The organism is Paenibacillus sp. 01T424, from assembly GCF_056398745.1.
On record NZ_JBFTPZ010000023.1, the window covers coordinates 1 to 57,671 of the forward strand.

43 protein-coding genes and 1 pseudogene (1 of these 44 running past the window's edge) are annotated in these 57,671 nt (G+C 45.8%); 10 read left to right on the forward strand and 34 right to left on the reverse strand.

Translation table 11 applies throughout. The features are described 5' to 3' along the window. From AC1DPK_RS17775 to AC1DPK_RS17790, 4 genes are all read right to left on the reverse strand, one after another. Nucleotides 1-398: ABC transporter permease family protein (locus AC1DPK_RS17775; RefSeq protein WP_477511182.1), on the reverse strand; the 398-nt coding region annotated here is incomplete at its 3' end. 2 nt (nucleotides 399-400) lie between these two features. Then, on the reverse strand, nucleotides 401-1,354 hold the full coding sequence (locus AC1DPK_RS17780; RefSeq protein ID WP_144376841.1) for a carbohydrate ABC transporter permease: 954 nt from the start codon (nucleotides 1,352-1,354) through the stop codon (nucleotides 401-403). A gap of 15 nt (nucleotides 1,355-1,369) precedes the next feature. Next, complete coding sequence (locus AC1DPK_RS17785) at nucleotides 1,370-4,264, reverse strand: extracellular solute-binding protein (protein ID WP_477511183.1); 2,895 nt, start codon at nucleotides 4,262-4,264, stop codon at nucleotides 1,370-1,372. 101 nt (nucleotides 4,265-4,365) lie between these two features. Then, a complete protein-coding gene (locus AC1DPK_RS17790) occupies nucleotides 4,366-5,757 on the reverse strand; it encodes an ABC transporter substrate-binding protein (protein ID WP_477511184.1) in 1,392 nt (463 codons plus the stop codon). Between the two features lie 552 nt (nucleotides 5,758-6,309). Between AC1DPK_RS17790 and tlp the strand changes: the two genes are divergently transcribed. After that, nucleotides 6,310-6,525 (forward strand): small acid-soluble spore protein Tlp, encoded by a 216-nt coding sequence (gene tlp / locus AC1DPK_RS17795; RefSeq protein WP_477511185.1) that lies wholly within the window; start codon nucleotides 6,310-6,312, stop codon nucleotides 6,523-6,525. Between the two features lie 505 nt (nucleotides 6,526-7,030). Then, a pseudogene (locus tag AC1DPK_RS17800) lies at nucleotides 7,031-7,228 on the forward strand (transposase); the annotation flags it as partial. Between the two features lie 112 nt (nucleotides 7,229-7,340). Here the strand turns inward: AC1DPK_RS17800 and AC1DPK_RS17805 are convergent. The 3 genes from AC1DPK_RS17805 to AC1DPK_RS17815 all read right to left on the reverse strand — a co-directional run bounded on the left by AC1DPK_RS17805 (nucleotide 7,341) and on the right by AC1DPK_RS17815 (nucleotide 10,064). Beyond that, nucleotides 7,341-8,207 carry a MurR/RpiR family transcriptional regulator gene (locus AC1DPK_RS17805; protein ID WP_430063153.1) on the reverse strand — a complete coding sequence of 289 codons (867 nt, stop codon included), beginning with the start codon at nucleotides 8,205-8,207 and terminating at the stop codon, nucleotides 7,341-7,343. A 101-nt stretch (nucleotides 8,208-8,308) separates the two neighbouring features. Further along, the gene (locus tag AC1DPK_RS17810; protein WP_477511186.1) at nucleotides 8,309-9,049 is read right to left on the reverse strand and encodes a glycerophosphodiester phosphodiesterase; all 741 of its coding nucleotides are present in this window, start codon (nucleotides 9,047-9,049) and stop codon (nucleotides 8,309-8,311) included. Next, nucleotides 9,030-10,064 (reverse strand): phosphotransferase, encoded by a 1,035-nt coding sequence (locus AC1DPK_RS17815; protein WP_477511187.1) that lies wholly within the window; start codon nucleotides 10,062-10,064, stop codon nucleotides 9,030-9,032. The genes AC1DPK_RS17810 and AC1DPK_RS17815 overlap by 20 nt, the downstream gene beginning before the upstream one ends. Nucleotides 10,065-10,251: 187 nt before the next feature. Between AC1DPK_RS17815 and AC1DPK_RS17820 the strand changes: the two genes are divergently transcribed. The 3 genes from AC1DPK_RS17820 (at nucleotide 10,252) to AC1DPK_RS17830 (ending at nucleotide 15,553) form a co-directional block, all read left to right on the forward strand. Then, nucleotides 10,252-11,832 (forward strand): FAD-dependent oxidoreductase, encoded by a 1,581-nt coding sequence (locus AC1DPK_RS17820; protein ID WP_477511188.1) that lies wholly within the window; start codon nucleotides 10,252-10,254, stop codon nucleotides 11,830-11,832. A gap of 179 nt (nucleotides 11,833-12,011) precedes the next feature. After that, nucleotides 12,012-14,714, forward strand: coding sequence for a glycoside hydrolase family 10-like protein (locus tag AC1DPK_RS17825; protein WP_477511189.1), 2,703 nt, complete (start codon nucleotides 12,012-12,014; stop codon nucleotides 14,712-14,714). 23 nt (nucleotides 14,715-14,737) lie between these two features. Next, nucleotides 14,738-15,553 carry a creatininase family protein gene (locus AC1DPK_RS17830; protein WP_477511190.1) on the forward strand — a complete coding sequence of 272 codons (816 nt, stop codon included), beginning with the start codon at nucleotides 14,738-14,740 and terminating at the stop codon, nucleotides 15,551-15,553. A gap of 64 nt (nucleotides 15,554-15,617) precedes the next feature. Here AC1DPK_RS17830 and AC1DPK_RS17835 read toward each other — a convergent pair whose 3' ends face one another. From AC1DPK_RS17835 to AC1DPK_RS17885, 11 genes are all read right to left on the reverse strand, one after another. Next, nucleotides 15,618-16,166, reverse strand: coding sequence for an SGNH/GDSL hydrolase family protein (locus AC1DPK_RS17835; protein WP_339208579.1), 549 nt, complete (start codon nucleotides 16,164-16,166; stop codon nucleotides 15,618-15,620). A gap of 150 nt (nucleotides 16,167-16,316) precedes the next feature. Further along, on the reverse strand, nucleotides 16,317-19,082 hold the full coding sequence (locus AC1DPK_RS17840) for an alpha-mannosidase (RefSeq protein WP_477511191.1): 2,766 nt from the start codon (nucleotides 19,080-19,082) through the stop codon (nucleotides 16,317-16,319). 90 nt (nucleotides 19,083-19,172) lie between these two features. Next, the gene (locus AC1DPK_RS17845; protein WP_076270037.1) at nucleotides 19,173-20,126 is read right to left on the reverse strand and encodes a carbohydrate ABC transporter permease; all 954 of its coding nucleotides are present in this window, start codon (nucleotides 20,124-20,126) and stop codon (nucleotides 19,173-19,175) included. A 15-nt stretch (nucleotides 20,127-20,141) separates the two neighbouring features. After that, on the reverse strand, nucleotides 20,142-21,026 hold the full coding sequence (locus AC1DPK_RS17850; protein WP_076270038.1) for a carbohydrate ABC transporter permease: 885 nt from the start codon (nucleotides 21,024-21,026) through the stop codon (nucleotides 20,142-20,144). Further along, complete coding sequence (locus tag AC1DPK_RS17855) at nucleotides 21,016-23,607, reverse strand: DUF5696 domain-containing protein (RefSeq protein ID WP_477511192.1); 2,592 nt, start codon at nucleotides 23,605-23,607, stop codon at nucleotides 21,016-21,018. The genes AC1DPK_RS17850 and AC1DPK_RS17855 overlap by 11 nt, the downstream gene beginning before the upstream one ends. 22 nt (nucleotides 23,608-23,629) lie before the next feature. Beyond that, nucleotides 23,630-25,687, reverse strand: coding sequence for a YIP1 family protein (locus AC1DPK_RS17860; protein ID WP_477511193.1), 2,058 nt, complete (start codon nucleotides 25,685-25,687; stop codon nucleotides 23,630-23,632). A 17-nt stretch (nucleotides 25,688-25,704) separates the two neighbouring features. Then, a complete protein-coding gene (locus AC1DPK_RS17865; RefSeq protein WP_076270040.1) occupies nucleotides 25,705-26,577 on the reverse strand; it encodes a carbohydrate ABC transporter permease in 873 nt (290 codons plus the stop codon). Nucleotides 26,578-26,581: 4 nt separating this feature from the next. Beyond that, nucleotides 26,582-27,466: a carbohydrate ABC transporter permease gene (locus AC1DPK_RS17870; RefSeq protein ID WP_256711010.1), complete on the reverse strand. Its 885-nt coding sequence runs from the start codon at nucleotides 27,464-27,466 to the stop codon at nucleotides 26,582-26,584. Nucleotides 27,467-27,577: 111 nt separating this feature from the next. After that, nucleotides 27,578-30,529: an extracellular solute-binding protein gene (locus tag AC1DPK_RS17875; protein ID WP_477511194.1), complete on the reverse strand. Its 2,952-nt coding sequence runs from the start codon at nucleotides 30,527-30,529 to the stop codon at nucleotides 27,578-27,580. 68 nt (nucleotides 30,530-30,597) lie between these two features. Next, nucleotides 30,598-32,004, reverse strand: coding sequence for an ABC transporter substrate-binding protein (locus AC1DPK_RS17880; RefSeq protein WP_076270042.1), 1,407 nt, complete (start codon nucleotides 32,002-32,004; stop codon nucleotides 30,598-30,600). Between the two features lie 407 nt (nucleotides 32,005-32,411). Next, nucleotides 32,412-33,554 carry a GntR family transcriptional regulator gene (locus tag AC1DPK_RS17885; protein WP_430061718.1) on the reverse strand — a complete coding sequence of 381 codons (1,143 nt, stop codon included), beginning with the start codon at nucleotides 33,552-33,554 and terminating at the stop codon, nucleotides 32,412-32,414. A 123-nt stretch (nucleotides 33,555-33,677) separates the two neighbouring features. Between AC1DPK_RS17885 and AC1DPK_RS17890 the strand changes: the two genes are divergently transcribed. Next, the gene (locus AC1DPK_RS17890; RefSeq protein ID WP_477511195.1) at nucleotides 33,678-36,287 is read left to right on the forward strand and encodes a transglutaminase-like domain-containing protein; all 2,610 of its coding nucleotides are present in this window, start codon (nucleotides 33,678-33,680) and stop codon (nucleotides 36,285-36,287) included. On the opposite strand, the gene AC1DPK_RS17895 is transcribed toward AC1DPK_RS17890, so the two are convergent. The 3 genes from AC1DPK_RS17895 to AC1DPK_RS17905 form a co-directional block, all read right to left on the reverse strand. Next, nucleotides 36,262-36,486, reverse strand: coding sequence for a hypothetical protein (locus tag AC1DPK_RS17895; protein WP_076270045.1), 225 nt, complete (start codon nucleotides 36,484-36,486; stop codon nucleotides 36,262-36,264). The two genes, AC1DPK_RS17890 and AC1DPK_RS17895, sit on opposite strands and share 26 nt — an antisense overlap. A gap of 136 nt (nucleotides 36,487-36,622) precedes the next feature. After that, the gene (locus AC1DPK_RS17900) at nucleotides 36,623-36,943 is read right to left on the reverse strand and encodes a hypothetical protein (protein WP_076270046.1); all 321 of its coding nucleotides are present in this window, start codon (nucleotides 36,941-36,943) and stop codon (nucleotides 36,623-36,625) included. A gap of 82 nt (nucleotides 36,944-37,025) precedes the next feature. Beyond that, the gene (locus tag AC1DPK_RS17905) at nucleotides 37,026-37,595 is read right to left on the reverse strand and encodes a xanthine phosphoribosyltransferase (RefSeq protein WP_076270047.1); all 570 of its coding nucleotides are present in this window, start codon (nucleotides 37,593-37,595) and stop codon (nucleotides 37,026-37,028) included. Between the two features lie 266 nt (nucleotides 37,596-37,861). Here AC1DPK_RS17905 and AC1DPK_RS17910 point away from each other — a divergent pair, with 266 nt between their 5' ends. Continuing rightward, a complete protein-coding gene (locus AC1DPK_RS17910; RefSeq protein ID WP_477511196.1) occupies nucleotides 37,862-38,575 on the forward strand; it encodes a hypothetical protein in 714 nt (237 codons plus the stop codon). Between the two features lie 213 nt (nucleotides 38,576-38,788). Further along, complete coding sequence (locus AC1DPK_RS17915; protein ID WP_076270049.1) at nucleotides 38,789-39,829, forward strand: YkvI family membrane protein; 1,041 nt, start codon at nucleotides 38,789-38,791, stop codon at nucleotides 39,827-39,829. 24 nt (nucleotides 39,830-39,853) lie between these two features. Here the strand turns inward: AC1DPK_RS17915 and AC1DPK_RS17920 are convergent, their stop codons facing one another. From AC1DPK_RS17920 to AC1DPK_RS17930, 3 genes are read right to left on the reverse strand one after another with little or no spacing between them, the layout of a single operon-like run. Beyond that, a complete protein-coding gene (locus AC1DPK_RS17920) occupies nucleotides 39,854-43,174 on the reverse strand; it encodes an AAA family ATPase (RefSeq protein ID WP_477511197.1) in 3,321 nt (1,106 codons plus the stop codon). 55 nt (nucleotides 43,175-43,229) lie between these two features. Beyond that, on the reverse strand, nucleotides 43,230-44,516 hold the full coding sequence (locus tag AC1DPK_RS17925) for a metallophosphoesterase family protein (RefSeq protein ID WP_477511198.1): 1,287 nt from the start codon (nucleotides 44,514-44,516) through the stop codon (nucleotides 43,230-43,232). A 32-nt stretch (nucleotides 44,517-44,548) separates the two neighbouring features. Continuing rightward, nucleotides 44,549-45,676 (reverse strand): glycosyltransferase family 4 protein, encoded by a 1,128-nt coding sequence (locus AC1DPK_RS17930; protein ID WP_477511199.1) that lies wholly within the window; start codon nucleotides 45,674-45,676, stop codon nucleotides 44,549-44,551. A 123-nt stretch (nucleotides 45,677-45,799) separates the two neighbouring features. Here AC1DPK_RS17930 and AC1DPK_RS17935 point away from each other — a divergent pair, with 123 nt between their 5' ends. Then, nucleotides 45,800-46,972, forward strand: coding sequence for a GGDEF domain-containing protein (locus AC1DPK_RS17935; RefSeq protein ID WP_430061726.1), 1,173 nt, complete (start codon nucleotides 45,800-45,802; stop codon nucleotides 46,970-46,972). A gap of 164 nt (nucleotides 46,973-47,136) precedes the next feature. Here AC1DPK_RS17935 and AC1DPK_RS17940 read toward each other — a convergent pair whose 3' ends face one another. From AC1DPK_RS17940 to AC1DPK_RS17975, 8 genes are all read right to left on the reverse strand, one after another. After that, nucleotides 47,137-47,391, reverse strand: coding sequence for a DUF2164 domain-containing protein (locus tag AC1DPK_RS17940; protein WP_076270054.1), 255 nt, complete (start codon nucleotides 47,389-47,391; stop codon nucleotides 47,137-47,139). A gap of 4 nt (nucleotides 47,392-47,395) precedes the next feature. Next, entirely contained in the window at nucleotides 47,396-48,187 is a 792-nt protein-coding gene (locus AC1DPK_RS17945) for a PhzF family phenazine biosynthesis protein (RefSeq protein WP_441882187.1), read from the reverse strand. Further along, on the reverse strand, nucleotides 48,184-48,666 hold the full coding sequence (locus AC1DPK_RS17950; RefSeq protein WP_477511200.1) for a hypothetical protein: 483 nt from the start codon (nucleotides 48,664-48,666) through the stop codon (nucleotides 48,184-48,186). The genes AC1DPK_RS17945 and AC1DPK_RS17950 overlap by 4 nt, the downstream gene beginning before the upstream one ends. 127 nt (nucleotides 48,667-48,793) lie before the next feature. Next, nucleotides 48,794-49,246: a GyrI-like domain-containing protein gene (locus tag AC1DPK_RS17955; RefSeq protein WP_076270056.1), complete on the reverse strand. Its 453-nt coding sequence runs from the start codon at nucleotides 49,244-49,246 to the stop codon at nucleotides 48,794-48,796. 134 nt (nucleotides 49,247-49,380) lie between these two features. After that, nucleotides 49,381-50,289, reverse strand: a complete 909-nt coding sequence (gene hprK, locus AC1DPK_RS17960; protein ID WP_477511201.1) for an HPr(Ser) kinase/phosphatase — start codon at nucleotides 50,287-50,289, stop codon at nucleotides 49,381-49,383. A 42-nt stretch (nucleotides 50,290-50,331) separates the two neighbouring features. Beyond that, a complete protein-coding gene (locus tag AC1DPK_RS17965; protein WP_076270058.1) occupies nucleotides 50,332-51,114 on the reverse strand; it encodes an ABC transporter permease in 783 nt (260 codons plus the stop codon). Nucleotides 51,115-51,119: 5 nt separating this feature from the next. Then, nucleotides 51,120-51,923, reverse strand: coding sequence for an ABC transporter permease (locus AC1DPK_RS17970; protein ID WP_339208552.1), 804 nt, complete (start codon nucleotides 51,921-51,923; stop codon nucleotides 51,120-51,122). Next, on the reverse strand, nucleotides 51,923-52,900 hold the full coding sequence (locus AC1DPK_RS17975) for an ABC transporter ATP-binding protein (protein ID WP_441882176.1): 978 nt from the start codon (nucleotides 52,898-52,900) through the stop codon (nucleotides 51,923-51,925). Before AC1DPK_RS17975 ends, AC1DPK_RS17970 begins: the two co-directional genes overlap by 1 nt. A gap of 152 nt (nucleotides 52,901-53,052) precedes the next feature. Here AC1DPK_RS17975 and AC1DPK_RS17980 point away from each other — a divergent pair, with 152 nt between their 5' ends. Continuing rightward, complete coding sequence (locus AC1DPK_RS17980; RefSeq protein ID WP_477511202.1) at nucleotides 53,053-54,423, forward strand: ISNCY family transposase; 1,371 nt, start codon at nucleotides 53,053-53,055, stop codon at nucleotides 54,421-54,423. 115 nt (nucleotides 54,424-54,538) lie between these two features. On the opposite strand, the gene nrdF is transcribed toward AC1DPK_RS17980, so the two are convergent. After that, the gene (gene nrdF / locus AC1DPK_RS17985) at nucleotides 54,539-55,495 is read right to left on the reverse strand and encodes a class 1b ribonucleoside-diphosphate reductase subunit beta (RefSeq protein ID WP_076270061.1); all 957 of its coding nucleotides are present in this window, start codon (nucleotides 55,493-55,495) and stop codon (nucleotides 54,539-54,541) included. A gap of 142 nt (nucleotides 55,496-55,637) precedes the next feature. Beyond that, nucleotides 55,638-57,671 carry the 3' portion of a class 1b ribonucleoside-diphosphate reductase subunit alpha gene (nrdE, locus tag AC1DPK_RS17990; RefSeq protein ID WP_076270062.1) on the reverse strand. 51 nt of this gene lie beyond the right edge of the window, so 2,034 of the gene's 2,085 nt are visible here — the last part of the coding sequence; its start codon lies off the right edge, out of view; its stop codon occupies nucleotides 55,638-55,640.

The window sequence follows — 57,671 nt, forward strand, 5'->3', positions numbered from 1 at the left end:
GCTGAGAACATTAGCGATAGCACTACAATGGTGAAAAGGAATCCCTTTCCTGGAAATTTCCGCTTCGCCAGTGGATAAGCTGCAAGGGAAGCAATGAGCACGTGACCGACCGTACCAACAATCGCAATAAAAAATGTGTTATAAATGTAACGAGTAAAAGGCACCCATGAGCCGGAAAGCAGATGATATAAGTCCGTAAAGTTAGTGAATGTTGGATTTTTGACCAAAAAATCAGGCGGAAACTTCAAAATTTCGTTAATCGGCTTGAATGCATTGCTGATCACAAATACGAGCGGCATTGCCATAAAATATCCTACTGCTGCAAGCAGCAAGAACAGAAAGACATCGCCCATCCATGAGCGGCTTATTCTTTTTTTTCTTAGACGAATTGTGATCATCGCTACTCACCGACCTTCGCCAGCAGCCTACGCACAATGAGATTCGAGCCGAGCATCATTGCGAACAGCACGGTCGCAATAGCAGAGGCGTATCCCATCTCAAAGCGAATGGAGCCGTAATCCATTAAATGCGTAACGATCGTATGGCCCGCATACTTCACGCTTGGGAACCCAGCGAGCGCAGTCGCTACCTCCGCAACGCCGAAGGAAGCTGTAATTTGGATGACCGCACCAAACATCAGCATCGGCCTCATTGAAGGCAGCGTAATGAACCAAAGCTCCTGCCAGCGGTTGCGTATGCCATCGATCGCACCCGCCTCGAATAACGTTTTATCAAGTCCTTGCAGCCCTGCGATAAAGGCAAGAAAACTCGTTCCAAGGCTGAGCCAAAGCTGTACGATAATGATGATCGGAAGAATATATTTTGGTGTCTTGAGCCAAAGGATGGGCTCCAATATCAAATGCCATTTGAGCAGGAAGGCATTGATATATCCATAGGAATCGCTGCTGAACAAGAGCGTCCACACGATAAAGGCGCTCCCTGACAAGGCAGGCGCATAAAAAACCAGCGTCGCAAAAGCTCTAATCTTTGGCGGAAACTCATTAATAATCCACGCGAGCACAAAACAGGCGATATAACTGACAGGTCCTGTGATTGCGGCGAAGATCAACGTGTTTTTTAGAGCGATTAGAAACACATCATCCCTAACGAACAATTGAGCGTAATTGCGCCAGCCTACCCACTTCGGAAACTCCAGCATATTAAAGTTAGTGAAGCTGACCAGCAGCGATAAGCAGACGGGAAGGACGGTAAAGGTGAAGAAGATTAGAAAGAACGGTGCAATCATGGCATATAAAACCTTGTTCTTCGAAACTTCCTTCCACTTCAGATTCAACCGCGGCCGCAGCGTTTTGCTGTCCAATTTTAACTTGCTTTTTTTAACAAGCTGAATCATATGGACCCCTCCCTTCTACTTTGTCGGCAAATCAAATTCTTCGCGCTTGATCGTAATTTCCTGATTGATCGTTCGGACATAGTTTTCCAGCGTTTCCCGCGGTTCGCTGCCGTCGGTGTACACCTCGTAAAAGGCATTATAGATGTGCCGATCGAGTGAATAACCGCCTGGGACAGCAGGTCTGCCGACGACCCAGTTCAGCTCCTCAACCAGCTGATTCATTTCCTTTGCTGACCATGGAAGACGCTGCAAAGCTTCTAAATTCGCAGCTGCATATCGCGCCGATTCCCCTAATATCGCTTCCATCTCACGCCCAAACGTGACCTGTGCCTCCGTGTCCGTCCACCATTTCATAAACGCCCAGCCTGCCTCTTTATTTTTGGCGTCTTTGAACATCACTGTGCCTGTAGCTGAGCTAAGTGTGTCGTGGCGAACCGTTCCCGCCTCGCTCTTCGTGCCCGGGACCGCGACAAAACTCCACTGGCCTCTAATTTCCGGGGCAAAAATCGTCAAGAAATTGAACGTGGTATAATCCGCAATACCAATTGGCATCTCACCTGTGCGGAAACGGTTAATGAAATCAAATTCAATTGGCAGCTTATAGTTGGTATACAGCTCCGTCCACTTTTGGAACGATTCTATGCCAATGGCCGAATCAAGATCCGTTGCAATCCCATCTTTTTGGTAATATTGGCCGCCATTTTGATAGAGCATCGATTCAAACACGATATTTTGCGGCAGCGCCAAATCCATGTTGTGCTTCTGGAGCTCGGGGATGATACGGTACATATCTTCCCATGTTTGCGGCACGTCCAAACGCAGCTCTTCCAAAATATCTTTGCGATAGAATAGCATTGGGAACGATTGTGTTTCTGGTAGAGCAAACACGCCGTCCTGATACTTAAAGCTTGCGAAAGCGCTATCCATAAACCGGTCCTTAACCTGTGCAAATTCCGGGAAGCTGGATAAATCCTGAAGTGCGTTCCGCATCGCAAAGTTAATTACATCGCCTTGGGTCAGCGCGATATCCGGGCCTTTCCCGGCTAGCGTTGCCGGCAGAACGACTGCTGGATTCACGAGCTGTAAATTAACTGAAATGCCGGTTTGCGGCGTAAAGGTGTTGTCAATCATAGACCGAAGCAGCTGAGCCTGATCTCTTCCTGCTGCAATCCACACGGTTACTTCCTTGTCTCCTTGCTTGACGTTGCTGATGTGGCTGTAATCTTCGGAAAACGATCTGGCAAAGGACATCACTTCATGTACAGACTTCCCGATGATTCCAGTACTGACCTTCGGCACAGGTACGTCCTGCGATTTGAAAAACAAATAATCGATTTCAAGCGGCTGTTGATTTACGGTAAGCAGCCAAGTGCCGAGGGCGGTCACATTATCCTTGAAGCCTTTGAGCCGTGAGGTCAACGTCTCGGTACGGCTTCCAATATCCTTCAATTGATAGGAGGTTGTTCTTAAGATCGTCGTGCTGGCGCTCGTGCCGCCAACCAGCTCATCCATCCGATCTGCTGCGGCGGTAAGAAACTCGCTCTGTTCCTTAAACACCTTTTGCAGCTCAGGAATTTTTTTCTCCAGCTCATAATCACGCAGAGGGTCTGGCGAAGCCGAAGTGATCATGATGATTTTAAGATACAATGCGTTGAGCTGCTGGATGCTGGAACGCACCATTCGAATAATTTCAGCGAGGTCGCCCATCGTCAGCTCCAGCTTGATTTCATGCTTCCCCTTGGTCAAATAAAATAAGTACGGCTTGCCATCCTCGCCAGGCATTCCAATCTGCCATGCACCGTCATAACGGAAAGGGATAGCTTCCGCCTCCTTGAACGGAATTTTCCCGTCGATGGAAAGCTCTCTAACTACGTTGACGCCTCTGACCGTATTTTGCTTGTATCTAAGGCCAAATTCATAAAGCCCGTCTTCTGGAATATCAAGGTTCCACGAAATCCACTGTCCGGGAATTTTCCAGTTGACGCCTCCGATTGTATTCATTCTAATTTTTGATACATGATAGGGTTCCGTGCCAGGACTGGAGCGATCATTCAGCGGATACAATGAGGGATTCGATTTGAACGCGGCGTCCTCGCCTTGAAGCTTAATAAACAAGCCATTCGTCGCACTATAGCCTTGCTCTTGATACCCTTGTGCTACTTTCTCATAGGGAGGAATTTCTTCTTGCTGGTAAAGCTTCAAATAGTCTATAATCATCGGTTCTCTTAGAGAAACGAGTGAAATTCGATGTTGGCCTTTGGATAGATAAAAGGAGAACGGCTCACGATAATAACCTTCCGCATCACGCAATACTCTCTCCTGCCACTGCGGGCTTTCAACTTGTCTCGGCCGCAAATCATTTTGCTTGGCATCCTGCTCTAGCTCGGCCAGCTCATTGCGCCATACCCGTGAGAAAACAAGTCTGGATGCTTCTTCAAAAGGAACTTCACCGTCGATACGCAGCTCTCTCTCAATGGGTGAAGTGTTGCCTTCCACCGGAAAATAGCGCAAAGCCATATGATATAATCCGTCTTCTGGCACAACAACATCCCAATGAATCACACCTGAATCTTCCGTTTCAACGACTGGCGTCTCGGCACCGTCGTAAACTTCAAATTTTTCAGCATTCATACCCTCAATCGCAGCAAAGGATTCGGCTTCAATTGTTTGATTGATCGATGGATGCGGCACATTTGCATACTCAGCTGCATACTCTTCATAGCGATTTCCTGCTGAAGGAAGGTTTGCTAATTTCTTCTCCAATAAGGCTGATGCCGCATGAGTAGACTCCAGTATGTGATCGCTGCCTGAGGAGCGGCTCGCAGGATAAATGGAGACGATTGTCAGGCATAGGACCAGAGCCAGCAGTGCGCCAACTACTCTCTTTGTTTTCCTGGTTACCTTCAGCATGCTAACCCCTCATTCCTCTTTAAATGGTCGTCCATATAAAAGGATGGGAATCCCTTATGGGGATTCCCTGCGATGCTGTTTCATCAATCTAGTCTCATCCTTTATTGTGCTGCCTTTGTTGTTGTTTGTGTATTCAAATCCTTATCAATCGCATCCTGCGCAATTTGTTTATTTCGCTCAAGCACCGTCTCTGGCGACTCGCCGCGATTGGCAATTGAATAGGAAATATCGCTTAAAGCTCCGCCTAGCGGCAGAAAAATAGGCTGTGCATATTTGAGAGAATCGAGCATCACTTCAATATCGCTTTCATCAGCAAGCAGCTGCTTCTCCGCTTCCTCGCGGTTAATCGGCTCTACGCGATCCCACATTTGAATTTGTTCCCAAATATAAGCTTTCTCTTTTGCTCTCTTGACGATGGCAGGGATATAGAACTGCACGTAGTTTTCAATGCTGCCTTGCCATGTTGTTGCTTTTGGACCTTTGGGGAAATAAACAAAACCTTGCTCATCGGTCATTGTTGTTCTTGTTGCGCCTTCCCATACTTCACCAGTCACCATTGCGGCTTTACCGGAGTTGAATAACGTTTGCGACTCATTGTAATCCTCGAAATTCTCGTTTTTGTTAGGAGCGACGACTTTATGCACGTTAAATAGATCACTAAAAAATCGTAGTGCTTCTAGTAGGTTTGGATCGTCATAGTTGAAGACGTTTTTGCCGTCTTTGAGTGTAATAAAGGAGGAGTTGTTGGAGTGAATCAAGATGCGTGATAGATTTCCGACGATATTGGTGACGCCCCATTGGTCGATTACACCGTCGCCGTTCGTATCTTTTGTCGCTTTTTTGGCGATGTCTAGGAAAGCGTCCCATGTCCATTTGTCTTGAGCGATCAAATCATGCGGATCTGGAAGACCTTCGCGCTCAAATAATGTTTTATTGTAGTAGAGACCAGAGGCGTTGTTGATATTGGAGGTAAAGCCGTACATTTTGCCATTGACCGCACCGTGCTGCTTCAAGCCTGCAGGCCATTTGGGATCATCAAAATTGAAGAAATCATCCACCGGCATAAACAATCCTTGATTGATGGCCGGCACTGCAAAATAGTAATCCAAAGGTACGATATCGGCTGCCGACTCACCAGAGAGCGCGGCGTTTGTAACCATTTTTATGTTTTCGCCCCAAGGCACCTTCTCCCACACGATCTTCACATTATATTTCTTCTCGGCAGCCCGCCACTTCTCCAGTGTTGCTGCACCTTCCGGCGTATCCTCTGACGGTCCGTCGACCCAGTGAATAATTTTTAACGTCTCGCCGTTCATGTCGATAACCGGCTCTACAGGCGGAGCTTCTGTCGGTGTAGCCGTTTCGGCAGTCGTATCATTCGTAGGCTTGTTCGTAGCTTTCTCACTTCCGTTATTGGTGCCCTTGCTGCATGCCGATACAAAAACGAGCGTAACCGCCAATAAAACCATTGCAAATAATTTTATTTTCCGCATAGCTTTACCCCTCCAATGGATGAAATGCAAGAGCTCATGCTTACTCTACATTTGCTGCGATCAACTGCTGTTTGGTCATCCCTCCCTGTTATCAGTTCAAGTTCCAACCCCGCATCGATGCCTTCATGCCCCACTTACTTGGAAGGTTTCGGCTTACTTTTTATGTGATTGTCATGGTAGTCCACCAATAATGAGATGCTATAAATCCTTCCAGAAAGTGATGATCTTTCCTGTTTACAACATATCATCACTGGAGGAATTTTTCAATAATTTTATTTTTTCTGAAAGAAAATTCTTTTATTCGAAAATCTGCTTTAAAACCGTTTGGAAAAATCGTATTTTAAAAGGTTCGTCCTTTTCTGGCTGAATCCTTTTTTAAGCTATCATACAATGGATTTTTTCTCCACTATTAATTTATATATTAAAAAAATATGCCTTTATTCTATATTGTCAGAAAATTTAAACATTAGCTGCCAGCGCTCTCTATTGGCATAATTTCGGTGCTTGTCGGACATCTTAACTAGGACTATTGTACAGAGAGGAGGATTACAAATGGCTAAACCAGACAACAGAGAAGATAATGCCGCTCATTTGCAGCAGCATATTAACAACACAAAAGAAAATTTGCAAGAAGCTGAACAGTACTTAAATGAATTTGCTGATGAATTATCTTCGGATCAGCAGCGATCGATTGAAGCTAAAAACGAGCGCCGCAAAGAAAGCATCCAATCTTTCGCAGCGGAGAAGCAGGACGAAGCAGGGCAATAAACGCTCTTTATCTTCATAGAGACCCATCAAAGAAAAGGGGGCTGACCCTAAAGCAATTTCCGAATCATTCAGCCCCCACTTTTCACGTAATATGCTGGCAAAAAAGAACCTTCAGATTCACTTTCATAGTGGTTTTGAAGGTTCTTTTGCACATCCTATGAGATTCTCTCTCTCAGGTTTACCCTTTTGGGATATCCCCTTTTCTAATTCGGCAACTCTGCACTTCTACATTGTCCTTCATTATTTTCTATATTGCATATTCGCAGGATAGCGGCTTCTTTCTCACACTTACGTGCAGCTATACTGTATTTCCTACAATATAAGCGCTCTTAAAGTACTAAAATGGCAGATCATATAGCAAGTTATTGCAAAAATACAACATAGATCTCCAACACAGCTAAACATGGGCGAAGTTCCTGCAATTTTGCAGGATAGCTGGACATAGATCGCGGAAATTGGAGTTGGAGACTTCTCAAAATAGCATTAAAACAAAGGAAAAGTGTAAGGATATACGTTGTCGGTAAGACGAATGATTGAACCCGAAAGTATAATCGGGCAGATCAAGAATAACCGGGGATTTCGGCGTTTTCTGCTCTGCTGCTTGCCTAAGGTTAGTCTAGAGGTCAGGTGGCTTTCGCTTTTCCACGATCTRATGAAGCAAACAAATACAGACCAGAATAGAAAAATAGCCGTACAGGAATAGCTCTCCTGTACGGCTATTTTTCATGTGAGCAATTCCTTCAGAAGCTAAACGCTTTTGAGACAGCCCTATTTTTGATGGGCTTTGCGATATGATCGAAAGAGTGCCCTATCCATTAATACAGCTTGTCTACGACGGAGCGAGCCGTCTTCTCCAAAGCTTCTGTAGCATTATTTTTCTTATGAGACAACAAATTGCACAAAATATCCAATAGATGTACCTGAGTAATTTTTGTAGACCAAGATCCGCCTTCGGTAGGCATCTCACGTGAGGGCACCAATAAAATGGTGTCGGCATGTGCTGTTATCGGAGAACGCATATGGCTTGTCAAACAAATGACCTCAGCTCCATTAGCTCTCGCTTGTCGCAGCGGATCTACCAGATCCCTCGTGCTCCCCGAGGTTGATATGCCAAACACCACTTCCCCTTTCTTCACAAGCGATGCAGACATGGCGATTATATGGGAATCCCTATGCGCCTCCACATTCATTCCAATTCGCATCAGCCTATAATGAAGATCAAGCGCTGTAATACCGGATGATCCTACTCCAAAAATATAAATTTTGTCCGCTGCGAGCATCCGATGGACTGCTTTCTCCAAATCCGCCGGATTGATTAGATCAAGCGTATTTTTCAGCATCATTTCGTTGCGAAGCGTAATCTTTCTTGCCTTCGTCAGCGTGCTGTCTTCTTCTTCTATTTCAACGGTCGAGTACGACGGACGGTTGACCAAATCCTGCGCAATAGAAAGCTTAAACTCTTGATAACCGCGGAAGCCTAACTTGCGGCAAAACCGAATAACGGACGTTTCGCCTACCCCCGCCTGCTCAGATAAATCGGTTACCGTCGCCATAACCGCTTCCTCGGGATTTGATTTCACATAGTCGGCTACTTTTTTTTCCGCTTTGGTCAAGGAAGTATATATACTCGAAATCAACAAAAGCGTATTGGATTGGTTAATTTTTTGACCTGCCATCTTCATCGTATCAGCTCGCTTCATAGTGTACTTATCTAAATAGTTAAATGATCTACTCATGGCTTACAATAAAGGTAATACCCTCAAAACATCCTGATCAATCCCTATCACTTCACATAATCAGGATAATCGGTAATAATGCCATCAACGTTAAGATCGAGCAATGGCGGCACTTCCGCTGCCGAACGAACCGTCCAAGGCGTCGTTTTTTTGCCTAATGCATGAATGGTATCTACGAAACTTTTTGTAACGAGATTCAAGCTCGGGTTCACATAATCCGCATACACAGCTGTTTCTTGAAGCTTCTCTGCCGTTACATCTTCAGACTGATAAACAAGCAAACCAACTAAAACCTGGGACATAATAGCACTAAATCGCTTCACAGAGCTCTGATCAAAAGATTGAACAATAATAGAAGCAGGATCTTCATCCAGCATGCCGTGAGCACGCAGCTCTTCGGCTAACTTCTGCTCTATCCCCGGATATAGCCAAGGCGCCTTAATCTCGATTAAGATACCGATTTTCCCTTTGCATAAGTCGAATACCTCTGATAGTGTTGGAATTCGTTCACCTTCAAATTTCGCATTAAACCAGCTTCCTGCGTCCAGTTCACTCAGCTGAGCCATCGTAAAGTCCAGCACCTTGCCTCTGCCATTACTCGTACGATCAACCTCTGTATCATGAATAACAACAAGCTGCCCATCCTTCGTAAGCTGAATATCCAGTTCCAAGAAATCAGCCTTCATCTCAATCGCAAGCTGAAAGGACGCCATCGTATTCTCGGGTGCATACCCGGCCGCACCTCGGTGGGCAATGACGATAATTTTTTTATTGATTGCTGGTTTCATTCTGATCCCTCTCCTCTATCCATTCCATCCACTCATCAATATTTGCTGACATTTCCTTTAAGGACGAGAAGGTCAACAGCACCTGCTCATTGCCAAGCTGCTGCTCCGGCTCACCGAAAATATCTTTGTGCAGCGAACGTCTCATATTGTACTCCAGCCATTCGAGCATGCTGCCCATTCTGCCGTAGAAAGCTTCCTTCACATGCGTTAGCTTTGTCCCACCGGCCTTTTGATATGAGCCTAGCATCGTCATAAAAATCTCTTTATTGACGTGACCCGTATCAATCCCGCTCCAGCTTAAGGCAGCATCAAGCAGCTCCATTGTTGGATTTGTTGAACCAGCTGCTTCCCAGTCAATAATATGCGGATGAAGACCGTCCTTCCAAACGACGTTTTTCGGATTTAAATCGCGATGGCTGAAGCACTGGCTATCGTTCAACATCTGGCTGGCTTGCTGATACTGATGATTCCATTCTAACAAGTCATTGAATCCAGCATCAATCTGCTGTGCCCATGGCGTCGCTGTCCTAAGTCCATCATCTATCAATTCCCTTAAGTAGTCCTGCCCGAAGGAAGTCCAGAGTGGGCTATGTTGCTCCTCGAATTTTAAGTTGTGGATTTTATGAAGCAAAGCTCCAATTATACTCGCGTGTTCCCTGCGGCAATCAGCAGGAGTAATGACAGTCCCATCAATCCAATTAAATAGCATAACATCCACACCAGAAACCTGAGTAATGATGTCATTATTAACCGTCTTTGCTAAGACGGCAGGTATACCTGCACTTGCTGCGGCTGCTGCAATACGCTCCGAGAGCAAATAATTGGACAAGACACCTGCTCTTGACATAATTTCAGGGTTTAATATTTTCAAGGCGAATTGGCCTTCTATTGTGCTGAGCTTCCACATGTGATGAAGCAAACCGCCAGTGACTGGACTTGGCTGAATGAGAGGCACTCCAATATCATAATGAATACAAAGACTCGTAACCCATTGCATACTGATATCTTGAGGCAATAGAATCCCTCCTCTTTCCTTCAATTGACTTTCACAAATTAAAATAATGTTCGGATATTGGCTTCATGGACTGCCAGAATTTTGAAAAAGATATTTTTTTTAATAATATCATAATTGGTGGATATAATCTCTATCTCGTGTTACGATATAGCAAATTTTCATTCAATTCTAGAAGGGCGGGACTCGAATGGAACAACAATCGATTACGGCTGACATCATTATACTTGGCGGAGGGCTTGGTGGATGCATGGCTGCACTATCCTCAGCTAAGTTAGGCATGAAGGTGATTGTTACGGAAGAAACAGATTGGATTGGCGGGCAGTTGACTAGTCAAGCCGTTCCTCCCGACGAGCATCCTTGGATTGAAAGCTTCGGCTGTACCCGTACATATCGTGAGTTTCGCAACCGTATTCGCCGTTATTACAAGGAAAACTATCCCTTAGTAGAAGACGCCAAAAATAATGATCGCCTAAACCCAGGAAACGGCTGGGTCAGCCGACTTTGCCATGAACCAAAAGCCGCGCTTCATGTGCTTGAGACTATGCTTGCTCCTCATATCAGTAGTGGAAAAATAACTATTCTACTCGGCTATCATTTAGAGTCCTCTGAAACAAACGAAGACTTGATTGAATCTGTCCTTATCAAACATATCACCTCAGGTGAAATGAAGAAGCTGCATGGCTCCTACTATTTGGACGCGACCGAATGCGGCGACCTTCTTCCTCTTGCCGGTGCAGAGTATGTATCAGGAGCTGAAGCAAAAGCTGAAACAGGAGAACCGCATGCGCTCGAACAGGCCGATTCCCTTGATATGCAATCCTTTACGTATGTTTTTGCTTTAGATCACATGGAGAATGCAGATTATACGATTGAGAAACCAGAGCAGTATGACTTTTGGCGAAGCTTCATTCCTGCGCATTCACGCTTCCCGCTGTTCGGCTGGAAAATGGGAGACATTCATGACAAGGATCAGGACAAAGAAATCATCTTCATCCCCGATGGGAAAGAACCCATGCCCTTCTGGACTTACAGGCGCATTATTGACCGTTCTTTGTTTAAAGAAGGCTCGTTTGAAAGCGATATCACTTTAATTAACTGGGCACAAAACGATTATTATTTAGGACCTATTTATGAGGTAACTGAGGAAGAAAAACAAAAACATTTGAAGAGTGCGCGTCAGCAAAGTCTATCGCTCGTTTATTGGCTGCAAACGGAAGCACCGCGTCCAGATGGAGGCATTGGTTATCCCGGCCTTCGACTTCGCGGTGACATTGTTGGAACAGAAGATGGTATTGCCAAACATCCTTATATACGGGAATCTCGCAGAATAAAGGCGAAATATACGATTACGGAGCATGATGTCAGCCTCGAAATCAGGGGGGATCAAGGGATCAAACGATATGAGGACAGTGTAGGCGTCGGAAGTTATCATCTAGATCTCCACACAACAACAAAATCCAATCGCGGCTTCTACATTCCCAGCTTGCCTTACGAAATTCCGCTCGGAGCCCTCCTCCCCGTTCGGATGAAAAATTTGCTCCCTGCCTGTAAAAATATTGGCACCACTCAAATTACAAACGGCTGCTACCGACTGCATCCAACCGAATGGAACATCGGTGAATCAGCAGGTTATTTAGCCGCTTACTCCATTATAAATCAAGTCACCCCGCATGAAGTACGAGAAAATAAGCTGCATCTGGAAGCTTTTTTAACGCTTATTCAAAATCAAGGCATTGAGACGCATTGGCCAGAAAATTTGAAGCGATAGCTTGAAAATAAAAATATTATCCTCTTTTTATAAAATTTATGGAAAAACAATCCGCTTGCTGTTACACTACTGCTAGATAAACAATCCATCATGAACATGAACAGCTACTTTATCCGAAAGGCGGTGAAGTGTAAGGTTCTGTTTTATGCGTACAAATGAGAAGATTCGAGGTGTATGCCATGATGACCAAACGATTGTTTAATCTCGTTCTTTGTGTTGCCCTTCTTCTGATCAGCATTTCTTCAACCGCCTTCTCAGAGCCCGCTTCTCCTGACCAGCCATCCATTACGCTTGAGGACGGCACAAACCACATCGTTGACCTCATTAATCAAGAGAGTCAAGACAACAAACTCATGATATTTACCCGCAGCTACGGAACCACAACAAAACCTCCGCTCGTTCCGACAACAGAAGCCATCATTACAAACGAAATCGTTACAGCCATATATACAAACAGCACTAACGGCACTTATATTCCTGCTAACGGATACGTCATAACTGGAACGGGAAACAAAGCTTCATTGATCAGCGGCTTCAAGATTGGAGATTCCATTACAACGAGCTTTCCTATTTCGGTTTATCCAGCCCAATATTTTACCGTTAATGAAGAGATCGTTCCAATTACTCAGGTTAATGCAGGGCGCGGAGCGGCGGATATCGTTCTGTACTTGCCAGAATACGGCCCTGCAACAAAAACAAATCCATGGGGCATGGAGATCACCGTTGACGGAGGTTCCGTTACGCGAATAGCAACGATGACGCAGGATACTAGCGGCAATTGGCTCGATAACAACTCATCCATTCCTGCAAGTGGATACGTTCTCTCTATTCAAGCTGAAAGTCCGTTTTTTGCCAAATTAAATGGAACTGTGCGGATTGGAGATGCCGTTGAATTGAATATGAACAATGAAGTGTTAGTTGAAGCCTCCAAAATAGGATACGACGCCTTAAATCCGCGAACGAGAGAAGATAATCCCGGAGGCTGGGATGACGGCAGCAATGAACCATACCCCGGACACCGCGGAACGGATCAGCTCATTATTTACGACAACAGCTATGGCGCAGCAACGGGAACGAATCCTTGGGGTTACGAGGTTGTCGTAAACTCGGAAGGCAAGGTCACGCAGGTGAGCGGCAATAATTCTACCATTCCAGCTGGCGGATATGTCATATCCGGGCATGGCGTCAAAGCAAGCTGGCTAAGCGAGCATGTATCCATAGGTAGCAGCTTCAAGCTGCTCACGGATGAGAAACAAGCGTTATTTCTGTTCACGCCAGAATCCTATCTGGATAAAGCGCAAATAGGAATAGATGCCGCGAAGCAAAAGCTTATTCTCTCCAAGCAGCAGTTTCTAGACATTAACTATAACGGTATGGAACAGCAAATTACATCTGCACAAGCAGCATTGGTCGATTTGAAAAGCCAGATTGCACAAGGTGATTTCGCTTCCTTCACGGTCCAGTTCACAGAGCTGAACGCACGGGTAGAGAAAGCCAGCTTCATGGGCTATGAATCCCGCGCTGTAGACCATCGATCCATTTGGATTCGTCCGAAGGAAACGAATCTCGAGCAGGTTCAGCAGCATATTGCGAAGCTTCACGCTTTAAATATCAACTCCATTTACTTAGAGACGTGGTGGAATGGCTTTACGATTTACCCAACGAGCCATCCGCTAGCTGCTCAAAATCCGATTTATGGCGGTTTTGACGTATTGAACGCCTATATAACAGAAGCCAAAAAAGCAGGCATCGAGGTTCATGCGTGGGTAGAAAACTTTTTGGTAGGCGTCGGCAGTATGGCAGGTCCCGTCAGAAGCCTTAAGCCGGAATGGTCCATGATTAGTAGACAAGGCCATGATTATCAAGACGTTCCACTTTACAACACCCAGTACTATTTCCTCAACCCTGTAAGGCCTGAAGTACGGGACTTTGTTTCTGAAATTTATAAGGAGCTGCTTCAGAAATATAAAGTAGACGGCTTGCATTTGGACTATATTCGTTATCCCGATGCAGGTGATTACACGAACGATTTTGGTTATGACTCTTATACGCGCAATCTGTTCAAGCAGAAGCATGGCGCAGATCCGATCGACCTTCGTCCCGGCGACAACCTTTGGCAAGCGTGGGTTGATTTTAGAAAAAATACGATTAATGAGTTCGTATATCGGATCTCCAGTGAAGCCAAAAAATTGAAGCCGGATATCCGAGTCTCCGCAGCCGTATGGCCGAACTACGTGAATGGGCCAGAGTTCATGCACCAAGAGCCAAAGGACTGGATTGCCAAAAACTATATCGACCAGCTCTTTCCGATGTCCTATCATCCAGACGCTTCATCTGTTGCCACTGATTCCTTAAACTCCGTTACACTCGCAAACAACAAAGCGCTGATCGTCATTGGTGTCGGAACGAATCTTGGCTTAACGAAGGAGATGCTGCTTAAACAAATAAACGACTCCGTCGCAGTAGGCGTCTCCGGCTCAGCTTTGTTCGAATTTGAATCGTTGTTTGGAAATGAATATGACAAGGCGCTTTTAGCAGGGCTCTACAACAAACCCGCCATCGTGCCAGACAAAGATGTTTTAACATCCTTCAAAACGATCATTTCCGAAATGCAGCGCAAAATCAAACAGATTTATGTCCCGTTCAATGGGATGGATAACGATAAGAAATATGTAAAAGAGCTGGAGCAGCTTGAAAAAAGCTGGAAGGATAAAAAATCAGTTGGCAAGGACGCCAAAGAAGCACTTAAGAAAATAGAGAAGCTTCTGGAGCGTATCGAATCGGATCGTGCTTTGAACGTAGAAGTTAAAAAACGAATGGCTGCGGATCTTAATTATTTGGAAACCATTATTCTCGTTTACGTATCCAAGGCAGCGCACTAAACAACACAGAGAGGACCAACTGTATGTTATGGGAAAACTTAACCGTCAAGGAATTTGAGGCGGCCGTGAAGTCAACGAACCGAGTCTGTGTGCTGCCGATCGGCTGTCTTGAAAAGCATGGCGATCATCTTCCCCTCGGAACGGATATGATGATCGCTAGAGAAATTGTAGAGAAGTCAGCTCAATTAGAGTCCTGTGTTATTTTTCCTTATTATATTTTCGGCCAAGTATCCGAGGTGAAGCATTACACAGGCACAGTTGCTCTTGGCAGTGAGCTGCAGCTGCGCCTCTTGCAGGAAGTGTGCAAGGAAATTAGGCGCAACGGCTTCAACAAAATTATTTTGGCCAATGGGCACGGCGGCAATAACAATCTGCTGAGCTATTTCGTCCAAACGATGCTTGATGAACGCAAGGATTATGTTGTGTACGCCTATAATCTATGGGAATTAAATGCCGAGCAGCTTGCTCATCTTGATCAATCCTATGAAACGCCAGATGACTATGGGCATGCCGATCATATGGAAACATCGCAAATTCTTCATATTAATCCGTCTCTAGTCCATATGGACCGTTTGAATCCAGGCGAGTGGGAGTCCAAAGGTCTTGGACGAACGCTAACGGAGCATAGGTTGTCCGCTGGCATCCATTGGTATATGGAGTTCCCAAATCAGATTGCGGGCGATCCTTCATTGTCGACGGCAGCGTATGGTAAGGAGTATATTTCAATGTGCGCAAGCAACTTCGCCAAAGCTATACACGCTTGCAAAAATGATGAAGCCTCTTTGCAGCAGCAAACCGCTTTTTTTGATCGATGCGACGATGTGAACCTTATCCGTTAAAAACAAGAAATGGCAGTCCGGCCTAGCTACAGGCTTTGGACTGCCATTTCCTTTACTCCTTACATTACAAATATTTATGGATGTGCTCGATGACTTTCTCCGCGCATCTACGATTTCCTCGTTCAGATAAGTGCAAACGGTCCTCGCAAATATGTAACGCTAGATCTTCTTTTATGGTAGCGTTCAGATCATTTATTTGTATGCCCAGGCTTTCCATCAGCTTTACAGCTGCCGCATTGTATAAATCAATCTCTGCATTGCTGCGCCCAATCGCATCGGCTGGAACAGGCGTCGTTGTTGCAAATATGATGTTTGCACCCGTTCTTTGCAGCTCATTTGCCGTCCGTTTAAGCGTTTCCAAATATTCTTCTAATGAAGTTAGTGCCTCGACCATTGGCGCTTCATGATGCAAATCCCATAATCCGTTGTTCCAATGAACGATATCTGGTTTGCCCAGATCTCTGATCCACAAGTTAACTCCCCATAACGTATGTTTCGCAAATCTGCCGTTCTCCTCAGGTGCAACAACCTCTGCCGTTTCATTCAAAGCCTCGCGCACAAGCGGTTCATAGCCCATTCGGATCGAATCTCCGAGCAGCAGTACTCTTTTCATCCTTAACACCTTCCCCTTGTTTTCATAATATTTGCCCATGCCGCAAACTTGATGCTTACGTCCATGTCATCCTCATCCCTCTTGAAATATAGCACACCCCCAACCGTTTCTCAAAGACAGTTAGGGGTGTGTTATACTCCGTATGCTAATTTACAAAGAAACATCTAAACTAAGCGTAATGATTTCAGCGGGACGAACCACCATTCGGCCAAGCTCTGATTCCTCCAGCCTCTGTTCCATAACGCTGCTGCGATGTGCTGCGTTCACGCCCAGCGAAGGGTATACGCTTAACGTTTGCTCATCTCGTGATAGATTATACCAGCGCGCGATCAAATCCCCCGTGTTCTCCGATACCTTAAGAGCAGACAAACATAGTTTGTCACCCTCCCATTGCATAAAGGAAAAACGGCTTGGAAGCTCACCCTCATGTGTACCCGTCWGCTTCACTATCCATGGAATTTGATATTGATAAGCTTCCTTCATCGATGCCATAGCTCCATGTCCAATGAACTCCGACTTTGCATGTTGATTCTCCACCGGAAAAGGTATAATTTCAAGCTTAACCGTATGCTCGCCGAGACACTGCGCCTCAGGGGTCGGGAAATATCCCCAATCACCTAGCTCTCCCACCGCACGCAGCAAAGTAACCGCAATGGTATTGTTTTCATCTTCATCTCGCAAAACTTCATATTCATTTAAACCAAGGTTGGCGATCGTAACACCCTGCTTCTCGCCAATCAACGTCACAAAAGCTTGCTGATGCTGACAATTGCTTGGGTTTCTCCATTCCTCCGAAGGGGTATTATCCCGCTCCACCACTTCAAAGATTGAATCTGCCAAGTGTGTCTTCGATTGAAAGTCTACCGGGAACAACATACGCAAACGATGGTCAAGAGCCTCGTTGTTAAAGGTGGTTTCTATTTGCAGTGCTTGCCTGTTTTTGTTAAGTGATACCTTCGTCTTAATCGTAAAAGGAATGAGCTTATCCGACCTGCCTGATTTTCGTCCAGTAAACCAAATCAGCTCTTCTCTCTCCTGCTGCAACAGCTCTTCTGCCGACTTCGGGATTAACAACTGGTGCGTAATTTCAAAGCTGGCTTGAAAAGGTGTATCTTCCGTTATGCGTATTTCGGCTTGAAGACCTCTCGTTGTCAGCGGGACGTCACCGTTTGGCTGGCGGTACATATACTCATTACCGATGTCTCCTGTATCTTCATATATACACTGATTACGTAGCACTTCATTCGAACGATGATCAACAATAGTCAAGGAACCGTCATCAGCGATCGTTACGGTCAAATAATCATTGCCCATCTCTCGTTCATTTCTAATTAGAGAGCCTTCTTCAGCTTGAAGCTGTTTAGAGTAGTCATTTCTAATCAGCGCATAGGTTCTGTAGCCAAGTGCTGGTACACCGTGCGCCTCAAATTGAATACGTACTTTTCTAGCAAAATAAGGCTGACGGAACTGATCCTCGGGCAAATCGTATCCGAATTGTACGCCTAGATCTTCTATGCTGCTGGAGACCTTGCTGCCCTCTGACTCCACGAGGTGTAGGCCTGCTAAATCAATTTCCTTCAGTCGCTGCTTCATCGTATAAAAATCTATTCCACTATTGAAATAGATGCGCTCGATCTCAACATCAGTGGAAACAACACCAGAACGCAGCCAGCCCGTTGTATTTACAACAACGAATGTAGAGGCAACCTCTCCAAAGGAAGCGAATCCGCTCGTATCTACCTTCGAAGCGACTGCGGATAAGCTGTCTTCGATTATGCTCTCGGCGACATGCTTGCTTTTGGCGAAACGGGTCACCATCTCTGCATGGACTTCATCGACACTGCATCCGCAAATGCTGTCATGCGGATGGTTTTGCATCAGTGTTTTCCAAGCATAAGTGAATAGATGATGAGGATAAGCATGGCCTGTCAAATAAGCAAAGGCTGCTATCGGTTCGGCCACTTTCTCCAGCAGCGTCTGACCTGTTTGGTTCATTTGCTTAAGATAGATTCGCGAAGATGCAGTATTAACTAGCGTCGACCAGCCATCGGTATGCTGGCTTCTTAGTTCACCCTTAACGATGGACAATTTCTCAGGAAGTGATGCGGTTACCGCACTAATATAATCTTCAAAATTCGAATGGACAAATTGATATTCCGGAAATAGCTGCTGCGCTGTCGCAATAGCTTGTGCTACATCCGTCTGCACCGGCTGATGATCGCAGCCATTCATCATGAGCCAGTGGGGCGTTGAAGCATACTCGGCGACATCCTTTAATTTACGCTGCCAATAAGCACCTGCAGCTTCAGGATCAGTTGGAATTTCATTGCCGTTGCTGTACCAATTGGCGAACAGAATGCCGATCACTCTTGAGCCGTCAGGAGCCTCCCAAATCATCTCGGAGAACGGTGATTCGTAGGCTTTCGTTTGAGAAACTTCATTATTAAAGCCAGTTGGCTTCACACCGCGTCCGAACACAGCATTCTCGATCCCTGCTTGCAGCATCAGCTGCGGTGCTTGCCCAATGTTCCCGAACGAATCCGGAAAATAACCCACCTTTGCAACTTTGCCGAACTGCATAGCATCTCGGTGTCCATAAACGAGATTGCGTACATTTGCTTCACCGCTCGTCAAAAATTCATCCTGCAAAATATACCACGGTCCAATATGAATGCGTCCTTCGCGAACATACTGCTCAAGCAGCGCTCTTTTTTCCGGACGAATTTGCAAATAGTCTTCTAATATAATCGTCTGGCCATCAAGATGGAAGCTTTTGAAATCCGAATCTCGCTCCAGCGTCTCAAGCAAACGGTCGATGAGCGCAATTAATCTAACATGGTGCTTCTCATATGGCAAGTACCATTCCCTGTCCCAATGGGTGTGTGAAATGATATGAACAGTAGTAGATGATATCAAAGTATCCTTCTCCATTCTCTGTTTGGGATGAAAGCAAAGACGCTGCTCCACGTTCTTGCCTAATGCCGATTAATGCTCACTTTGCTTGCGTTAGCCTACGATGCCTGTACGCTCTACACTTTCTACGAAATAGCGCTGTACGAACAAGTACATGATGATAAGCGGGAGCATAAGCAGGAGAACGCCTGTATTCAGCAGCATGGATTGATACACAAGATCGGGTTCTTTGCCAAGCACAGAGCCCATGTCTGCTAATTGCGTTGACAATACTTTTACTTTGCTGAGAAACAACGAGACATAATAGCTGTCATTCCACTGCCATACGAAGGAGAACAGCACAACCGTAACGATAGCAGGAACGGCATTCGGCAGCATGATCTTATAGAAGGTTTTAAAAACACCTGAGCCGTCAACAACGGCCGCTTCTTCAATCTCCTTCGGAATGCCTCGGAAAAATTGCCGAAAAATATAAATATATAGACCGTTTTTGAGCCCCATTCCCGTAGCGGATGAAATTAGGAAAGGCCAAAAGGTATCAATTAGATTAAAGCTGTCCCTCTTCGAAAACAAACCTACTAAACCGAACATATCAAAGTACCTGTACGTTAAATATAGCGGAATCATAATCGTCTGCGGCGGTACAACAATGGTGAATATAACGAATCCAAAGAGGATGCCGCTGCCTTTAAACTTCAACTTTGCAAAAGCGTATGCCGCTAGCGCACAGGATGCGAGTTGAATGGCAGTCGTTCCCGCCGATATCAAAAACGTATTCAGTAGAGTAGCCCAATAGTGGGTCGCTTCCATCGCAATTTTAAAATTGTCCAACGTGAAGTTTCTAGGAATCCACAGCACCGTCGGATCATAGATATCAATTTTGTTGCGGAATGCGACCGAGAAACGAAGAAATAGCGGAAATAATATAATAAAACAAAAACCAGAAACGAGTACTGACCTTAGCAACGTCCATAACAATCGCTTCGATCTCTCGACCGGATTATAGTGGCGGTGAAACCTTTCCGCGTGAATGGCCGGCAGCTTCATGGCCTCTCCTCCTTCTCAATCGTAGTAAAACACTTTTCTCGAAATGATGCCCGCTGATAGGCTGAGTACTATAGCGACAACGATAAAATACACCCAAGACATCGCTGCGCTCTGCCCGAACTCAAACGTTTTGAATGCCGTTTCCGAAATAAGTGCGTTAACCGAATTGTTATTGAATGAATCAATAATGGAATAAATTAAATTCGTCAGAATAAGCGGCGTCATCATTGGGAATGTAACTTTCCAGAAAATCTCATAGCCCGTTGCCCCCTCAATTCTTGCAGATTCGTACAGTGAGGGAGAAATGGATTGCAAGCCCGCAAGAAAGATAAGAATTTGGACGCCAGAGGAGCTAATAATTTCATAGATTCGGTCAACCGCATCCGAGATATAATTTACGAATACAGGCGCCAAGCCGGACTCCATCATCATCTTTTTCAGCTCGAAGCTCTGCATAAGGTTTCCGCTTCCGCTAGATGATGAAGAGCTTCCAACAAAGCTGCTAATGTCCATATTGGCTATAGCCGCAGATGCTAGAATGACGGGTAGAAAAAAGACTGCCCTTGCCATCGCTCTTCCTCTGAACTTCTGATTCAATAGCACCGCTGCAAAGAGACTGAATACGATGATGATTGGCACATTAACGATCATATCTGTAACCGATTCAGTCAGCCTGCGTGGAAAATCTGCATTTGTCAGAAATAGATGACGAAAGTTTGCGAAACCCTCATACTTTACTGCGAAGCCGCCTTCAACCAAACTTATTGAGCTTAAGCTGAAACGTAAGGATTGAATGAGCGGCATGATAAACAGCATGACTAATCCCAGCATTAATGGCGTGGCGAACAGCACGCCGCACCATGCTTTTTTCTGCGCCAAGGTCAATGGCTTATTGAACATCTGCCTCACCGCCTACCTGATAACTTTGAGCTGCAAGCTGCATGCCCTCTACTGCTATCGCCTTATTATTGTAGTTGATCGTAATGACATAACCGTTCTGAAATGTCGTTTCCGCGACGCCCGGCACGATTTGTCGATGCTTCACAATGACCTGATTCCGAACCTTTGACAATACGCCATTTGCTTCCTTATAGAGCTGCACCGCTTCATCAAGCCAATCTTTGTAGTTCAAAGCATAAAGGTTATCGTAGTCGGTGTCCTTCACTTTCGTTGAGTCACTGGCGTACCATTGATAATATAAGCTCGAGCCCGTTTCCAGCGCCTTCAGCATCGATAAACGAGGATTTTGTTTATCATCCATGTTGTAAGGTGAGCCAGCCAAATCATAATAGCCATGCAATGCAATTTGATAAAACGGAATATCCTGATCTGTAATATTCATCAGACTGCTCTTGGTCGGTGCGTTAACGATTACATCTGCATATGGCAAGCTGTATGCGTTGCCGCCATTCACCATGATCGATTGCGCCTGAAGGCTCAGCTTATTCGTCTGTGTCTTAATCATTTCCAGCGCTTCCTGACGGGTTATCGTTTTATCCGGATTGTAATCGGAATTGACCTGATTTCCCATATCTCTTAGCGATAATCCGTGCAGGCCGAGCGCATTGTAATCCGCCAGAAAACCGTTTATTTGCTTCGGCAGCGCAGCAGGCGATAAGATATAGTGGGAAAATTTTGAAGTATCCTGATCGTACATAACCGGATTATATTGATAAACCTTTGCTTCTCCGCGATCAAGCCATGTAGCCGATCCGCTGGAACCTTTGTATTTTTCCAAAAAGGCTGTATCCGGGTAGAAGCCGATCCCGTTTTTCTGTGCAAAATCAGCTAGCTCACGAAGCCCTTCTTTGCCTCCCAGCTTATTCACGACTTTGATACTTGCTGGCGAGCTGTGCCGAATACCATCATTAAACCACCCGACATAACGTAAATCGATATGGTCGATATCCGTATCCATCAGCTCTTGCAGCAAGTTTTTCGCTTCAGAAAAGCTGGTTAGCGATTGTGTTGCTTCATACGGTATTCCGAGGAATGATTTATCTACCCGGAATGCTCCTATCAGCTCCATCACAAACGGCGAATCCTCGACTTTATCCAGCTTTTGTATATTGAATTTATTGATTAAGTAATTGCGATATTCAGCAGCCATTCCTACATAATCGGAGGTTTCACCGCTAAGGAAGGAATATCTTATGGATAAGTCGCCGTCATACCTTTTCTTTTGGAACATCGGCACAGAGCTTGTTTTTGTCCCCGACGTAAGCGTGTAAAAGTCCATTGATGAAATTTGAAACTTGCTGCCAACGGTATTATAGGAGTCATTTCGTCCGCTTACATCTGCTGTGATGCTTGCCATCGCATCACCATTTTCAATGATTCCAAATAAAGCATGGTCGGATCGCTTAAGCCCAAATACCGGCAGCCTTGTCATCTCATTCGTCTGTATTTTCTCTTTCACATTGTACGTACCGTCATTGCCGTACACAGGCAAATTGTAGGGTTCCGCTTGGTGCTTTCCGCTGTTCAGCTCAATTAGAGCGCCTGCGCCGTCAGGCACGAACAAGTATCCCGATTCCTTCACACCAGCAGCGCCAAAATGTTTAAGCACCTGTACGCTGGCAATTGGATATTCCGCATTGAATTGCAGCTCCTTACCCGGAATCGTTACAACAAGCTGCTCATTATCCAGCGTATACTGAATTGGAATCGTAAATTCTGCCCTTGCGGCTGATGCAGCGTCGGCTGCGCCGTTCTCTTCGTTATCCTGCTGCGCATCCTCTGCTGTGTAGCCCGCAGCTTCGAGTGTCGCAGAGATTTCCTCCGCTACGTAATCCTGCAGCTTGCGGACGACATAAATTTGTTTTGCCTCATCGAAGCTGAATTTGTATTCAACACTTTTCCTCAGCTCTTCATCGGCAATCTGATCCAAGATTTGCTCTTGAAATCTTTTTTTGCTTATTACCTTTGGAATATTAGCGAAACCTTTGGCAATATTGCCTATTCGATAAACGACTTTGATCCCGTTCTCTTCGTCCGTTATTTCAAATTGCTGCTTTGCGACGCTATCATCATAGCTGTTGAAAGCATTGACCTGCCCTTTTTCATTGTAGTAAGTAAGCAGCACCTGTGAGGATAGCTCTGAATGGTACAAAGGCGAAGCTTTCTGATCCTCGCTTCTCTCAACCGGGTTTGAAAACCAGACGTAGCTGTCGCGTTTGTCCTTTAGGGCAATTTCTGCTGTTTCACGGTTGATATAGAGCTGAAGCGCGTCATTTTCTTTCACTAATTCCATCGCCGACAACGCTTGCAGCTCCTTATCCGTGTTGACCGCAGTTGATTTACGTCCTGCTCCAATCACCCGGTCTTCCTGCTGATCAGAGACGGCCTCGGCTTCTTTTGTGCCGAGGTTTATCTGCGCTCCAGCTTCTTCCTTCTTGCTGCAGCCTGCCGCACTTGCAGCAACAACGCTCGCAAGCAGTGCCGCGAACAGGATGCTGGACATCTTCCTCTTACCTGTCACGACCATCTCTCCTTCCCGCACACTACAATCTGAACGATAATTCCTTATAGACAGAAATGGCGAAGCTGATCATCTGCTGGAGCATGCTGAATAATAATACCCCGATAAAAACAATAATTCCGATGACAACGAGTGTAAGCAGCATCGTCATAACCGTTTTCCCAGCTGAATATTGATGCACCGTCATCGTACCTGTGAACAGCAGCCACGCTGACCAGATCAGGGCAACCCCATCAAGCAAATAATAGAACGAGCTTTCGCTGCCTGTAATTAAATTGCTGTACAGCGTTTGAGGCAAATAAATGATAACCAATGGCATCATCGCATAAGCTGTCGCCATCACAATTTCCTTGAATTTACCTTCACCATCCATCAAGGTCGTTAAGGACCAGTTCGCAACACACCACAGAACAAAAGGCAATACGATAAAAGTTAATTCGTTCAAGCTGTTCAATTGGCTTGGGTTGTTGAAATTGACGACGAAGCCGCTGTATTGCCGCTTAATAATGGTGAAGATGACAAGCAGAAACACAATGCCTAAAGCGAGCTTGAGCCTGCCCTTCTGCTCGTATTTCATTTCCCAGAAGCCATTAAAGGGATGCATCATCGTGTAGAAAGGATTTTTGATAATGCCGAACTCCTGAAAGTGCTGGCCATTCACCTTTCTCCGATTCCACTTCATGAGTGCAAAACCAAGTACAACAGCTAGTGCAACAACGAAAACAATAGTGCCAAAATGCGCCAGCACGATGCTTTTTCGATAACCCTTAAAGGCTTCGGAGTAATACTCTCTGTTGTTCCCAAGCTTGAAATAAGACATCGCCTCATGGTATTCGCCTTTTTTGAGCAGAGATTTGCCGATGCCTAAATAGGCCACCTCCACATTTCCGTTTAGCTGAAGCACCTTCTCCCAAGCGGCTGTGGATTGCTCTGTTTTGCCATGATAAAGCGAAATAACGGCTTCCCTAATCAAGCTGCCATAGCGGGTTGGCTCAAATGCGGTCAATCGTCCGTTATCTTTATCTAGCACAAGTATTTGATCATCCATAATTTCAATGGCAGAGGGGGTACGGAAATTCTCCTGCTTGCTTCCTAACCCTCCAAACACGTACAGCAGATTTCCATCCTTGTCGTAAGTAAATATCCGTCCCCGCTTAGAATCAAGCGCGGAATACATGCCAGCTTGATCCGCAGCCACATCGATGAATATGGAGCTGCCCGGGTTGGTCCCCGTCTTCAAAGTGCCAATATCACCCTTGGGCGGAAAATAACCCTTGCTCCGCAAAATATCAGCTCCCGATGGATTCAGCCGTTTGATCGGCCGGTTCGAATCCTCTTCTGAGGTTGAGGTGTAGATGAACCCGTCCTCGTCAAGATCGAGATTGTTAAATTCAAGCGGTATGAACTGCTCCATTTGCTGTCTCTGTGCTTTGGTCGATATCCGTTTCCAGAACAGATCAATCGGGCTGAACTTTACGCGGTTCGTTCCAATAAAGCCGATAAACTGCCCTTCATCGTCAAACTCCATCATTCCTTCGTAAGACCCGCGGCTAACGACTAATATTCGCTTCGCTTTATCAACGGCTACCTTAATTGGCGCGTACTGAAACCCTGGCCGCAGCAGCGTTGATTTAGGCTCGCCTATTGCTCGTATGAACTTACCCGCAGTATCAAATACGACAAGTCTTCGGTTGAGTGTATCTGCCACATAGATGAGACCATCGTTTGTGCCAAATACCCCCTCCGGCTTATTCAGCGCATCTTCTTTTCCTTCATTATCAAATTTGGAAATGACCAGTTCTTCTTGAAATTCCTTGTTCRATATAATGATTCGGTTATTGCCCGTATCCGCAATGTATATTCGCTCATCCTTGCCAACGAACATATCCATTGGCGAAGCAAGACGTCCACTGCTCCAGTTGTCACCGTAAATGACTTGCTCCATTTTGTATGCATTCGGCGAGGGCACAGCATCTCCCCAATAGGAATACTGATAGGTATCTATTGCGGCTTCTGCAACAGGAGCGGCCGCACCGATCATGAGCGATGCGATAAATAACGCGGCGATGATTCTCTTCATCCGTTGCTTCCCTCCTGTTATTCCTTCAAGCCTGATGTAGACATGGTTTGAATAATATTGCTCTGCGTTACGATAAATACGGTGATTGGCACAAGCATCATCAGCAGTGTTACTGCAGCTACCGGTCCTGTTCTAACAAGTCCTCCGCTTGCGATTTGGCCAAAAACGTAATCYACCGTTTTTAATTGCTCGCTGTAAATATACTTGTGGCTCGTTACTGAACCATTTGTCCATAAGCTTTGCAATGAGAAAATGATTAACGTCAGCCAAGCTGGCTTAACGATCGGCATAATAATTTGCCAATAAATTCGGTATTCACTCGCTCCGTCAATTTTGGCTGCTTCTAGCAGAGCATCCGGGATTTGCTCCATGAATTGCTTCATGAGATACAATCCTAGAGTCATGCCGAAAGCAGGCAGCAAGATCGCCCAATACGTATTAATCAGACCAAGCCACGATATGATCATGTAGTTCGGCACTTGTGTAACGTAGGCGGTAAACATAAGGGAGAGTACAACGAGCGAGAACAACACTCGTTTCCCCGGAAATTTAAGCTTGGCAAGAGGGTAAGCCGCTGCCGAAGCAAAAATGACATGCCCCACGGTGCCCACGATAGCAATGAAAAAAGTATTGAATACGTATCTTGAGAAGGGCACCCATGAATCACTGAATATACCAAGCAAATCTCTGAAATTTTTGAAAGTAGGATTTCGAACGAACAGCTTTGGAGGAAAGGAGAAAATTTCATCCAACGGCTTAAATGCATTGCTGATCGTAAACACAAGCGGCAATGCCATAAAACAAGCGACGCCGCCAAGCAGCAGAAACAGCAGTATATCGACTGACAAGGAACGATTCAGCCTCTTTGACACTTTAAAAGATCGTTTCATCCCTCTACTCACCCACTTTTCCGAGCAGCTTCTGCGTTAAGAGATTTGTAAGGAGCATGATACTGAACAATACCGTGGCAATCGCCGACGCATAACCCATCTCATACCGAATGGATCCGTAATCAACCAAATGGGTAACAATCGTGTGTGCTGCGTAATCCACACTTGGAAAACCGATCATATAGATGGAGATCTCTGCGATGGAGAACGCCAACGTAATTTGGATAACCGCACCAAACATCAGCTGTGGACGCATAGCAGGCAGTGTTATGAACCATAATTCCTGCCAGCGGTTGCGAATGCCGTCAATGCTTCCCGCTTCGTACAGGGTGCGATCTACATTTTGCAGCCCTGCGATAAAGGCTAGAAAGGATGTGCCGAGACTTAGCCATAGCTGAACGAGAATGAGAATACCCAGCACATACCTCGTATCTTGCAGCCACTGAATCGGCTCCATAATGAAGCCCCACTTCATTAGAAAGGAGTTCGCATAACCATAAGAGTCGCTTGCGAACAATAGCTGCCAAATCAAATAGGTATTGCCCGCAATCGATGGCGCATACAAGACGAGCGTAAGAAAAGCTCTTATCTTCGGCCTTAGTTCGTTAATAAGCCATGCAAATAAGAAGCATGCCAAGTAACTAATCGGCCCCGTAATGGCCGCGAACAAAAACGTGTTTTTTACCGCAATCAGAAAAATATCGTCTTGAACGAGTAATCTTGAATAGTTTTGCCAGCCAATCCACCTAGGCTTCTCAAGAAAATTAAAATTCGTAAAGCTAAGCAGCAGCGATAATAGCACAGGGAGTACAGTAAATGTGCAGAAAATAATAAAGTATGGTGCCAGCAGCACATAAGCGTGTTTACTTTTTTTCATTTCAACAAACATGCGCGTTAATTTTGGCTTCAGCTCTTTCCCGTGAGCTAGAATACGTGAATCGCCTTTCCCCCTTGTTACGGGGCGGKCTGCTAACTGCTGTTTCATTTAAGCCCCTCGTTTCTAATAAGGAAGATTAAATTCCTTGCGCTTTAATGTAATTTCCTCATTCATCGCCCTTACATATTTGTCCATCGTTTCACGCGGATCTTCTCCTTGAACGACAACACGGCGGAATGCATTATCGATATTTCTGCCTGTCAAATATCCACCCGGAACCTCTGGTATGCCCTTAACCCATTTCATTTGCTCCTGCAGCATTTGAAAATCCTTCGTTGGCCAAGGAAGTGAAGCTAACGCTTCCATATTTGCCGTTGGGTATCTAGCAGCAGCACCCATTCGAATTTCCATTTGTCTACCAAAAGCAACCTGCGTGTCTTTGCCTGTCCACCATTTCAAGAAGGTCCACGCCTCTTCTTTGTTTTTCGCTTGCTTGAACATAATCGATGCCGAGCCTCCGCTGCCTACCTCGCGGTGGAAGGAACCATCGGCAGCAGCAACGCCTGGAACAGGCGCAAATGACCACAGCCCTTTGATCTCAGGTGCAAAAACAGTCAGCTTGTTATACATCGTATAATCGACGATACCGATTGGCATTTCGCCTGTTCGGAAGCGGTTTGCGAAATCAGCTGCGATTGGAATTTTATAATTGACATAAAAATCGGTCCACTTCTTGAACTCCGAAATCGATGTCTCTGAATCCAAATCACTCGATTTACCACCGTCCTTATAAAACTGGCCGCCTTGCTGAAGCAGAAACATCGCAAATGCAGGATTGGGCGGAAGCGTCATAATATTCGTCGTTGCAAGCTCATTGCCAATGGAATCAAGCGGTTTTTGTGGTAAACCAAACTGCAAGTTATGCTTCTGGAGCGTAGGCAGCATATCATAGACATCCTGCCACGTTTCCGGCACTTTCAAATGCAGCTCATCCTCCAATATATCTTTTCGGAAAAACATCATCGGAAACGTTTGCTGCTCAGGCAATGCGTAATAGCTTCCTTTATATTCATAAGGCACCATGGCGCTTGCTAGAAACTGCTGCTGTACTTCCGGATAATCTGGAAACGCAGATAAATCCTGAAGAGCGCTGCGGCTCGCGTAATTCATCGGCAAGTCGTTGCCAACCTGCAAAGCAACATCCGGCCCTTTCCCCGAGACGGTTGACGGTAGAAGCACATCCGCGCTTACGAGTTTTAAATTCACATGTATGCCCGTCGTACTCGTAAAACGATCATCTATCAATCGTTTAATGACTTGTGCTTGGTCACGAGCCGATGTTACCCATACAGTAACGCTTTGCTTCGTCTCTTCTTCATCCGAGAAATCATCGTAGTTTTCACTAAAGGATGCTGCGAACGATTTGATCCCTGTTAACATCTTTGCCCATCTGGTTGCTTCGGGCTTCGGCAGCTTTGCTTCTGGCGAGCTAACGATCAAATAATCCAAAGCAAGCGGCTGTTCATTGATCGTAAGCATCCATGAGCCAAGCGCGCCAACATTCGTCTTAAATGCTTCGATCCGTGATGGCACGGATTCCGGGCGGCCCGCCATGTCCTTAAGCTGATACGCTAGTCTATTAATAATCGCTGTACGGTCATTTCCACTCTCGGATGGTCCTTCCATACTGCTCGCAATGCTATAGAGCAGCTCGCTTTGTTTCTCAAACACTTCAATCATTTCAGGGATGCGCTGTTCCAGATTGTAATCACGAAAGGTATCCGGAACGGTACCTGTATAGCTGATGATTTGGCGATACATGGCATTTAGCTCAAGAATGCTCGTTTCCACCGATCGCAGAATTGGCGCCAGCTCGCCCAAAGTCACTTCCATCCGCAACCGATGCTTGCCTTTAGTGAGATGGAATAAATAAGGCTCATCTTTGCTCGTTCCCAAAACATTCATTTGCCAAGAATGGTTATATGGAAACTGAACCTCTTTCAACTCCTTAAAGGGCAGCTTCCCATCTATATAAATGGAGCGCAGCGCAGACATGCCATTCAAATAGTTTTGACGGTTTTTCAAAGCGATTTGATAGAGCCCTTCTTGCTCTACTTCAATTTCCCATTCAATCCATTGTCCCGGCATTCTCCATGCCCATCCACCCATTGCATTATTGCGAAGCTTTGATACATGGTAAGGTTCGACCGCGGGAGAAGAACGATCATTATAAGGCAGCAAGCTTGGCGTAGATTTGTATAAAGCTTGCTCTGCTTGAAGCTTGATCGAAACGTCTGCAGCCTGCTTTAGCCCATCTTCTTTATACTTGCTGGCAACCTCTGCATATGTAGGAGCAATTTCCGGTGCAGACAGCTTCAACCAATCGATGACGAGCGGCTCTTTAACCGAAGTCAGCGTCAGTGTATGCTGGCCTCTCGAGAAATAAAATAAAAAAGGCTCTTCATAAAAGCCCGTGTTATCTTTAATTAAGCTTTCCTGCCACATATACTCTTCGATTTGGTTAGGCAGCAGATCATTTCCCCTTGCATCGCGATCGAAGCTTTGCTTCTCGTTTTTCCATATTCGATTGAAGGTTATGCTTCTAGCTTCATTAAATGGCGATTCCCCATCCACTAACAGCTCCCTTTCAATATCTGAATCCTTGCCCGGCTCGCTATAAAAATGTATACCGAGATTGTATAGTCCTTCTTGCTTAACCTCGAATGCCCAGGAAATCGCACCTGAATCTTCCGTGAGAACCGCTTGCCCCTCGTTGCCCGCTCTATTCTCAACGATAGAAACTTCCATTCCCTTAACTTCGCTGTAGCTCTCCCCTTCGATTACAATCGTATCGTTAGCAGCCAGTTGAATAGGATCATATTTAGACAAGTATTCGTCATAACCACCCTTTTCATATGGCGCATCTAAAGCCGTCGAATGGGTATTCCGATTGCTTGCCGATGTTCCTTCAGCAGTAACCGTGCCATTTAGTGCGGACTCCTGAAAAAACAAGGAGACACAAACAGCTAGTGACAGAAGCAATAACGAAATGACTTTAACGCTTGGTCGCCGCATCGTTTCCCCCTCCTCCCTAGCAGGCTCTCTATTAAAATAGGAGCCTGCCGAGAGTTTTTGACAAAATTTTATTTGTTGTCTTGAAGCAATTTGTTCATGTTCGCTTCAAACTGCGGTTTGATTTTGTCAACTGCAGTGGACGGCGATACTTTGCCTTCTGTAATTTCTTTGACGACACCTTCAAAGAGCTTCTCGCCATCTGGAATGCCATAGTAGGAGATATACTCAATGTTGTCGGCCATCTGTTTCCGAGTATCGAGCGACTCTTTACTTGGGTAAGAAGTTTCCCATGACTCATTGGCTAGCTTTCTGCCCTCTTCATGAAGACTAATCTCATCAAGAATTTTCACAGCAACCTCAGCATTTTTCGAATATTTAGCTACCATGAACATATTGCCAAACGGTGTGTAGGAAACATAGCGATCAGCCTTAGGGCCTTTCGGGAAGAAAACATAACCAAGTTGTTGATCCTTCATACTATCGACAAACGTGCCAAGCTCCCAGCTGAATCCTGCATAGATAACGCCTTTGCCAGCGATGAATTCTTTCGCTGCATCCTCAGGAACCGGCTGCATGATCGATTTATCTGTGTTGTAGAGATCAGAAATGAACTGCAAGGACTCAATCGCATTTTCACTATTCATAGCGAATTTGTATTCTCCACTTGCATCCTTGTCCAGAGCCCCGTTGTTCGTGTAGACCATTTGCTCTGCAAATGCTTTAACTTTACCGTAAGCCCCGGTTACGCCAAATACATCTGTTTTTCCATCGCCGTCTGTATCCTTCGTTGCTGTTTTTGCAAATTCACGGAATTTATCCCATGTCCATTCGCCTTTTTGTTGAAGCTCGTATGGATCCTCTAGGCCAAGCTTCTGAACGAGCGTTTTGTTATAAAACATGCCGTACGGAGAAGGAGCTGAATCCGTCATCCCGTATTGCTTGCCGTCATAACTTCCTCCAACCTTCATCCAGCTAATATATTTCGGATCATTCAAATCCAAAAATTCATCAACTGGCTGAATGAACTGTTTGTTCACAAGCTGTGGAAACGCCCAGAAAAGCTCGATCCGAACGATATCCGCAAACGGTGTGCCTGAGAGAGAGGTCGTCGTGAAATTTTCAATATACTTTCCATAGTCGCCGAACTTTACAAATTCAATTTTGCCGTTATATTTTTTCTCCGCATCTTCAATCAATTTGATTTGTGCTTCTTCTGCGGGACCTTTTTCTTCTACTAATCTTGGATCTGCTCCGTCGTACCAAACGCCGATTTTAATCGTCTGACCTTTTAAATCGTATTTGTTCTCTTCCGGCGCCACAGTCGCTTCTGTTGTTGGTTCAGCATTTGTCGGAGAAACTGCATTCGTTTCTTTCCCTTGATTGCTGTTAGCACCATTTTTTCCGGAGCATCCTACAATTGAAACCATGAGTATTAATGCAATGACTGCAAACGAGCGTAATTTTAGCTTTTTCATTTAAAATCCCCCATCATTCATATTGGATTGAAATTTTAAAAAGACATGATTACGAAACGCTTTAACCAAGCTCTAGACAGAAATACCGAACAGCCCTCCTTAACGGCATAATAAAACCAGTTATAAAGCGCTTACATTCTTCGCAAGCAAAAATAACCGATATATCCATTTTTGTACAATCGGTTCGTTCTCAAGGTGTATCACTTTAATTACAAACCGATTTGGCTATGTAATTAGATATACCTTTTAGCCTGCTTACAAAAGTTATTATAATCGCAATACTATTTTTTGTAAACAATGAATATACTTAATATAGTAAAATACATTATTGATTATACCAAATAAAAAAGCTGGCCATTATGGCCAGCTTTTTACACTAAAATGAATGACGCAGAACAATAGATTGCCTATACCGATTTGACCGAGGCTTGATCATCTACCGTCTGCATGCCAATGGACTCTCTTTCTACCACACGAACGGGAACCTGTAATTTTTGCGGTGAAAAATCAGCTCGTTCAATTCGATTAACGATTAATTCAGCCGCTTTACGGCCTATTTCGTTATAATCTTGGGCTACGGTCGTAAGCGGAACCTCTACATGCTGCGCAATGATATGATCGTCGAAGCCGGCAATTGAAAGCTGTCCTGGAACTTGCAATCCCATTTCAATCGCGTTTTTAAGAAGATCGACGGCAAGGTGATCATGCTCAACTTGAATCGCTGTTACTCCAGCCTGAATCAGCGAAGCAATCATTGATTTATAGAAGGTTTTGCTATTTGTTTCATCTACTTGTCTATAGAAATCCGAAACGATTAAGTCAGGATCAATCGGAATTTTGTAATCCTTCAGCGCATTGCAGTAGCCTTGATACCGGTCGCGCACCGAACTGCGAAATTCGATGCTGATGCTGGAAACAAAAGCAATTCGCTCATGGCCAAACTCAAGCAGCTGCTTCGCGATTTCATAACCGCCTTCAAAGTTATTTGAAGTAACGCTCGTAATCGGAATGCCTTCAAAGTACTGATCAATCGTCACAATCGGGTAGTCGTTCCAATAAATAGCATTGATTAAATCGATATTGCTAATGGTGCTGATGGGATACAATATGATGCCGCTTGAACCGTTTTTAGGAATTCGAACGAGCAGCTCCTTCTCTTTGTCCCTGCTCCAATTGCTGTTATGAATGCTTAAATAATAACCTTTATCGTCCAAATAGTCCGATGCTCCGGTTATATAGTCCGATTCATGTGTCGCCATATAAGGAAGAATCATTGAAATAATCCGATTGGCATTTGAGGTGCCTGTATCGGATTCGATATAAATCTCTTGTTTTTTGACGAAGCTCCCGCTTCCGCGCTTCCTGTATATTAGGCCTTCCCGTTCCAGCTCGATTAATGCGCGCTTCGATGTAATGCGGCTAACCCCTGACTTCTCCGCCAATTCCACTTCTGTTGGAAGTTGTTGATCAGGCAAATATTCTCCCGATTTTATCTTTTCCTTGAGATCCTCAAGAATGACCATATACAAAGGTTTGTTATCGGACTGCATGCTCATTCACTTCCAGTCTATCCGTAATGCATTTCTTGTATTGATTATACCAAATCAATTCTTTATAATGCAAATTAAATATACCAACTTCATTCGAGTATACCTGCAGTATTTAGGAGAGGAATGATCATAATTATGAATTCAGACTGGACAACACAGGTTCTAGAAAAATTCGCCTACAAAAGGAGCCTAGCCAGCTTGCGTGAAGAGCAGCTATTCAGCGTTTTTCAGCAGCCCTTAAGCGCGGATGAGCAGTTTGCGCTGCAATTTTTATATGCCTACATGCCTCTTAATGACTTAGCTGATTATAATGGTGAACTTTTTCTTAGCCATGTACAGGCTTCCCTTGCTATTCGGAATAAAGTGCCATGGGGCAGCACGGTGTCCGATCATTTATTTTACCACTTTGTTCTCCCATATCGGGTCAATAACGAGAACATCGAGGATATTCGAAGCTTGTTGTTTAATGAATTGTTCGAGCGCGTTCGAGGACTGTCCATGGAAGATGCCATTTTGGAGACTAACTACTGGTGCCATGAAAAAGCTACCTACATAGGAAACGACCAGCGCACCGTATCTCCTTTAACCATTATCCGTACCACTCTCGGACGCTGCGGAGAGCAGTCCACACTTGCAGTTGCTGCACTCCGCAGCATCGGAATTCCTGCAAGGCAGTGCTATACACCACGCTGGGCCCATTGTGATTCCAATCATGCTTGGGTTGAAGCTTGGGCTGACGGTCGTTGGCATTTTCTCGGTGCTTGCGAGCCAGAAGCAAGGCTAGACCAAGGCTGGTTTAGCGCTCCTGCCCAAAGAGCTATGCTCGTTAATACGAGAGTTCCTTCCAACTATGCAGGCCCCGAGGAAATTACGCTGCAGCATCCTTGGTATACCGAAATTAATTTACTAGACAACTATGCCGTAAACAAGACCATTACGATCAAAGTACTTAATCAAGCTGGTTCCCCATCTAGTGCTAAGGTACACTTCCAGCTGTATAATTACGCCGAGTTTTCTACTATTGTGACAAAGACGACAGATCAAGCCGGGCAAGTTACCCTTACAACTGGACTTGGCAGCTTATATATACACGCTGTTGGCGAAGAAGGCTGGGGCTCTATACTTATCCATACGGGAGATGCGAACGAATTTACAATGGTTATGAGCAAAGAGGAAGTTCGAGGCGGCATTTCAGATATTGAGATGATCCCCCCGCCATCTGTGGACAGCAAGCTGACTTCAGCCGCCACTGAGCAGGAGAAGCAGAAAAATAGTGAGCGAATTCAAGAGGGTTCCCAAATTCGTGCTGCATATGAAGCAACATTTGTTAGCTTGGAGCAGTCTTCTCAGCTAGCTGATCAGCTCTCCCTAAATGGAGATCGGGTGTGGAACGTCCTTCAAAAAGCTAGAGGCAACAGCCATGAGATTTATGCTTTTTTACAAAATCAATCCCATTTATATGGAGAATGGCCGCTTTTGCTGCTGGAATCACTTCATGAAAAGGATTTGACAGATACGTTTCAAATCTCGTTAGATGATCATCTACTTGGTTCTTTGCCGCTGATTGAAAGTCAGGATACCGATTTAGATAAATCTTTTACCAGCAAGTATCTACTTTGTCCGCGTATACATTATGAGATGATTGCACCCTACAAGCATCGTTTCCAAGAGCATTACTCTGAGGCAGAAAAGGAGCTGTATCGCGGTCAACCTGAGGCCATGTACGAACGACTTGCGGGTGAATTTGATATTATCGAAGGCATGAATCATTATAACGGCTCTGCCACGCCGCTAGGCAGCTTTGAATTACAAAAAGGCGATCGGCTTTGCTTCCACATTCTTCTAATCGCAACAGCAAGAAGCATAGGAATACCAGCTCGCCTTGAACCAACTGATTTAAGGCCGCAATACTTTATGCCAAGCCATTGGACTGACTTTTGTTCGGAGGGCACCTCACCGCCAGCACTAGGTTTTGTTCATTTCATCAAAGACATAGCAGCAGATGTAGAAGAAGCCGCCTATTTCAATAACTTCACGATTGCGCGATTTACGAAGGGCATGTATCACACACAGATGCTCCCCTTTGGTAAAAAGGACGTATTCGACGCGCCAATCGAATTGGTATGCGGACAATATCGGCTAATAACCGGAACAAGACTTCCAAATGGTACTTTAAAGGTCCGGCTTGCTTATTTCGACATTTCTCCATCAGCTACAACAAAATTGACATTGAGCTTCCGCAGCAAGGATATGGAAATTCCAATTCTAGCCTCACTCTCCCCTGATGCCATGGATAAGGAGTTATTCTATCCACAGATTAGCATGAAGGCAGCCGTTCAGCCTCGCGGCGCAGTCATCGCTTGGATCGAGCCAGACCGTGAGCCTTCAAAACATCTGCTGAGAGAGCTTCGAGAGCTGGCTCCTGCATTTGAGGCATGGAATGGCCAAGTCATATTGACAGCGGGTGAAGATAAGCTGACCGCATCCTTCTCATTAGAACAAGATGCTGCCTTGCCCCGAAACGCTTCTTTCCACCTTGACCAGTCATACACTGGCCTTAACCTCTTTCAGCCCTTGATCGTGCCGAAGAGGATGGAACAGTTTCCCATCCTGTTTGTTTTGGATAATGTAGGACGAATCCGTTACATGTCAGAGGGATACAAGCTCGGAACCGGCAAAGAAGCGCTTGATGCCATTCATGCGATTGCTAATTCTCATCAGGAAAAAGATTAAGCCGATCCTCGGATGCTGGTGTGTAGCTATATGTACGGCTTAGCTTCACTACTCGGCGATTTGGTCTGCGAATAACGACAGAGGACTCGTCCCATGCTACAACGATACCTTTAACATCATTTGCTTCGATTGCATCTCTTACAACTCTTATCGTCTCACCGCTTACGCGATATTGATCCAATTGCTCTTCACTTATCATTGCAATTCCTCCTGCTTCTATTCTAACCCGTATGATTATTGAAAAACCTCAATGGATGCTTACGCATCACATTGAGGTTTACTTCAAAATATAAAATAATAATAAGGTTTAACTTATACTTATATCATTCTTTACGTTAACCTGCATGCTCTTTCGCGTCGTTCGTTTCATACCACTCATCCAGCACGCGTGATGACATCACCCGTTTGCCGATATATTCGCCTTGACGGTCAGTGAATTGCTCCCGCCATTCAATAGACAATTCATCGCAAAGCTTCACGATAGTGAGCAGCTCTGACCACGCGACATAACGTTTGTACCAGAAAAATTGCGGATGCTCAATCATATAAGGATATAAATCATCAAATTCCGTATGTTTACAATCTAGTGCACGCTCAAAGTGGACTTTAGCATCGCTTAGCTTTGTATACATAAACTCTGCAGACATTTCCCCCATAGTATGTGCCTCCCCTCGATCACTTCTGTACCATTATAAGCGATAATGCCGGATGCGAAAAGAACATTTGCACTGGAACTTATTACTCAAATTTAATTTCACCGTTATCAAGCGATGAAATGCGAACGAGCGGCTCCACACGAATTCCTTGTTCCCGTAATGTTCTTCCTCCAGCTTGAAATGACTTCTCGACAACGACGCCAAGTCCAACTAAAGCTGCTCCCGAGCGCTGAATAATTTTTATCAATCCACGCGCTGCATCGCCGTTGGCAATAATGTCATCAATAAAGAGTACCCGATCTTCAGCCGTTAGAAACTGTTTGGACACCATAATATCAGTCACCATTCCCTTTGTAAAGGAAGGAACACGTTCCACATAAGCATCTGGATCAGCAATTAATGTCTTCTTGCGGCGAGCGAAAACGAGCGGTACGCCTAGAGTATATGCGGTTGCAAAGGCAGCGGGTATTCCCGACGACTCCACCGTTATCACCTTCGTAATTTGCTCCTCCGCGAAGCGCCTTGCAAACTCTTGTCCCATTTCCATTGTCAATGCTGGGTCGACCTGGTGGTTGATCAAAGCATCCATCCGCAGTACATTGCTAGACAATACGGATGATTCTGCTAAAATACGTTGTTTTAAACTTTCCATCTTTCATTACCTCCACCAAAATCCTTTTTGATACCGTACCATAGGTCAGGCAAAAAGTGCAACCCTATTGAAGGGATCGTTTTTAATCCCAAAAAAATCAAGCGAATTCGAGCGAGAAATTTCATATCTACAGTAAAATAGAGAAACTTTTACCACATTTTACACGTCTAATTTAATAACATAACTTTTGAACGAATTTAGCAGCACATTTATAAATATGGTTCATTATACCGATGATATTTCCTATAGGGAAAGGAGTGAAAACCTTGAAAACCAATCGATTATTTACGAAAAAAGCGGCTATGGTCGCGGCAACTTCAACGCTTGCTTTATTGCTTGCCAGCTGCCAGAGCGCATCGACAACCACGCCTGATACTTACACGGATGACACAGCTCCTCTTCTGACCAAACAGACGAGCAAGCCTAACAGCCCTCAGAACTCTTACTCTGAGCTAACGGAAAATGAGATTCAAATGGACGAGCCTCATATGAACAAGGTGGATACGAGCAGCAATACAAACGCTGAAACCTCAGCAGTCAGCAAGTCAGAGAATCCCAAAGCGCCGGTAAAAACCGAAAGTGAGGATGCATTGTGGCAAGCAGACGCGCCTCTTCTCCATGGCGTAGCAATTGGCGATACCCATGCTTCTGTTGTTAAGCAGTTTGGCAATCCGCAAGACAGCTACAAGCTTGAGGAAGAGACGGATCCTGTTACCGTGCTTGAATATGACGGATTTGCAGTTGGAATCAATGCTAAGAAAAAAACACAATTTATAGAGCTTTTTGAAAAAAACATTCAAGCTGGCCTAAGCGGCCTGCAAATCGGCGACAATCCGGAAGCTGCACTGCTTGCACTCGGCAAGCCTGAGAAGCAAACCGCATATTTGCTCACTTACAAAGCAAACAAAGCGCTGCTTAAGCTGGATCTTGATCCCGAGCATAATGAAATCATTTCCATTAAGCTTCTCGCTACCAGCTAGACAGAATTTAACATGCGTAACTAATGTAAAGAGCAAACCAAGGCTGCCATTGAATGAAATACACCACAGCACTACCGCCGCTGCTAGAATGAAGGCCCTCTCTGCTTCTAAATATCCCGTAGAAATTCGTAATATTTTGAAAAAAGTCATGCCTGTCCCCGTTTGGACATACCTTCTAATTATAGAGGGTTTTCGAACGGAGGACGGTAGACGATGTGGAAACGTACTGGGAAAGTATTGCAAATCGCTTCAACTTACATGGGGACAATCGTGGGGGCCGGTTTTGCCACCGGCCAAGAAATACTTCAGTTTTTTACCCGCTTCGGTTACTGGGGTACGGTCACGATTGTTATATCTACCATTTTGTTCATTTGGCTAGGCACCAAGATGATGCTCATTGCAAGTGAAATTAGAGCAAAGTCGTACGAAGACTTAAATAAAGCATTGTTCGGCGACAAATATGGACGACTTATCAGCCACTTCATGTTAGTCGTACTCCTTGGCGTAACCGCTGTTATGCTCGCAGGTGCCGGCACCATCTTTTATGAGCATTGGAATATTTCTTATCAATCAGGTCTGCTTATTACGATTGCCGCTTGTTATTTTTTGCTCCGCAAAGGAATGAATGCTATTCTGACGGTCAATGCGATCGTCGTCCCTGTTATGCTGCTGTTCACTGTACTCATCATAATCAATACATTTCAAACGCCAGGCGCAGACAAGTTCATTACTTTATCAAGCGACCATTCCATCTGGGCCGCTTGGGCTTCACCTTTTTTATATACCGCCTTCAACCTCTCAATGTCGCAAGCTGTGCTTGTACCGCTGGGAGCAGAAATTCGTGACCGCAAGGTCATTATTGCTGGCTCATGGGTCGGAGGAATCGGAATTGGGTTCATGCTGCTGGCTGGTCACATCGCGCTTTCCGTTCATATGCCAGGCATTCAACAATTCGCAATACCGATGGGCGGGATTGCTAGGCAGCTAGGGCCTAGCGTACAGTTTATTTACGTTTTCATTATTTTCGCTGAAATCTTCACGACACTCATTGCAGACATTTACGGCCTCACCCTTCAGCTTCATGAGCGTTTGAAATGGGCTCGGAGCTTGATTGTACTACTTATCCTCGCGATTTGTTATGTAGCCAGCCAAATCGGATTTGGTCCGCTTCTATCCACTCTTTATCCGTTATTCGGCTTGGTCAGCTTGGGCTGGCTCATCTTAATTATCCGCAAACGTGTTATTACTCATTAGAGAGCAGCTGGCTGCTATAAATCATCATATTTGTACGAGTAACGCACCCTCGCAATGCTCGAGCATTGCGTCTCGAACATGCTCATGACAAGTCATAACTATCATTTGCCTTTCACTCGATAAGGATGCGAGCAGCTTGGTTACTGCATGCAGCCTGCCTTTGTCGAAATTAACAAACACATCATCCAGCATAAGAGGAAGCTTCGCTCCACTTGTTGCTTCCTCCGCCAAAGCAAGGCGCATCGCCAAATAAACCTGCTCCGCTGTTCCTCTGCTTAACATTCCGCTGTCGATGAGACGGTGCTCCGCTGTTTCCAGCCTGATTCCCGGTTCTCCTGGCGTTGTAAGTACTCGAATATATTTTCCACCTGTCAGCTCCATCATAAAGCGCGATGCATTGCGAAGCACGACAGGCTGACGCTCTTCTTCATAAACACGTTTAGTTCGGCTAATTAATGCTGCACTAATAGAAAGAACCGCATACCGCTCTGCATCCTTCTCGATCTGGGCAACCGTCATCGCTTTATCAGAAAGCAGCCTTTGATGCTCCGCTTCCTGCAGAAGATGGTCTAGCGACTGCCGCACTCTCCCCCGCTTTTCAAGCTGTTCCTGCTTTTGCCGCTCCAGCTCTTTCAGCTCCGTCTGCGACTCCAAATGCAGCTGCTGCAGCTGCTCTTCATCGTAGCAGCCAAATAAATGCTCGAGCTCGGAAATTCTCTCCGCTGACATGCCAGCCGTTATTTCCAACGCAAGCTTCGACAACTCAAGCTCAAGCGCCGTCCATATGCTATGATGCGAAATAGCCAGCTCATATTGGGCTTCACTTGATAGACCAGCCGCTTCCACTGCAATCAACACTTGGCTCTCTAGCTCAAGCTGCCGGGATTCAGCAGCCTGCTGCGACATGCGCAGCTCATCGCGGCGCGCAATAATAGCGCGCGCTTCTTGTTTGGCTGCAGCATGGCGGCGAATTTCGGCATGCAGCAGGCGCAGCGCGAGGGCTGGGTCAGCAGCCGCTGCTGCGGCCGCTTCCTTGAAATGCCCGCACAGTTCAGCTGCTTGCGCAGCGAAAGCAGCCAGCTGTTTGCCTGCGGCGGCTTGTTTCGCCGACAGCCGGTCATAATGCTGCAGCCGCTGCAAAGCTTGCTCGGCAAGCTCGAATGCTTCGAGCGCAGCGGCCGGCGACATTCCCGCCGGCAGTGAGCGAGCTGCAAGCCAGTCAGCCCACTGATGGGCGATGGCTTGCCTTGCTTGTGCAGCAGCGGCGGCAGCCTCGCTGCGTCCTGCAGCGTGCGCGCGCAGCCGCTCTAGGCGGCGGGCGAGCTCGCTGCTATGGTCGATGAGGCGCTCGCTGCGCTGCAGCGCCTCGAGACGGGCTTCGACTGCGGCGCGCAGCTGTGTGCGCGCTTGTTCCGCAGCGAGCAGATGCTCTGGCGAGCTGTAATGCTTTGCCGCAAGCAGGGCAGCCGCTGCCTCTTGCGGATTATGTACAATCATCTCTAAAGCTTGATGCACTCGTTTTTCTCGTTCATTAAGTTCCGTGCCAGTGAGCACGGCTGCACCGCCGCGCCCTCGCGAACGCCCGCGTCCACGCAGCTGATCGCTGCTCTCGCCTGCTGCTGCATTCCCAGCGCCGCGACTCCGCAGCAGCGCCACAACAACAAACGCAAGCGCCGTTCCCGCCAGCGCCAGCGCAGCAATACCTGCACCGCGCCCTGCTCCGCCAAGCGCGGCAGCTCCAAGCGCCAGCGCGGCTCCGCCCGCTCCTGCCGCAGCAGCCCACCAAGGGCCGGCTCCGCCTCGGCCCGAAGCTGCCGCGCCGCGGCCAGCCGATTCGCTATCGCTTGCGGCTGCAGCGGCTCCGGCAGAGCGCGCCCGCTCGAGCTCCCACTCGCGCAGCGCGCTATCGAGGGCGTTCCACGCCCCCTTCAGCGCATCTCGCGAGCGCGGTAGCACCTCAAATCCGGTGCTGCCCTCCTGCTCGCTGCGCTCTTTCTCCCGTGCGGCGGCAGACCTCGCCTCCTCCAAAGCGATAGACGCTTCCTGCTCCTGCTGCTTAAGCGTCTCAAGCTCAGCCGCGAATCGCTCCTCTCCTCGCGCGTGCTCCAGCTCCTGCTGCCTAGCGCTGCGCACAAAGTCACGATCGGCTATCGTAACGTGAAGCTCCCTCAGCTGACGCTCTGTCCATTCCGGCGCGATGCTGGTAACGAGCCTCGCAATCATCTCATCATGCTCGCGAAGCTCTGATTCCAGCTCTATGCTGTCCTGCTTCAGCTGGCGCATACTCTCAGCTGCCTGAAGCAGAGCTTCCGTCTCATCTCCAATACGGAGAAGCTGCTCATCATAACTTATCGCTTCAAGCTGCAGCTCCATTAGCAGCGCTTTCTGCCTTTGCTTCTCAGCTTCTTCGCGCAGCTCAGCTCTTTGCCTTTGCAGCTCGTCCCATTCCTTCTCCGCATGCGGCGAGAGCTCTGCAGCGTAAGCGACTTGCTCGCGCTCAATCATCAGCTGCTGCTTGCGAATCCACAATGGCCTAGTGGTGCAAGCTTTATGAAGCAGCATTTGCCTTGCTTCTTTTGCTGGCAGCTCCAATTCCAGCTGTTGCAAGAATGCATCCAGCTGGCCCGTCTGCTGCGTCAACTGATTATAGGAGACAATGGCATCTGCGCGCTTCCGAAGCTGAGCATCTATTTGCTCAAGCGTTTTCAAATGTTGATTAATTTGTTGATTAGCTCCGCGAGGCTTAAAGAGAAGATCCATCTCCTGTGCTAAACGCTTCTCAGCTGCTGCTATCGATTTTCCGTTGTCCCACCCTGCTTGATACAAATATTGTCCAAGCTCTTCTCCCGACAATGCGCCGATTTCTTGCAGTTCAGTCAGCGTAATAGCGAACAACTGTCGATACAATTTTTCGCTAATGCCTCCTAGAAACTGCCGTTCCCATTCCGTTTGTGTGAGCGCTGCTTCTTCGAGAGATTTATCTGCTGCAGCAATGACGCTAATGAATGGATCATTTAACAATTCGTCATTGCCAGCTGCATGGCTTAGAGCGCGCAGCTTAAGCTTGCCTAATCCGTCAGCCGCATATCGCTCAACCACGTATGCTTCATCTTCTGCACTTTGAAAAAACATCCGACCGCCATGCTTGCCGCCATTCACCGGTTCTTGCCGCTCATTCGACTGTCCGCGTTTGGCAAAACCAAAAAGCATCGATCGGATAAAGCCGAACATCGTGCTTTTTCCCGCTTCATTTGGACCATATACGATAATGACCGCCGCATCGAGCGGTATTTGCTTCCTATATAGCTGTCCGAAACCGTCAATTTCAGCCTTCAAAAGCTTCATGCTTCCTGTCATCTCCTATAGGCTTTTGCAGATACAAGCTGCACTCGCCCTATCATCATCCGCCACGTTCATGATCATGAAGCAAACCAAGCGTCAGCTCGCGCGCTTGCTCTAGCCAGCGCTCGGGAGGCTCGTCCCAATGATTAAACATAAGTCTGCCAAGCTTCGCATGCCCTGCTGCCGGGCTCACAGCATTTTTGGCAAAATCCTGCCATAACTTCTCATCCTCCGTTAATGCTGCGCTAAATCGAACGAGCTCTCCGGTAAAGCTGTCTTCCACCGCCAGCTCCTCCCAGTTGATCGCAGCCCCTGTATTCACCTCTAGCCCATGCACGAAGATCCATGGTTCAGCTGATGATATCGCCCTGCCTTCCTGCAATTGCTCAAGCAGCGTTCGAACAATCGCTGGCTCCGAGAGCTTCTGATGCAGCAGCCCGCGACCTGTCAAACAAAGTCGAAGCATAACCGAGCGGCCTTCCGCTTCAGCTAATATTCTGTCAATTAAACCTTCCAATTGCTGCAAAAGCTCCTGTTCTGTACTCAGCTCAGAGATGGAGCAGTCATACTCGTGCCACCTGACTTCATCCAGCGGCATAAAGGTCAGCTCTACCGCTCTTGCAGCGGTTACCTCCACCAAGTAACAGCCCTTTGCTCCTACTTCACGCGGATTTCTTCCTTGTGTGTTGCCTGCGTATACGACATGAGGGTATTCATGCAGCACCCTTCGTTTATGGATATGGCCTAGCGCCCAATAATCGAAGCCCTTGCCACCGATCAGCTCGCTCAGCGAGCATGGAGCATACGGGTCATGCGTTCCATCGCCATCAACATTTCCGTGCAGCAGCGCGATATGAAAGGGCGCTTCCTGCTGTATTTGATAAGCCGCAGCTATATTTTCCGAGACGACGCGTTTTCCGTATGACCTTCCGTAAACAAATGCAGCCAGCTCACCGTTAGTACGGTAAGCCGGCCGATATTCCATTTGATCCGCTCCAAATATATGCACGTTTGCCGGCAGTTCTAAGTCTGCTCGCTCGCCATTTAACGGGTCGTGATTTCCATGGATTACATATACGGATATTCCATGCTCCTGCAGCTTTTGCCACTCTCGTACGAGCATAAGCTGTGCTCTGAGCGAACGGTCTGCTTCATCGAACAAATCGCCAGCCAGCACGATAAAATCTACCTGCTCGCGAATGGCGGTCTGCGTTAGCTGACGCAGTGCTGCAAAGGTGGACTCGCTGAGCACCTCTCGCACCTGATCCGGAGCCTTCGCAAGCCCTCGGAAAGGGCTGTCTAAATGCAAATCTGCTGCATGGATAAATCGAAAAGGTACCGACATTTTATAACCGCCTATTCCGATAGAATGAGCCGTTATTCCGGCTTCATATGAATATAAACTTTTTTCAGCTGTGCAATCACTCGTTGAAGTGAATATACCTTTTTGGCTTTATCTGAACCAGACCTTGCCAGATGATAACGATAAGTGGGATCGGTTACGACCTTCTCCAGCGCATCAGCAAGAGCTGTCGCATCTTCCGGCGGTACTAACAATCCATTAACGCCATCTTCGATTTGCTCGGCAATGCCTCCTACATTCGTGCCGACAAGTGCAAGCGAGCATAAAGCAGCTTCTGCGAACACGGAGCCGAAGGCCTCAGCGCGAGAAGGCAATACAAATACATCAAAAAACGGCATAAACTCTTCCGGATGCAGCATATAGCCGTAAAAGATAATATCATCATACAAATCAAGCTCAACTGCTAATGCTTCAAGCTCCTCGCGAATCGGTCCATCGCCAATGATATGAAGAACAAACGGATGACCCTTCTGTTTAAGCTCTGCGCATGCGCGCAGCAGTACATCAAGTCCTTTGGCAGGGACGAGCCTGCACACCGTAATGAGCTGCGTTACCGCATTCTCATGGGATATCGGTTTAAATCGTTTCTCGTCAAAACCATTTGGAATAACCTTTATTTTCTCTGGATGCTTGATATGAGGAGCGATATAGGTACGGAAGGACTCGGAAACGGTCAGCAATTGATCCGCCTTCGCCTCCAGCTCGCCATAAAGACTCATTAGAAATCGGTGTTCAGGTCCGCCCTCTTTAATCTTGYCGTTTAGAATAAGCTCCCGTTCATAGCTGGAATGGATCGTCATCGCAAGCGGAGTATCTGGAAATAGCTGCTTCATGACAAGTCCAGCAATCGGATGATGCGCATGTATAATATCGTATGGTTTTTTGATGCGCATCTTTGTCCACCATACGTAATCTTTATACGTTTGAATATATTTATCGACCATTACATTTCCGCTGTAGATCGTATGATCAAAGGTTTCGAATGTCACTTCTTCCTGCCCTTTGCTTCTTACCCGCTTAGGCAGAGAGAACAATTCCATTTGCCAACCAAACTTAATGAATCTATCTTGAATATACGGGATCATGGAAGAAACTCCGCCCGGCTGCTCCGGTGGAAAAAATAACGCTTGTAAAATATTCATGTGTCCCATCCTTTCAACGTAAAACATGTAATTCAACTATTCGTTCACCGTAAAACATGATATATTAGAACATATGTTTCTGTAAAGCTATTGAAACTAATACTAGATAACGGTGGGTAACTCATGACTCTTACACAATGGCTTTCAGGCCCAAATGGACAACTGCTCTCTTCATCGGCGGTCATCGTCATTCTGATCTTAATGCTCTTCATGTCGGTTCGGCTTTATGTAAGCTACCGCAACAAACGAATTTATCGCTTGCTCATTACAGCCATCCCAATCATTATTATTAAGCAATGCCTGCTCGTCGTGCTCGCTTATCCAGGCTGGTCATTATCACCATTTCTACATTTAGCCTTTACCATACTTCAAATCCTATCTTTTATTATTATAAACTTTGTTTTCATGAAATTATATACTCATCGAACGGCACAGCTTAAAGTCATTCCCTTTATCATTATGAGTATGATGACATTCGTTATTGCAGGCATACAATTTGCGATTATGCCCAATTCGATGGACACGGTCGTTCATGCGCAAGCTTTTACATACCCGGCACTCGATTTCTATGGTTTAATCGTTATTTTCATGATTATGCTTGATACAAGAAGCGCCCACATGAGCTCCAAATATTACGCGAGCTTAATCGTATTTTTTGCAAGCGAGCTCGCTAGGCTGTCGAATGCCTATGTATTTCATGGCTCATTGACTTGGTTGCTGACGATTAGCCAGCTGCTGCCGATTGTGTATTATACCCTATTGTTTATCCTCTTGTTCGAGTGGGTGATCGAGAGGTTGATGTTTACCTATCAATCGTCTATTATGGATGGCTTGACTGGGTTGTATAATCGGCGCCATTTCTCTTCGAAGGCGGAGCAGCTGCTTCAGAGCAACAAGCCGATGGCTATTATTTTTTGCGATATCGACAACTTTAAGAAATTGAATGATACCCATGGCCACCACAAAGCCGATGGCGTACTGAAGCAGGTTTCCGAGATTATTAAGGAAGAATCGAGCGGCATCGGATCAGCCGGCCGTTATGGCGGAGAAGAGCTGCTAAGCTGCATTAGCACGGAGCGCGTAAAACCTGAAATTGTAGCTGAATCCATTCGGCGCAGAGTCGAGCAGGAAACGATGGTTACGATAAGTGTCGGATTCAGCACCTCCAAAGAAAGCAAAGCTGTTCAAGAAATGATTAAGCAGGCTGACGAAGCGATGTACTATTCCAAAACGACGGGCAAAAACAAAGTAACCCCGTTCAAATCATCAGCTGCTTCCAAAAAATCAAAAGCATAAACAATGAAAAGGCACTGATCATAAGGCTTATAGCCTTGATGGTCAGTGCCTTTTTTTTGTTTGCTTCTGAGAAAAGCGTAAGTACTCAATATTCGTCATATGCTTACCATTTTCAATAGCTGTCCTGCCTTCTCGCTGTACCTAACAGCTGCCAAGCCCTATTGTTATCGCTTTGCCGCAGTCGGCTTCTCTAGTGAATAAAGCTCGTCTTCCAGCGTTTGCATCCGCTCAAGCACCGTTTGGCGAGCATCTTTAATCGCATGATTATAAACATGCGGCCCAACCGCTTGTATCATAAAATCAAGCAGCTGCTCCGCCGCAATCGATCCAAGCGTCTCCGAACGCTCCAGCTCGAAATACTGCTGAATGCTAGCAATCAACTGCTCCTTCTGCTCTTTTGGCAGCTTCAACATTAACATATTATTAACCCTCCAATTGTCCTCTCAGAATAGTCACTGCTTGTCCTTGCAAATACACTCGCTCGCCTTCCGGTCTTACCTTCACAATCCCTCCGCGCTCCGATGCCTGATAGCCAGTTAACTCCTGCTTGCGGAGCCTCTTCGCCCAATATGGCGCGAGCGCGCAGTGGGCCGAACCCGTTACGGGGTCTTCATCGATCCCTGTGCCAGGAAAAAATGCCCGAGATACAAAGTCATACGCAGCATCTGTTGAACGGCTTGTAACGATAATTCCGCGGGCGCTCAGACGGGCAAGCATCCCAAAGTCAGGCCGCAGCGTACGCAGTGTATCCTCACTGTCTACCTCAACAAAGTAGTCCATTCGATTGCGGCCAACATATCTCGGAATGAGACCCAGACCCTGAATGAGCTCCTCAGGTGCAACAGCTGCTTCCGGCGGCTCGGAAGGGAAATTCATCTCCATCCAGTCCCCTTTATGCACAGCGGTCAATAACCCGCTTTTCGTCATAAATCGTGCCGTTTCGTGCTGTGGCAGTCTTCCTGTTTCCCATAAGATATGTGCTGTAGCAAGTGTAGCATGTCCACATAAATCAATCTCAGCAATCGGTGTGAACCATCTTAACTCATAATGCTCTGCTCCCTGCTCAATAAATGCCGTCTCTGAGAGATTCATTTCCGCTGCCACCTGCTGCATCCAGCGTTCTGACTGAGGCTCGTCTACAATGCAAACGGCGGCAGGATTGCCTTTGAATTTTTCATTCGTAAATGCATCTACAATATATAACGGATAATTCATTTTTCCAACATTCCTTTCTTAATCCATGTCACGCCAAACAACGATAGTACAGCGCCATATAAGAGATGACCAAGCAACCACCAAATCAGAGCTTGTACATCGCTAGTCGCTGGAGTACGCTCTGAGAGCTGTGTAAGTGGAATCCACGTACAGCATGCGACTGCTATACTCATGCCAAGGCTTAGTCCTATCGGAGCTCTCCAAAGCGACAACAGGGATAAATAAATAATACCGAGTGGAAGCGCAACAACCATATGAAGGATAAATTCAAGCGTCTCCGTTCGTTTATAAGGCAGCCATTCTATGAAATCAATATTAAGAAGCAATACATATACCGCTGATCCGGTAAGGTGCTCAAGCAGCTTCATCGTAAAGCCTAACACGATTCCACTCACAGCACCAGCCGCAATACCAGCAATAACTAGCTTCCTGACATACTGCCGAAACGAGCGCTTATTCCCATCTCTCATAGCTGACATTTGAAATCCTCTTCTCTGAATCTGTTTCAATCCCAAACAAAAAAGTGCTTGCTGTCACAAAATGATCCGGCTCGAATGTTATCCATTCCATACTCCGATTCGTTTGTGTGCAAGCACTTCATATAGGTTATCCTTTGAGCGGAATAAGCAGCTCTACCGGCTCTTCCTCCAAATGATGCTCGTCAATATAAAACAACTCCAGCGATACGGCGTTTTCTTGCTTCTCTAGCCGCAACTCATTTATCCAAGCATGAAGCTGCTCGTACCCTTCGCCGATTCTTTTATTGGAGCAAGCGACCATCGCATAACGATGTTCAGGAATCGTGAATTGTACCATACCAGGAGGCAATTCCTCCAGATGCTGGACTTCATAACAAGCCCAGTAGGTAGCAAACACTTCATTGCCGAAGTACGGACTGTACAATACGGTCGATTTTGTTGCATCATTCAACTCGTGCTTGCGTGTCAAAAACTCGGTCTGCAGCCGAATCGCTTCATCCGGAAAGGATGAATATGGACCGCAGTAGCTGATACCCGCCAAATGAAGCGCAGGTTTTGTTACGATTGAGCAGTTTTCCACGCGATTTCCTCCTTCGAATCTGTCAGGACTTGTGCGCTAGGATGAGCTTTCTCTGCCCATAGTGTAACATGATTTGCAAGTATTTGGATAGTCGTTTGCATGTTAATCCTTTATCGGGATTATTGACAAAGCCGCTAGCCTTGCTCCAGCCGTTTCATAAATTCTTCTACCGCACTATAGCCTTGCTGCTTTAAGTACCAATTATTCGCGGCTGCCTCAATTAAACCTGCAACGTCTCTGCCCGGCTGCACTTGGATTTCAATATGAGGAATTTTCACACCCATATAATCTGTAAATTTGGTTTCCAGCTCTAAATCATTATTGAGTTCATTATCACGCCACTTCGTTAATTCAATATCGAGTACAATTCTCGTCTCGTCTTGAAACGCCTGTCTGCCATACAATCTCACAACATTAATAAGACCAATGCTGCGCAGAGCTAGAAACTCCTTTGTTTTCTCATTATGCGTGCCAAGCAGCGTTTGTGAACTCAGCTTTTTTAGTACAACGATATCATCAGCAACTAACCTAGAGCCCCGTTTGATGAGCGTATGGGCTGTTTCGCTTTTGCCAATGYCTGACTTGCCGCGCAGCAGCACGCCAATGCCAAGCACATTTAAGCAAATCCCATGAATCGATATTTCCGGAGCAAGCGTTTTGAGCAGATAAGCATCCAGCATGCCAAGCAATTGCACCGTTGGAAGCTTCGTTCGCAGCAAAGGAATACCTTCTTGATCGCAATATTTGGTCAAATATTTTAGACCTTCCTGACCCGCAGTAACTACAAAGCAAGGCGGATGATATTTAACAATATTGCCAATATGATGATTTCGTTCTTCTTCACTTAATGAGTGCAGGTATGTAATTTCCTTCCTGCCCAAAATTTGAACATGCTCCTGTGGGAAAAAATCGTAATATCCAACAAATTCAAGTCCTGGTCGATAGGCTCTTGCTTTAGCAATCTGTCGATCGAGCTTATCGGCTCCTGCTAATATTTCTAATGATAATTGCGCTGCTAATTCCCGTACCGCTATTGATTTCATAACATTACGCTCCTTTGCTGTTATCATAAAGTGCTGTTCATATTAAGAGCCTGTCGAGCGATAATGACGAACACCGATGTTCCATACAAGCAGACAAGGCAAAATAAAGAGGATGCCAGCTATTGGCGAAATCATATAGAGCAGTTCATTCCCAGAGGTTCTGTCTAACAAGTAGAGCAAAGGCAAATAATTGACACTTCCGAAAGGGATGACGAACGTAAAAAAACGAGTCACCCATTTCTTATAAATGCTTAACGGATACTGGGCCATCTCTCGCCCTCCATCCGTAAATATATTTGCAATCTCAAGACCTTGAACCGTCCAAAAACACATCGTTGCAGCGAGTATAAAGATACCAGAGAAAACAAAGACACCGCTTAAAATCATAAAAATAAGAGTTATTGTTTTAAGCAATGTCCACTCGATCGTAAGCTCACTTAAAGCCCACGTCAAGATGATTACGCTTTGCAGCAGCCGTCCCACACGTGAAAATTCGAATTTCGAGCCGAGTACCTGAAGCACGGTACTGCGCGGCCGAACCAGCAGACGGTCAAAATCTCCATTAACGACCAACGTAGAGAACGAATCGAAACCGCGTGCAAAACATTCACTAATCGCAAATGACATATGAATAATAGAAAAGCATAACGCTACTTCTTGAAAATTCCAACCCTCAATTTGGCCAAATCGCTCAAACATAAAATATAATCCTGCAAAAACAGAAAATGGCACAAAAAATTGACCTAAGGAGAGCAGCCAAAATGAGGTAAGGTACTGCGTTTGCGACTTAAACATGATCAAAATATATTTACCGAACAATCTCATATGGGTTACCCTCCATTCACAACAACTCTACGTAATGCTTTTGCCATTGCCAGCCTGCCTAAGCCCACTAGTACAACAAACCAAACCAGTTGAACACCGATGCCGATGAGCGCTTCTTCCTTAGCAATATGTCCCGAGTAAACCCGAAATGGGAAATCCGCTGTCCATCGAAACGGCAGTACATATACAATATTTTGCAGCCATGAGGGCATAAGAGGCACGGGTATAACCATGCCTGCCAGAAATTCGCCGATCACACCAAACATAAGCAGCGAGCCAGCCGGTGAAAGCGTAACGAACACGGATATGTACATCAACATAGAAAGGGCAACAATCATAAGCAGTCCAAGCAATAATGCAACGATAAACAAAACAAAGGCTGCTGGATCTTCTGGCAGCGGCATCCGGTAAGGCTCTGGCAGAAAAAAAGCTACTATCAAAACAGGGATACTTTTTAGAATGGCACTCGAGAGCCGCTGTGCAATAAGCTTGGCATACCATAATCCGTATATGCCGCTAGGTCTGCAAAGCTCATAAGCAATATTGCCTGTCGTTATAAGTCCGAATAACTCATTGTCACGGAACCACAACATAACGAACGAAAGAAAAGCCTGCTGCAGCCATACATATGTGATAAGCTGCTTCAATGAAATTGGAGGCGGAGTCGTTGTCCCGCTATAAAACGCCTCAAACACCATAATGATAATGAAACCCCAAAAAAATTGAGTCGCAACTCCCGCCAGCGCTGCGGTACGGTATTGCAATCCGTATGTGAGACGCAGCTTAAATACCGAAATATACGCTTTCATTATATTTGATGCTCCTTATACAGCTGAACGATCATATCTTCAATAGGCAAGGTATCAATCGTGACATCGAGAAGCTCCACCTGCTCAGACAGACGGATGAGCACATCGCTTATGACAACCTGAGCTGTATTGACGCTTAGCACAGCTCGCTCAGGTGACCATTCTTCAACGACAGCACCAGCAATCTCAAGCGGCTCAGCCCGGTGGCTGTATACGACGGTTATCGTTTTTTGTGTTCCGAACTGGCTGCGTATCGCACTTAGGCTGCCATCATAAAGCAGCTTTCCTTTGCCGATGAGAATAATCCGGTTCGCCAGCGCTTCAATATCATTCATGTCATGAGTGGTCAAAATGATCGTAACGCCCTTCTCTTCATTTATCGTCTTAATGAAGCGGCGCACAGCGATTTTGGATACGGCATCGAGGCCAATTGTGGGCTCATCCAGAAATAGCACACTTGGGCTGTGCAGCAGGGAAGCCGCAATTTCGCAGCGCATCCTTTGTCCAAGACTAAGCTGTCTTACTGGCATCTGAATAATTTCCTGCAGCTCAAGCGTTTCTGTAAGCAATGCTAATGTGCTTTGATACTCCTGCTCTGGCACCTTATAAATATCCCGCAGCAGATCAAAGGAATCGATGACTGGCACGTCCCACCACAGCTGAGAACGCTGACCGAAAACAACACCAATATGCTTCACATACGCGACCCGATCCTTCCACGGCGTATAACCCATGACCGTACATGTACCGCTGTCTGGCACAAGAATGCCGCTCATCACTTTAATGGTCGTTGACTTGCCCGCCCCGTTAGGTCCGATGTACCCTACAATTTCACCCGGCTCAATCGTGAAAGAAATATCGTTAAGCGCTTCCACAACTTTGTATTCCCTTTTGAATAATGCCTTTACTGCTTGCTTAACGCCTGAAGAGCGTTTAGCAACCTGATACGATTTACTTATCCCATGAACTGTAATCACTATTTTTACCTCCGCGCAAGTTTTGAGAGGGAAATACTAACATCGAAAGAATAATGTGTCAATTGTTTCCTCAATAAATGTTATTCTTCTGTGATAATGTCACCCTGTAACTGTTCTGAGATAATGTCACTATGGAACAGGAGATCATGACATTGACGAGAGCAGAGATGAAGAAGGTTTTAGTGGTAGAAAAAGTGATGGATGGACATATGACAAATAAAGAAGGAGCAATTTCATTGGGGCTGTCTGAAAGACAGCTTATCCGACTAAAGAAAAAATACCAAGCAGAAGGAGCAAAGGGCATTTCACACCAGAATCGAGGGAAGAAGCCCAAACATGCACTAAACGACGAAGTAAAAGAACGTGCTGCTTCTTTATATTCAACCAAATATTTAGGCAGCAATAGTTGTCACTTTGCAGAACTGTTGAAAGAACATGAAGATATTCATCTCAGTCCTTCCAGCGTACGACGAGTTTTACTGGATAAAGGCCTTAAACGTGCAAAGCAAAGACGCCGCAGCAAGGCCCATCAGCCACGCCAACGCAGAGCCCAAGCTGGCATGTTATGGCAAATTGATGCTACGCCGTTTAAATGGCTTGAAGAACGAGCTCCTACCTTTGCACTTCATGCTGCGATTGACGATGCCACGAGCATCGTCGTAGGCGCTATATTTCGTCCTCATGAATGCCGTGAAGGCTACTCCTTGGTTATGCAGCAAGGCATTAACCATTATGGTTTACCTCTTGGACTTTATAGTGATCGGCACACCATCTTTCGTTCGCCTAATGAGAAGCTCTCCGTGGAACAAGAACTTGCCGGTGATACCCAGCCACTCTCTAGCTTCGGAAAAGCGATGAGTGAACTTAATATTGAACATATAAAAGCCGTCACACCACAGGCTAAAGGCCGGATCGAGCGTCTTTGGCTGACGCTTCAAGACCGTCTTGTCATTGAGTTACGGTTGCTAGGTATCCAGACGATAGATGCTGCAAACGAGGCATTGCCTGAGCTTATTCAAAAACATAACAAGCAATTTTCCATAGCTCCACGCTCATCTGAATCTGCCTATGTGCAGCTTCAAAAGCATATTGAACTCAGTTATGTGTTTACACTTCGAGAGTATCGCAAGCTCGGAGCTGGCAACACCCTTTCTTACCGCGGAGCAACCTACACTTTAGCTGAGCCTTCTACCCAGCGTTTTGACGCTAAAACTACGGTTGAAGTGCGAGAAACACTGAATGGCAAAGTCGTAATGTGGAATCAAGGACAAGCCATATTGTTAAAGCAGATAGAAAAACAAGATCAAAAACCGCAAACCAAAAAGGCGAGTTCAGCGCAGCCACGCAAACCCGCCAAGGAACATCCGTGGAAAACCACAGGTAGTACCAGCACAAATAAGCGTAACACAAAAAAAACGTCATTCCAAGAACTAGCTTATTCACAGCATAATAGCTTTGCAGAGGTCACCTGGCAGGTGACCTCTGCTCAAAAAAGTGACATTTTCTTAGAAGAGTTAAGGTGACATTTTCTCAGACGTTTGACATTGTTTCCTCAATAAAAAAATCAAAAATCGCTCTTTTTCTGCCTAGAAGGCTGAATAAAGAGCGACTCGTATGTTGCATTTAAATTAAGTTTTATTAGAAGTTGAAAACAAAATCGTCATCATTAAGCGGCTCAACGTGAATCGTACGTACGTAGCCATTACCTTTTTTGGAGAAGAAATCATGCTGCTTCGTATGCGTACTGATACCATTGAACACGATTGGGTTTACCGCTTCCTCAGGGAAATGCGGCTCCATACCAAGATTCATAAGCGCTTTGTTCGCATTGTAGCGGACGTATACATTTACTTCCTCAGCAAGGCCAAGCGGCGCATAAAGATGCTCTGTATACACAATCTCATTCTCGTACAGCTCATTAAGCAATGCATAAATTTCGATTTCCAGCTGTGCTTGCTCCTCAGGGCTAAACGTTTGGAACAGCTCTTGTGCTAGAACGCCAACGTACAAGCCATGGATGCTCTCGTCACGCAAAATCAAATCGATAATTTCGCCGCTGCTCGTCATTTTACCTTGTCCAGCCAAGTAAAGCGGATAGAAGAATCCGCTATAGAACAAGTAGCTCTCCAGGAATACAGAAGCAGCCATCGCTTTGTAAAGCTCTTTCGGGCCAGTGATGTTCGAATACCAAGAAGAAATCAAGTTTGCTTTCTTCTGAAGCTGTTCGTTCTGCTCTACCCACAGGAAAATTTCGTCGATCTCTTCGCCAGAAGCAAGTGTAGTGAAGATGCTGCTGTACGATTTGGCATGGATTTGCTCCATCATCGACATAAATGACAATACTGCTTTGCGCTGCAATCCATCAACATGCTCCAAAATCTTCGGCATGCCGACGCCGCCTTGAATCGTATCAAGCAAAGTCAGACCGCCGAGCACATTTTTGTACAGCGTGCGCTCCGCGTCCGTCATTTCCATCCAGTCCATTTTATCATCTGATAACGGAATTTCTTCATCCGTCCAAAATTGCATTACATTTTGCTGCCAGAATGTTAACGTGAAATCGTCATCTGGGCGGTTCCAGTTTACTGCTTTCATTTGGTGAGCTCCTTCTTTGCTACGTAAGCGTCATTTAAATAGTACTCAAGCGTAAACGGCTATGCCGTCTTTTAGAGGCATAGCTTTCGTTTCGCGGAGAAATATAAGAAAAGTATATGAAAAACATATACTTTCTTATATTTTAAACTGCGCAGCTCGTGCATTCCTCAACGGAAAGCCGCTTCGTTCTTGTGTAATAAAGCGATTTAAGACCTTTTTGAGCAGCATAAACATAGAAGCGCGCCAGCTCACGAGTCGTCACATTACTGTTAACATGCAGTACAGTCGAAATACCTTGGTCAATATGCTGTCCGATCTCTGCAATAAGATCAATCAGCTTGAACTGATCAATGTTGTAAGCCGATTTGTAGTAGAAGTAATTTTCCTGCGCCAAATAAGGCATTGGATAATAAGTAGTTGAGTTTGCATACGTACGTGTTTCGATATGCTCAACAATCGGCATTACGCTTGAAGTCGCATTTTGGATATACGAAATGCTTTGTGTAGGCGCAATCGCCAGACGATAAGCATGGTACAAGCCGTGTTCTTGGACTTTTACTTTAAGTGCAGCCCAGTCCTCAGGTGATGGAATTTCCATACCGTCGAACAATTCCTTCACGCGGTCTGTTTTTGGACGGTAATCATTTTCCACATAACGAGTGAAGTATGTGCCCTTCGCATACTCCGAACGGTCGAAGTCTTTGAAAGTAATTCCGCGCTCTTTGGCGATTTCCATGCTTTGCTCAATGGAGTAGTAGTTCATCATCATAAAGAATACGCCGGCAAAATCTTTCGCTTCTTCACTTTCGTAAGCGATTTTGTTTTTGGCAAGGTATCCATTCAGATTCATTGCGCCAAGTCCTACGGAGTGAAGCTCCTCATTCGCTTTGCGAACGCCTGGTGCATTGTCGATATTAGACAAATCACTAACCGTCGTCAAAGCTTCGATACCAACATGTACCGATTCCTTCACCTTTTTGTGCTCCATTACGTTAACAATATTAAGGGAAGCAAGGTTGCAGCTAATATCACGGTTAATGACATCCTCGTAGCCGTAATCCTTAATTTCCGATGTCTCCTGAAGCTGGAATATTTCTGTGCACAGGTTGGACATTTTGATAGAGCCGATATCCTTCAAAGCGTGAACGCTGTTAGCATTCGATTTGTTCATAATATATGGGTAGCCAGATTCTAGTTGAATCGAAGCGATTTTTGTCAACATGTCGCGTGCGTTCATTACTTTTTTCTTCGTTACCAGCTCATTAGCCAGCAGCTCTTCGTACATCTCGTCCATATCCATATCGTCGAGATGCTTGCCGTATGCCTTCTGAACGGAATGTGGACCGAACACGAATAGCGGTTTGTTTTGAGCAGCTAGCTCATAAAATTTATTCGGAATAATTAGGCCGATCGAAAGAGTTTTAATACGTGCTTTTTCGTCTGCGTTAATTTTTTTGCAATCAAGGAATTCGATAATATCCCAGCCGAAAATATTGTAGTAGCCTGCACCAGAACCTTTGCGTTGTCCCATTTGGTCTGCGTAGGAGAAAGCATCCTCCATAAGCTTCAGCACCGGCATAATGCCTTTTGCTGCGCCCTCTACGCCTTTAATAGGCTCACCGCGTCCACGAAGCTTCGATAGGTTGACGGCTACGCCACCACCGATTTTGGAGAGCTGCATACATGTGCCGAGTACATAGTTGATGGAGTTAAGAGAGTCGTCCATTTCTAGCAGGAAGCAGGAAACCATTTCTCCGCGGCGGCTCTTGCCTGCGTTGAGGAAGGTAGGGGTAGCTGGCTGCAAACGTTGGTCAATCATCGCTTCCGCAATTCGAAGTGCTCTAGCTGCATCGCCTTCGCCCAAATGCAAGGCAACGATGGCTACACGATCGGAATATTGCTCCAAGTATTGCGATTTATTGTTGGTCTTCATCGCGTAGTCCTTATAGAACTTCGATGCAGCCATGTAGGATTGGAATTCAAAGCCGCTGTTTGCCGTTAGTGTAAATACAGCTTCAACCTGCTCATATGTATACTTTTCGTATACATTATCGTAATAATCGTTTTCGATTAAGTATTCTAGCTTATGTTTGAGGGAGTCGAACTTCACGCTCTTCTCAGCCACTTCTTCCATAAATGCAGCGACAGCCTCTTTATCTTTATCAAGCTGGTAAAA

Excerpts from the sequence above, each read along its gene's own strand:
- AC1DPK_RS17780 (WP_144376841.1), bottom strand. The coding sequence starts at position 1,354 with ATGATTCAGCTTGTTAAAAAAAGCAAGTTAAAATTGGACAGCAAAACG.
- AC1DPK_RS17785 (WP_477511183.1), bottom strand. The coding sequence starts at position 4,264 with ATGCTGAAGGTAACCAGGAAAACAAAGAGAGTAGTTGGCGCACTGCTG.
- AC1DPK_RS17790 (WP_477511184.1), bottom strand. The coding sequence starts at position 5,757 with ATGCGGAAAATAAAATTATTTGCAATGGTTTTATTGGCGGTTACGCTC.
- tlp (WP_477511185.1), top strand. The coding sequence starts at position 6,310 with ATGGCTAAACCAGACAACAGAGAAGATAATGCCGCTCATTTGCAGCAG.
- AC1DPK_RS17805 (WP_430063153.1), bottom strand. The coding sequence starts at position 8,207 with ATGAAGATGGCAGGTCAAAAAATTAACCAATCCAATACGCTTTTGTTG.
- AC1DPK_RS17810 (WP_477511186.1), bottom strand. The coding sequence starts at position 9,049 with ATGAAACCAGCAATCAATAAAAAAATTATCGTCATTGCCCACCGAGGT.
- AC1DPK_RS17820 (WP_477511188.1), top strand. The coding sequence starts at position 10,252 with ATGGAACAACAATCGATTACGGCTGACATCATTATACTTGGCGGAGGG.
- AC1DPK_RS17825 (WP_477511189.1), top strand. The coding sequence starts at position 12,012 with ATGATGACCAAACGATTGTTTAATCTCGTTCTTTGTGTTGCCCTTCTT.
- AC1DPK_RS17830 (WP_477511190.1), top strand. The coding sequence starts at position 14,738 with ATGTTATGGGAAAACTTAACCGTCAAGGAATTTGAGGCGGCCGTGAAG.
- AC1DPK_RS17835 (WP_339208579.1), bottom strand. The coding sequence starts at position 16,166 with ATGAAAAGAGTACTGCTGCTCGGAGATTCGATCCGAATGGGCTATGAA.
- AC1DPK_RS17845 (WP_076270037.1), bottom strand. The coding sequence starts at position 20,126 with ATGAAGCTGCCGGCCATTCACGCGGAAAGGTTTCACCGCCACTATAAT.
- AC1DPK_RS17850 (WP_076270038.1), bottom strand. The coding sequence starts at position 21,026 with ATGTTCAATAAGCCATTGACCTTGGCGCAGAAAAAAGCATGGTGCGGC.
- AC1DPK_RS17870 (WP_256711010.1), bottom strand. The coding sequence starts at position 27,466 with ATGTTTGTTGAAATGAAAAAAAGTAAACACGCTTATGTGCTGCTGGCA.
- AC1DPK_RS17875 (WP_477511194.1), bottom strand. The coding sequence starts at position 30,529 with ATGCGGCGACCAAGCGTTAAAGTCATTTCGTTATTGCTTCTGTCACTA.
- AC1DPK_RS17880 (WP_076270042.1), bottom strand. The coding sequence starts at position 32,004 with ATGAAAAAGCTAAAATTACGCTCGTTTGCAGTCATTGCATTAATACTC.
- AC1DPK_RS17885 (WP_430061718.1), bottom strand. The coding sequence starts at position 33,554 with ATGCAGTCCGATAACAAACCTTTGTATATGGTCATTCTTGAGGATCTC.
- AC1DPK_RS17890 (WP_477511195.1), top strand. The coding sequence starts at position 33,678 with ATGATCATAATTATGAATTCAGACTGGACAACACAGGTTCTAGAAAAA.
- AC1DPK_RS17895 (WP_076270045.1), bottom strand. The coding sequence starts at position 36,486 with ATGATAAGTGAAGAGCAATTGGATCAATATCGCGTAAGCGGTGAGACG.
- AC1DPK_RS17900 (WP_076270046.1), bottom strand. The coding sequence starts at position 36,943 with ATGGGGGAAATGTCTGCAGAGTTTATGTATACAAAGCTAAGCGATGCT.
- AC1DPK_RS17905 (WP_076270047.1), bottom strand. The coding sequence starts at position 37,595 with ATGGAAAGTTTAAAACAACGTATTTTAGCAGAATCATCCGTATTGTCT.
- AC1DPK_RS17915 (WP_076270049.1), top strand. The coding sequence starts at position 38,789 with ATGTGGAAACGTACTGGGAAAGTATTGCAAATCGCTTCAACTTACATG.
- AC1DPK_RS17920 (WP_477511197.1), bottom strand. The coding sequence starts at position 43,174 with ATGAAGCTTTTGAAGGCTGAAATTGACGGTTTCGGACAGCTATATAGG.
- AC1DPK_RS17925 (WP_477511198.1), bottom strand. The coding sequence starts at position 44,516 with ATGTCGGTACCTTTTCGATTTATCCATGCAGCAGATTTGCATTTAGAC.
- AC1DPK_RS17935 (WP_430061726.1), top strand. The coding sequence starts at position 45,800 with ATGACTCTTACACAATGGCTTTCAGGCCCAAATGGACAACTGCTCTCT.
- AC1DPK_RS17940 (WP_076270054.1), bottom strand. The coding sequence starts at position 47,391 with ATGTTAATGTTGAAGCTGCCAAAAGAGCAGAAGGAGCAGTTGATTGCT.
- AC1DPK_RS17945 (WP_441882187.1), bottom strand. The coding sequence starts at position 48,187 with ATGAATTATCCGTTATATATTGTAGATGCATTTACGAATGAAAAATTC.
- AC1DPK_RS17950 (WP_477511200.1), bottom strand. The coding sequence starts at position 48,666 with ATGTCAGCTATGAGAGATGGGAATAAGCGCTCGTTTCGGCAGTATGTC.
- AC1DPK_RS17965 (WP_076270058.1), bottom strand. The coding sequence starts at position 51,114 with ATGAGATTGTTCGGTAAATATATTTTGATCATGTTTAAGTCGCAAACG.
- AC1DPK_RS17970 (WP_339208552.1), bottom strand. The coding sequence starts at position 51,923 with ATGAAAGCGTATATTTCGGTATTTAAGCTGCGTCTCACATACGGATTG.
- nrdF (WP_076270061.1), bottom strand. The coding sequence starts at position 55,495 with ATGAAAGCAGTAAACTGGAACCGCCCAGATGACGATTTCACGTTAACA.